The sequence below is a fragment of the Paracholeplasma morum genome (assembly GCF_016907055.1).
Lineage (GTDB): Bacteria > Bacillota_I > Bacilli_A > Acholeplasmatales > UBA5453 > Paracholeplasma > Paracholeplasma morum.
The window spans coordinates 1-44,318 of sequence record NZ_JAFBBG010000013.1; the positions used below are offsets into that span (position 1 = coordinate 1).

Genomic DNA, 44,318 nt, shown 5'->3' on the forward strand with positions numbered 1-44,318 from the left:
ATAATAACTTCCAGCACCATTCCTATATGATTCAACAACTTCATTTTTTAATGTTTCAGTATAACTTTGATTCATACCTTGCATACGTAATGCTTCAGCACCAAACTTACTATATTTGAAAATCAGTACCTCTATTGCGCTTTTGCTTACGCCAAACTGACTTGCTAACTGTCTAAGTGACCCTTCGCCTTTCTCATATATCGTGCAAATAAGTAATTTTTCTTCATAACTTAATCGTTTGTTTTTTCTCAAAATAAAATACCTCCAAGTATTAACAGTAATAATATATATTTCTTTATATTATTTCCTGTGTCTACTTTAGAGGTATCATATCAAATAGTCTTCTTTTTTCTTATGTATGTATTAAGTTATTTGTTAATATAGGACTCAATGATGGCTTGAGTACCAAGTTCTAACTGGTTTAACCTAGCATAGAGTCCTTCAGCATATTTAAGGATCGGAAGGTCAGTTTTCATTTCATCAAGGGCAAGTCTTAAGTCTTTGATGAAATGCTTAATAAAGAATCCCGGTTTATAATCTTTAATAATCATTTTTGGTCCGTTGTTTGCACCTTGCCAAGAATTAGCACTACCACCTGTAATGACAGCTAGCGCTTTATCTAAATCAAGACTATTATCCTTGGCAAACGTTAGACTCTCAGCGATTCCGACAATGTTTGCTGCAATCGCTATTTGGTTCGTTAGTTTCATCATTTGTCCGTTACCAGAAGCGCCCATATAAGTGATGGTTTTACCCATAACTTCCAAGAAAGGAACCACTTTAGTATAGGTTTCAAAGTCTCCTCCCACCATAATGGATAAAGTCCCTTTGATTGCCCCTAAATCACCACCTGTTACAGGGGCATCTAGTAGGTGTAATCCCATTTTTTTGCCTTCTTCATAAAGTTCTTTTGCGAGTTTTGGTGAAGAAGTGGTCATATCCACCAAAATGGCATCTTTCTTACATAATGGCATAATTGTCTTATAAAGTTCTAGTACATCACTTGGGTATCCTACTATCGTGAATATAATATCTTTACCCTCTATAACATCTTTGATATTATCTGTAATTTTAATTTCATCTTTATAAGGTTCTATTTTTGAATAGGTACGGTTGTATAGTGTTACATCAAACCCAGCCTTACTCAAGTTTTTGGCCATCGGTAAGCCCATAATGCCTCCGCCAATAAATCCAATCTTCATATCATCGCCTCCAATATAAGTATATCAAAATCCTATAAGATAAGAAAGAAAACACCTAGATATGGTATACTAATAATGATTAATAATAGGACAAAAGAAAGAAGGTTAGTCATGATTATTTATGTTGATAAATTTGTAAGTAAAAATCCATTTTTTATAGAAATGAAACAAAACTTCTCAGAAGTCATTTTTGTGACTGAACCTAATCCTAATGTGGAGGCATGCTTTCTTTCACCTTTTAAAGTAACGAAAGAATTCATCGATCAATTGCCTAACTTAAAGTGGATTCAACTATCAACCGCAGGGTATAATCAAATCGATTTAGCTCTACTTAAAGAAAGAAAAATCACACTTACCAACGCAAAAGACGTTTATTCTATCACAATCGCTGAAGACATTATTACAAAAATGCTAGTGATTAATAGAAATGTAAAAAAATACATTAAGCAAATGCATGATAAAGAATGGTTACCGCACCAAGAAGAACCAGAAATCTATGGTTCAACCATCGGATTCTTAGGTTCTGGCAGCCTAGCCGTTCATGCGAATGAGCGATTAAAAGCATTTCAAACGAAAACACTCTGTTACCGTCAAAGACCAATTAAACATGAGGCCTTCGATGAGACCTATTTTGAACAAGAAGGACTAGAGACCTTGCTTAGAGAATCAGATTATGTCATCAACACGCTTCCTTTATCAAAAGAAACCTATCATTTACTGGATCAAAAACGATTATCACTAATGAAGAAAAGCGCTGTATTCATTAATGTAGGTAGAGGTGAAGTAGTTGACCAGGATGCGTTAATTGAGCGATTATCAAAAGGCTTAATGAGGGGTGCTGCCCTAGATGTAATGACACCTGAACCACTTCCAAAAGAATCGCCATTATGGGAAATGGATAATGTATACCTAACGCCTCATAATGCGCCATCAAGCCCAAATATGATGTATAGGTTACATTCACTTCTTAGTGATAATCTAGCGCGTTATTTAAACCAAAAAAAGCTTCTCAATATCATAGAATAAATTAAAAACACTCACTACGAGTATTAAGGACCCTATATGCAAAAAATTAAAGTAGAAAAAATGACCCCAGAAGGATATGCAGTTATTACACTAGATAAAACTTATTTGCTTCCAAATCTTATGATGGGAGAAGAAGCATTTGTGGATGTCACCAAAAAAGGCATACGTATCGAAAAGAGATTATCAAGTAATCCAGATAGAGTTAAAGCTAAATGCCCAATTTATGATGTATGTGGTGGATGTCAACTTCAACACATCAGTTATGCTAAACAGCTTGATTTAAAATCAACGTTAGTAGGTTTTTATTTAGAGAAAGAATCCATTAAGACAGAAGTATTACCCGTTATTGGATCTAACTTACCTTATAACTACAGAAATAAGATTCAAATGGTATTTGGAGTAAACAAAGGTAAGATTGTTGCCGGATTTTATGAAGAAAACACGCATAAGATTGTGAATGCGACCAATTGTGATATTCAAGATGAAGTGTCCAATGAAATCGTTAATACCATCAAATTGCTGATGAAAAAGCACAAATTGATGCCTTATAATGAAGATACAAAAGAAGGAATCATTCGTCACGTAATGATTAAACGTAGTAGAAAGACAAACCAAGTTCTGGTTATTTTAGTCACACCTTCTAACGTTTTCCCAGGAAGAGGTAATCTCGTTAAAGATTTATTAAAAGCACATCCTTATATCACGTCCATTGTTCATAACGTTAATCCTAAGGATACATCTTTTGTACTAGGTGATCAAGAAAGAGTATTACATGGAAAAGGCTTTATTGAGGATGTTTTACTCAATAAACGTTTTCAAATCAGCAGTAAAACATTCTATCAAGTCAATAGCGAACAAACCGAAGTTCTATACCAAAAAGTGATTGATTTCTTAGAATCAAAGAAAACCGACATTATTTTAGATGCATATTCTGGTGTGGGGACAATCGGGATTATTTTATCTGATTACGTCAAAAAAGTATTAGCAGTAGAAATTAACCCGGATTCAGTTATGAGTGCGAAGAAAAATGCACAACTTAATAAAGTTACAAACTTTGAAACCATTGCCATGGATGCCAAAGAATACATACAGTATTTGACAAATGATAAGAAATCCTTAGATGCGATTGTTGTAGATCCACCTAGAGCAGGGCTTGATAAAGCATTTGTTGATAGCATCCTTCAAATTAAACCGAAGAAAATGGTGTATGTTTCATGTAATCCTGAAACATTAGCAAGAGATTTAAGACAATTATCAGGCAGTTATCAAATTGTTAAAGTCCAGCCTGTAGATATGTTTTCACAAACATACCACGTTGAAAACATCGTATTGCTTTCTTTAAAAACAGCTTAACAAAGCCATTCATATAATAATAGAAGAAGTATCTAACCTCTTAAATCAGGGTTAAATACTTCTTTTTTACTTTTTGCCCAATGTGGAAACATATCGAAATCAATGTGGAAACATCAAACTATGCTCTAAGCATATATTTTCTTGAGTGTGAGAACATCTTTTTGCTAAAAAATTAGGCCCTTTATATAATAATATGCTATAATAATAACGTTGAAAATCTGCACATGGGGGATAAAATGAATGTTAGAATTAAAAAATATATATAAAAAATACGCCACGAAAAAAGGTGTGGAAGTCCATGCTTTAAAAGATGTAAGCATAGTTTTTGGTCAAACTGGTCTTGTTTTTGTTACAGGAAAATCAGGAAGCGGAAAATCAACCTTACTGAATTTAATTGGTGGTCTTGATATATATGATTCAGGCGATATAATCATTAATAATAAATCAAGTAACGACTTTAAACAAAGAGATTTCGATTCATATAGAAACACGATGGTAGGGTTTATTTTTCAAGAATACAATATACTAGATGAATTTAATGTATCTCAAAATATTGGTCTAGCACTTGCACTACAAGGTCAAAAAGTTGATGATGAGAGTGTTAACAAATTATTAAAAGACTTAGATATAGAAGGCTTAGGTCAAAGAAATCCTAATGAACTATCCGGAGGTCAAAAACAAAGAGTTGCTATTGCAAGAGCATTAGTGAAAAATCCTAAAATAATTTTAGCAGATGAACCAACTGGAGCACTAGATAGTACAACAGGAACACAACTAATAGAAACATTAAAAAAATTATCTAAAGATCGATTAGTTATCGTTATCTCACATGACTTAGAATTTGCAAGAAAATATGCTGATAGAATGATTCATTTTATAGATGGTAAAATCGACTACGATATTACCTATACAGGAAAAACAGTAGAAGAAAATGAACCAATTAAGATTACAAATGAAGGTATCTTAATAAAACCCAAATATCAACTAACGCCCAATGATTTAGAGATTATTAACAACTACTTGAAAGATAAAGACAATCTTACAAGTATTAAGTTAAATAAATCAAGTAAATTCCATGATGGTTTTGAATCGACAGATGAATCTTTAATTAATAAAAGTACTGAAGAATTTGAACTGATTAAATCAAAACTTCCATTAAAAGCATCATTTTCAATGGCACTTAATGCCTTATCACATAAAAAGCTAAGATTAATATTTTCGATTATATTATCCTCAATTGCACTCATTATGTTTGGTGTTGTTGATACCTTTTCAAATTATGATGCTAGAAATAAGTCATACCAATCAATTATTGATAATGGACACGAAACAATTGTATTAGGTTATGCAAAAAAATCAGTTGGAGACTGGGTATATTATAATCCGGAGATAATGAATAATAATCAAAAATTATTATTAGAATCTAAATATGAAAATCAAACATTTTTACCTATTTATGAAGACATTCGATTGTTTTATAGTTCTTTTATAGATGCAAAACACGATGATATGACATATTATGATTATGATGGTTTAAGACAATATATTGAAGCGGATAAAGAGTTTCTTGATAATACTAATTATGAACTTATAGGTGAATTACCCAGCAATTTAGAAGAAGTAGTTATCCCGATGTATCTATTTGAACAGTTTAAGACATATGGATATATTGATGAATCAGATAATAAATTTGAAATTGATACACCAGAAGATATAATAGGAAAAACAATTTCATCTAGTTATTTTGAATTTACAATTTCCGGTGTCATGGATTATAAATATGACTTATCTAAATATGAAACATTAAAAAATCATCCAAGAAACGAAAGTATATCAGGAAATTTATACTGGGAGTTTAGGGAATTTATGGATAAATCACCTGCAGGACTATTTATTTTGGGTAAAGGCATAACACAAAAAGTAAATGAATTTCAAAGCAAAAATACATCATCAGTACTCATCCACACGAGTTTAACAAATAACGTATTTTTTAGCTACATAAATAAAATAAGTGAACTTAATTTAAGTGATATCGTCACTTTTAAAGATTCATCAGTAAATGATAAAACACCTTTAGACATTGTAGTTGATCAAAATACTATGGAATACATTGCAAATCAAATAATGGGTCTTGACATTAAGCATGACATTGGACTAAATTATGTATTAAGTAATTACTATGATGAGGCAACAGCACTTTTAGATATATATTATCCGCAATACGCAAATCTTGAATCAATCCCGGTTGAATTCAAACAAGATATAATCTATCTTTCTTTAGGCTCACAAGTTTTAACTCAAGATGATCAAAAGTTAATTTCTGCCCTATCAATTAAGTATTATTTAGATAATTTCGAACCAATTACATATACAATGAATATTAATATGGTTAATAATGGAAGTGATGTTATTTATGAAGAATTTAGAGTTATCGGCTATTCTAGTGATGCTAGCAGGTCAACATTTTATGTAAGTGATACCAAATTTGATGAAATAGTAGTTAAGCCAGATGCAAAATATTTTAGTCTAATAACACCTACAAAAACTTTAACAAAGAAAAACTTTTATCAAATGATTGAAGAAAACATGGATAAGTCACAAGACTACCGTTTTGAGGTTATGGATGCAGATGTTAACTATTTAGTTTTTTTAAGTGAAAATATATATAGTATGCAAACATTTTTCTTTTACACTGCACTAATTATGGCTTCATTTGCAGGGCTTTTAATGTTTAGCTTTATGAGTTCTAGTGTTGCCTATAAAAAGCAAGAAATAGGCATATTACGTGCCATTGGTGCAAGTAGTAAAGATGTCTTAGGTGTCTTTTCTAAAGAAACATTAATGATTTCTTTAATTAATTTAATGATTTCTATTATTGGTACAATAATTGTTTCTGATTTACTAAATAAAACGATGATTCAATCACTTAATTTAAAAACTACATTATTTGATTTTGGTATAAAACAAATTATATTACTAATGATAATTTCGTTAAGTATCGGATTTATATCAAGTGCACTACCAGTACTTAAAACAGCAAATAAAAAACCGATCGATGCAATTAAAAATAAATAAGATTTATATAAAGGCCCTTTAAATAATATGGAGGTTTAATCCATATAGGCCTATCAAAAATATGGAGGTACACCACACCTATCTAAGATGTGGAGGTACCTCCTTTTTGTATAGCCATAACTATGTTCTTTTTATTGAATTTAGTTTTTAAGTGGTGTATCCTTGTTGATGGAATACATAATTTTGTTTCTTAATCTTCTAAAGTCTCTAATTCCATTAGAGGCTTTGATAATAGTCTTTATTTTAGAGTTTGTAGATTCAATAGGTCCATTAGATATACGTCTGCCTCTAGAAGTTATAAAGGAATTTTTAATCTCTACTTTCTAGTTTTGAAGCATTCGACCAAAGTCTCTAAATTCTTTGATTGGGTTTGATTTAAATTCATCAATCAATTCATCTAATGTTTCACCACAGGAGTGATATTCGGCTGTTAAATTAAAGTAACGATACTTTTCTTTTAACTTAAAACATCGCGCTAGGGTATCATCAATATCCAATAAATACTTAAGAATGGTTTGCTTATCCCAGTAGGCATTTAATTTAGCTATATAAACGGGCTTAAAATCTCTTAGACGGTCTAAATCTATCTTAAAGAAGAAATGAAATTTCTTTAACATGTAATAATACATGTCATTATTAATAAGTTTACTACGTTCTAATTTAAATTTATTCATGGTATTAATTCGAATCCGATCCATTGCTCTGTTGAGGTTTGCTATGACGTGAAAGGAATCCACAGCGATTAATGCTTTAGGAAATACTTTTTGAATAACATCCTTATAACTTTCCCACATATCGATGATAAAGACGTTTACACGGTCTTTTTCATCGATTGGTATGCGTAAGAAGTACTGATTCAAATAGTGCTTATGTCTAGTTGGTATGATATCAATAATCTTTTTAGAATCAAAATCATATAACACACAGGCATAAGGTGATTTCCGTTTTTTACTAATGAATACCTCATCCATACAGATTGTTCTGCCAAGTTTTAGACGTCGAGCATCTACAGCTTGATCAAATATATTAATCACACTTTGGGTGGAAATATGATGTTGGGCTGCTACATCTGTAAATGTGCGATTAGGTTGTTTAATACTTTCTAAAATAGAGTGTTTAGTCATGGTAGATAAATTCGTATGTTTTTTATTAAATGGATTGGGTTCTGATTGATATTTGCCACAGGAGATACATTTATATCGTCTGGAGTTGTATTCAATTATATAGGGTTCATGATTACTAATACCGTATTTAATATGCTTCATTCTATAACTATGAAACTTAGTCGTACAATGACATGTTGAACATAAGATATCTTGTTTAATAAGTTTAATATGAATATAAAGCTTGTTGTCTGACCTAAAAGTGTCAAGTGTTTCTATTTTATTTTTAATTGAATCTAAGAATAATAGTTGTATAATATTATTATGCATAGAGTCTCCTTATAATCATTGTTATGGCTAACTTTAATTATAAGTGAGATTCTTTTATTTTTAAACAATAAAATCCGCCTATAAAAAATATGGAGGCCTACCTCCAAATAATTTATAGGGTAGTTGTAACCTCCATATATTTTATATACCTAAAAATTATATCACTACAACCCGGTATAACATCTTAGCTAAGCCATCAGGTGCGTGATATGTTTCCACAATGATTGGTTCAGTTTTTAAGAACTCAAAACGTCGTTCTTTGAAATCATTGTCTGAATAATTCTTGGTTCCAGCAATACAGTATACGATCTCATTTGGACTGACTGATATCATTTTATAGATGAATGTACTTAATATCTCTGAATCAAGTTCATCGATGACTAAATTCTTTTTACCTAAAATTTCATTGATTTTATCCATACGTTTTTTGGTGTCGTAATTTTTTACGTGTTCAAGTTCAAGCTTGTTAATCTCAGCTGTTAGAACTTTAAGGCGATCGGAGTATTCTCTATACTTGGCATTAAATATTGATTCTGGAATATCTGGTGTTTTTACCTTTGTATCAATTAGATTGGATAATGCTATTTCCTTTTCGTCTCTTTCTAATGTTAACTTTTCAATGATACTTTCAACATCATCAACCTTGATGGTTGATTTAATTACCCTTTGAATGGTTGACATGATATCTAGATCTTTTAAGAAGACTTTGTTTAGCATGTGGATTGTGGTTGCTTCAATAAGATCTTGACGACTTGCCTTTGCATTACAATTTGCCTTACCCTCAATGTAGCTACCACACTGTTGCATCACCCTTTGTGATGGTTTACCGTAGTTCCAGTAACGTCTTTTTAGCGTTCGACCACATTCGCTGCATATAATCATTGCTGTTAAAGGATATGTTCTACTATATTTTGAGAGGTTCTTATCTTCACCAATTCTAACCTTAGCTCTATCTTTTCTGATGCGTTGAGCTAGTTCGAATGTTTCTCTATCGATGATTGCCTCATGACTGTTTTCTGTATAATAAGTAGGTGCATGATTTTTATTCTTTACTCTTGTGTGACTCAGGTAGTCAACACTAATCGTTTTTTGCTGCAGCATATCACCCATGTATTTTTCATTTTTTAGAATGGTTGTAATTGTTGAAAGTCGCCATTCTGTTTTACCAGCACCTGTCTTTGCACCCATTGCAATGAGTTGCTCTGCAATTTTAGCTGGACCAACACCACTAATGTATAAATTGAATATGAGTTTAACAATCTGTGCTTCCTCAGGTACAACCACTAGGTTTCCACCTTTTTTATCTTTCGTATATCCAAGGAAGCGTTGATGGTTGATAATAGGCACACCCTCTCTAAAACGACGTTGAACATTCCATTTGACGTTTTCTGATACGTTTCTGGCTTCCTCCTGTGCCATTGATGACATGATGGTCAGAAGAAACTCTACTTTAGGATCTAGGGAACTAATGTTTTCTTTTTCAAAAATAATCTCTACATTGATTTGTCTTAACTCTCTAATGTAGTTTAGTGCATCGACTGTATTTCTTGCAAACCTTGATATTGACTTGGTAAGTATAATATCAACTTGGCCAGCACGTGCTTTATCAATCATTAAATTAAACTGTTTTCTGTTCTTTGTGCTAGTCCCACTGATGCCCTCGTCTGCATAAATGCCATCAAATATCCAATCTGGATTCTTTGTAATTCGTTGTGTATATTCATCTCGTTGAGCTTCATAACTTGTTTTTTGTTCTAAGTTGTCTGTTGATACTCGTACATAGGCACATACTCGTTTTCTGGTAATTGGATTATTGATTTGATCCAAAGTGTAATGTGTCTTTGGTTGGATGATTCTTACGGTTTTGTTTTTCATATTTTGACCGCTCCTTTCGTTAGTATATACATCACTCAAAAAGCAATGAATAGCAAGTCATTAGTGACTTAATCATTGCTTTTTCTAATATCACTTGTAATACCATAGGCTGACGCTAACTTATTGATGATAATACTGAATTCATCGATTGTGATAAGTTTTTGATTAAATAGCTTCACTATGATTGACTTAGCTATATTGAACTTCATTTCTGGACTGATAATAATACTCATTTTTTATTATAGATGCAAAGAAAAAAGGAATCGCCTAAGCAATTCCTTTAAAGGGATCTATCGTCAATTTGATCATATGACAACAACCGTCTGATTTACCAACATCAGTTTATCACATTATAAAAATCAAAACTATATGCTTAGTGCATAATCGTTAGAAGAAGTTTTCAATAACTAAATCTTTTTTAAGTGTTGAAGCATATACACCTTTAAAGATAAGATTTTCAGCATTAGCTTTTGTGAAGTATAGAGGCTCTTCATTGATGAAAAAGAAACCCCCATGGTCTTTGTTGAAATATACTTTTGAGACATAAACTCGATCGTAGTACTCAAATAACATTACACGGTTCTTTTGATTCTTTTGAGTTCTCCAGAAGAAGTCGATTTCAAGATCACTTTTCTTAAATGCGATCATATCATCATTTATGGTTGATATGGATATCTGAACTGACGGTACAATTTTTTCTTCTATATGTTCAAAGGTTCTAAATGTTAGAGCCTTTTCGTTTCTGTTTGAATAGGGATTACCAATAATGTCATCTACTCGGACATTATAAAAACCTGACAGAGTTATTAGATCATGAATACTAATTTCTCTAGCACCTGACTCATAGTTAACATAACCTTGTCTAGATTTACCTATTATTTGTGCAACTTGAACAGTAGATAAATTATTCGCTAGTCTTAGTCTTTTTAAGTTTTCACTAATGAAAAGATTATTAAAATCATCATCAGATAATAGTTGATAGTTCATTATTCACCTGTTTAACCTTTCTATTTATATTATAGAGCAACAAATGTGGCTTGGTCAAGGTTTTTGTATACAATAATTAACACGGCATGCGTCTTTAATATGCAAACATAGGAAAGTTATAACTCTCTTTGTTGCAACTCATCAAATAAGTATATAAGTCATTTTTTGAATGCTTTTCTTTACTTATAATCATAGGCACCAGGTGAAATGTGCAAGAAAGGAGAAATCATTAACGAATGTATGAAGAGGATTCCACGCACTTAAAACAGAAATCACATGTGCCATTAGTCCGTGACTATCTTAAAGTTTATCGCAACAAAATGGGTTATTCAGCTGAATTCTTATCTAGAGAACTCGATGTATCTGCAGTCTACTACAGACAAATTGAAGGCGGACAAAGAGGTAAAAGGCTGCCTATAGAGTTAGTGATTAAACTAATCATATTGCTTCATGTGGAACCACTAGAGTTTCTAAAAGCAGAAGCCTTGTATTTAAGTTCATATGAAGAGCTTAATGGCATTAAGAAATACAAAAAAATTAGATGGTAACATAATCACCATTTATCTTGTTTTTCAAAAAAAACATAGAATCAAAAATTTGATACAGAAAGGTGAAAAGATGTCATCAAAAGAAGGGTTTAAGCTGCTTACAAAAAAGTATCTAGATGATGCCGATGTAAGTATGACGACTAAGCAATCCTATGAAAGGATCCTTCAGCAATTTGTAGATTATGCCAACACACTGTCTGATTTACCAACTCGCAGTGACGTTATGGCTTATCGAGACTATCTTTTTAAACGCAAGCTAGAAGAAACGACCATTAAGTATCACCTGGTAGTGGTACGAAATTTCTACCGTTGGTATCACACGAACGGTCATGGAGCAAATCCATCGGAGGGGATTAAGAGTCCAAAGATTGAAAAGAAGTTTAAACGTGCGCATTTATCTGAAAGTGAATCAAGACAGTTATTAAAACTTGCTCAAATCAATTCAAATAAGAACATCATTAAATACAGAGATTATGTTATGGTTTTACTTATGCTAACAACAGGTATGAGGACAGTAGAAGTTGAACGTGCTGATGTTAGTGATTTAAATGTGATTGATGACGGTGAAATTCTCTATGTTCATGGAAAAGGCAAAACATCGAAGAGTTCATTCGTTCGACTCTCGCCTTTAGTGAATAAAGCAATTGAAACATACATCATGAAAAGAAGCGACCAGTATGAACCGTTATTTATTGACCATAAACCTAAGTATTTAGGCCAAAGAATGAAAACCAGAAATATTAGACGTATTATCAAGGATCTACTTAGAGATATCGGATTTGATGATGATAAACATACAGCACATAGTTTAAGACATACAACTGCAACATTAGCAAGACAATATGGAGCAAACAAGGATGACACTCAAAAGATTATGCGTCATTCAGATCCAGCAACAACAGAGATTTATATGCATGCGGAAATCAAGAGTGTGCATGTTTATGAACACGTAATTGCACAAAAGCTACTCAATCAAGAAGAAGATGAAGACAACTAAAAATTGAAAAGAAATGAAAGGATAAATTATGATCAAAGAGTTTCACAACAACCGGTATGGGAAAGTTCGAACAGCGATCATTGATGATCAACCCTGTTTTAACTTGAAAGATTTAACCCATATTTACGGTATAAAAAATATCAACGATTTTCGCTCTAGAATCCCATCAAATGCAGTCAAAACCCTTGAGGTAAAAGACTCAAACGGAGCTTCTAAAAATAAGTATTTCATAATTGCTGACTATTTAAGTAGTTGTTTGTTTCAGTCAACCAAGACTGATGCTGAAGCAATCAGTGATTGGTTATACCGTACTGTATTACCAAATTTGATTAAATACCAAAAATATAATGTCGATGAATTTAAAGATCCAGATGTTGCATTAAAATTTTTAGAAGATTTTGAGGATTTAAGAGTTAGACATAGTGTTGTTGAAACACAGCTCAAACTCAATGCACCAAAAGTTAAATATATTGATCGTCTACTAGGTACTGGTAGTGCGACAGACCTAGATATGGTTCATGAAGTTATTAGATATCATGGACTAAAAAGTACTGAACTCTTAAAAATACTTAGAGCTAAACGCATCCTAGATGATTCCAATGTTCCACACCAGGAGTATTGTGACAAGAAGTATTTCAGAGTTGTTGAAGCCAAAGTTGTAAGTGGTGGGAGTACTGTAACCTCACAAAGAACTTATGTATACCGAAGTGGTATTACATTTATTGAACGCATACTAAAAGAATACCAGGGAGCAAAAGATGATAAACGAAACTAAGCGTCAAGAACCAACACGAGATTATTACAAATTAGAAGAAGTTGCAGACATATTAAGGGTATCAAGAAGAACGTTATCAACCTATATCAAAAAAGGAAAACTACATGCATTTAAGATCGGACCAGGGTGGAGAGTATCGAAAGAAAATCTCGTAAAGTTTATTGATGAGCTTCATAAAACAAGCAAAAATAAATAATGATTTATTACGCCGATAATGTGTGTATCAGGGCTATGAAAATGGAAAATGCAGGAAACAAAAGATAATGACATACAGAAGCATGCTATCGATAGAAACCTAAAAATGGCATGCTTTTTGTAATGTGAAAGGACTAAAATAATGGCGAGACCGTTCAAAATGGGACTGCAGTACTTCCCACTCGATGTGAATTTCTTTGAAGATGAAAAGATAACGGATTTAAATTTAATGTATGGTGTCATGGGCGAGATGGTATACATCCGCCTTTTAACAATGATTTATGCGCATGGTTATTTTTTAGAGATGACAACAGAGCAAGCAGCAAAAGCACTCATAAAGAGTATTGGTAATGCCTGGGCTCCAAGTGTGAATGAAATAGAAAAAATCATTTTAAGAGCCGGTTCTAACGGGCTATTCGATAAAGAATTACTAAGTGTCGGTGTGTTCACTTCAAAAGCGATACAGCGGCAGTTTACGCTTTCTACAAGGCGCAGGCGTGGGATTGAGCATCAGAAGTATTGGTTATTGGATCAACATACGATGTTAGAGCTTAATAATTTCTATAAAAAAACGCCACAAGTTAATGTAGACAATAACCAGAGTTCAACCGCAGTTATTGATAACAGTAATGCTATTTCAACTGATGTTATTGATAGCAATAATGACACTTCAAGTGAGGTTATTGCATACAAAAGTACACAAAAAGAAAAAGAAAAGAAAAAAGAAAGAGATAAAGAGGATAAAAAGGATAAAGGGGTATATTCATTACCTAATTATCACTACATCACAAAAGCAATCATCAGAAGCCAATATATTGAAGATGGAACACTGGAAATTGGTAAATACAATAAGCTTTTTGATGAAGCAGTATCAATATATGGATTCGATGATGTCCTAGCAGCAACTGATTATATTGTAAGTTATTCAAAAAGAACTGAAACACCAATTGAAGATAAGTTTAGCTTTATGCGTAAGTCTTTAATGAACAATCTGGAGATGTTCCAAAGAAGAAGGGAGAATAGTCATGAATCAATCGAAGACTGGTTTAAACGACTCGTTTTATAGATGGATAGATCAAGTGAGAAGATCTAAAAGAAAGCTTCCTGAACTTCAAGAGAAACTTCGATTCTATAATATGAAGTTTATAGGCTATAATGGAGTATCTTATGAATTTTCCGGATCAAAGTCTGGTAACTCAAAAGGTGACGAGAACTTGCTATATTGGATGGATAAAATTGATGCTGTCAATAAAGAAATACAAATTCTAGATGAAATAATTAGGAAGTATGATGATTTCTTCGAAACATTAAATGTAATAGAACAAAAAGTGTTAACACAGTTGGTTTCACTAAGTAGCTTAAAAGTCATGAGTGTTCAATCAGATGTAAAAATGGAATCACTGATTCAAATTCGAACTAGGATAGCTAATAAATGGTACAGATTATGAAAGATTTTGCGTGAAAATGATAAAACTAATTCGATGGACAAATTCGATGGATTTATCTGTTTAATTATGTTAGTATTAATGGTACAATATAAATGAGATTAACGAGGTGGAACATATGGCGTTTAATATTAATAATAGGAGATACACTGGAAGTAAGAGTAAACTATCTGAATGGATTAGGAACATAATAATCGAAGAATGTAAAGACTCTGAATCTTTTTGTGATATATTTGCTGGAACTGGTGTAGTAACATATACCATGTTTGATGATTATAAAGAGTTTATTATAAATGATTTTCTATATTCTAATGAAGTAATTTATAATGGTTTTTTTGGCAATAAAAGTTATGATTATGAGAAGTTAATCAAAATAGCAAAAAAATATAGAACTTTGAATGTGGATGAACTAAAACCAGATTTTGTGACAAACAACTACGGAAACAAGTACTTTTCTATGGAAGATGCTTTGAAGATTGATTACATTCGAAATGATATTGAGAACAGACATAAAAATCTAACAAAAATGGAGTATTATATTCTTTTAACATCACTAATATATTCTTTTGATAGATCAGCAAACACGGTAGGACACTATGATGCCTTTATAAAAGCTAAGAACTTGAAAGCATCTTTTAAATTTGAGTTGATCTCACCAGTTATTAAAGATGAAGATAATCGTACTGTAAAAATATACAGAGAAGATGCAAATAAACTAGCTCGGAGAATTTCTGCAGACATTGTTTATATTGATCCACCGTATTCTTCCAGACAGTATAGTAGATTTTATCATGTTATTGAGACTATTACAAAGTGGGATAAACCGGAGTTGTTTGGTGAAGCATTGAAACCAGAACCAGAAAACGTTAGTGAATATTGCAAAACCAAAGCGATAGATTTTTTTAATGAACTGATAGTTGATTTAAGAGCTAAATATATCGTGGTATCGTATAATAATACATATACATCAAAAAGTAAGTCATCAAAGAATAAAATGACTCTAGAAGAAATTACTGAAGTTCTAAATAGAAAAGGTCCTACAAAGATTTTTTCAATGAATCATAGAGCTTTTAATGCAGGTAAGACAGAATTGGATAATCATCAAGAGATGCTATTTGTTACGAAAGTGAGGAACCAAAATGATTAGATCACCATTTTTTTATGTTGGAGATAAATATAAATTAATGCCGCAACTAAGAAAGCATTTTCCTAAAAAGTATAAGACGCTTATTGAACCTTTCGTTGGTGGAGGGAGTGTATTTTTAAACACTAAAGCTGATCATTATGTGGGTAATGACAAGAATACACATATGATTAAACTTCATAACTTCTTGTATTCATATAAAAACAATAGAGTCAAGTTTTTCCAGGAATTTGAAAAAATTATAATCGAATATGGATTTTCTGCTTCTTATCTTGGTAATACAGTATCGGACGAGTTGAAGCAAAAACATAAAAAAACATACTATGCAGTATTTAATAAGAAGCCTTATATGAAATTAAGAAGTGATTTCAATAAGGATAAAGAAAACTATATGTTTCTGTATTTACTGTTAATTTATGGTTTTAATCATATGTTAAGATTTAATCGAAGTGGAGATTTCAACTTGCCTGTTGGAAATGTAGATTATAATAAGAACGTTTTCAAAGCTTTAAATGTCTATTTTGATTTTATTGATAAACATGAGGTTAAATTCTTTAATTTAGATTTTAAAGATTTCTTATTAAATAGAGAATATCAGTCAGATGATTTTGTATATTTAGATCCTCCATATCTGATTAGCGCATGTGAGTACAATAAAGGTTGGACTGAAGATAGTGAAATCGAACTTTTAAATGTAATTGATAAACTTAATGATATGGGTGTCAAATTTGCACTTTCAAATGTCTTTATTCATAAAGGACAAGAAAATCGATTATTGATAGACTGGGCAAAAAAATATAAAGTAGAACAGGTCAAAAGTAACTACATTAGTTACCACGATAACACAATCAAGGAAACCGTAGAAGTTTTAATTATGAATTATTGAGTGGGGGATTTTATGTCGAGAAAAATAGTAAAACAAAAGCCTAGATATAAACAAATGTCATTGGAGACAGCTGTTAGAAACCCTGAAAGATATAAAGAAATACTGAGCATTCTTATTGAATATGAGAATGCTGTTTTAAATGATGACAATCTACTAGAAATAGTCACTCATTTATATAGAGAAGGTATTGTATCAGCATTAAGACAAGATTTCAATCAAATGACTATTGCACAGCAAAAGAAGACTGTTAAGAAAGTAAACTTAACACGAAAAGCAGATGGTGGCTTTCCTATGGGTTATGCATCTAGATTTTGGACATATGTGAGAACTTTATCTGAGTTTGGTTTTCTTTATGCAACTTATAATGATAAACTTATTATTTCTGATATTGCAAAACTATTAGTCAAAGAAGAAATTGATGATCAAATCGCATTTGCTACACAAGCAGCAATCTATAATAGAAAGTCTCCTTTTAGAAACGTATCAAATGATTATAATTATTTCAAATTTATCACAAATGTACTCATCAGACTGAACGAAAGCAATAAAACTTTATCATATGAACAGTTTGTCGTATCTTTATTTAATAAAGAAGGAAATGTGGATGATTTTATTAATGAAATCAATTCAAACTCATTTAGCAATGATGATTCTGTTTATGATTATCTTGTGGAAAAGTACCAGGTTAATAACAAAATAGGTACAGTTACCAAAGACTATCCTGATGCTGTGCTAAGATTACTCAAAATTACTGGTTTTATTTCTATAAAATATGCTGGTAAAATAAGAATAATGATTAACCACGATAAGTTGCAGTTTATTGAACAAATTTTTTCAAATGATTATGTTTTTTCAGAGGAGCAAAAGTCAGATCGCAAATTATTCTTTAATCAGTTTATCCTTTACTCAAAACAGTTAATAAAGACAACAGCAAGTTGGACTGTAGAAAGCCAAGAAGACGTTCATATCAAACTTAAGAAGGTTGTGGATGAATACAAGATAGATATTGAAAAAATTGGTCAATTACTAGCAAATTTTGTAGCAAATAAAGATCGTGAGTTTAAATATGTTCCTGATCCATTGAAATTGGAGTTTTATTTATCTCTTTTGCTGTATTTAGTATACGGAAAAGACCATATTATTGCGCCAAATTATAAAGTGGATTCGTTGGGAATGCCTATCTCTCATGCACCGGGTAATCACGGAGATATTTATGTTTATTCAGATGTTATCAATTGGCTAATTGAAGTTACCATGATTAGGAATAAACAACAACAACTCAATAATGAAACAACTAGTGTAATTAGACATTTGGAAGAAGATACTAGAGATAGTTATTTATCATTTGTAGCCCCTTTTGTACATCCAGATACTCAAGCATTCTATGATAATGAAATAATTAGGATGTTATTAACCGACAAACTTGTTTATCTTGAAACTTATAGCATAAGTGATTTTGTAGACAAGGTAATGATGAATCAAGTACATGATTCAATGAAGAACTATACAAATAATATCTTTACTAATGTCAGAAAAAAATTGAACATTTGATGTATTAATTATATAAAGAGGTCGATATGTCTATTATAAGCAGAATTCAGAGTTCCATAAAACAACTTAATGGTGGAGAGTTTCAAAGGTTTGCTGATGCATATGTGGCAAGAAGATTAGTGTTTAAAAGTATGCATAGTTTGGGAATGCAGGCTGGAACCGAAAAAACTACAAAAGGAGTACCGGACACATATTTTATTGATAATTCTGACAAATACATTTTTTTGATGTCAACAACTGATAGTAATGTGTTTAGTAAACTGAAAAAGGATTTGAATGATGCGTTAGACATAGGTAAGACAAAAATAGATAACTTATTAATCAAAGAAGTTATATTGGCACACACATCATCAAATTTGACAGTAGAACAAACGAATGAGCTAATGAATATAGCTCGTGAGAAGAAAATAGATTTAAATATATATGGGATCGATCAAATTTCACAGGATTTGTATTATAGATATAAAGACTTAGCAAGAGATTTCTTAGGTATAAAACTTGACACAAATCAAGTGTTTCAAGTTCAAGATTTTATTAAGTATAACGACTCAAACTCTATTGCTGCACCACTTGATACTAAGTTTTTGAAACGAGATAATATTTTTAATGAATTATATAATAAAGTGAATCGAAGTAATTATGTTATTGTATATGGTAAAGCAGGATCGGGAAAAACTAGGATATCCTTAGAGTTCTGTAGAATATTCAGTAAAGAAAATAATTATAAATTGATATGCATTAAGAGTAACGATTTAGATATCTATGAAGACATCATTACTAACTTACAAGAGCCTGGTGCTTATTTGATTTTTATAGATGATATAAATATGTTAACGAAAGTAGGTTTTGTTTTAGATTATTTATATAAAAATGATACTGGATATAATGTAAAGATTATAGGGACTGTTCGAGAATACTCTTTAACACAATTAATCAATAGGACAGCATCAATTGCCACGCCTGAAACACTTAAAGTCGACTTAATGAGTGATGATGAAATTGGCCTACTAATTAAAGAAAATTTTGATATTCACAATTTGGTATATATTAAGCAAATTCAGCGCATTTCAAATGGCAATCCTCGATTAGCTATGTTAACAGCAAAACTTGCAGTGGATAGTCAAGATTTATCAAAATTACACAGTGTTTCAAATTTATATGACGCATATTACGGAAAATACATAGATAATTGCAATTCTTTGACCAAGGAAGATCTTTTAGTTGCTAGTTTAATATCTATTATAGGTAATTTTGATTTAAATTACTATGAAGTATTTGAGAGCTTATTGGAATCAATGAAGATAGATGAAACACAGTTTTATTTGAGTGTGAAAAACCTTGAAGCAAATGAAATGGTTGATATATACGAAGATCAAATTGTCAAAATTGCTGATCAAAACATGGGTAATTACTTAATCAAGTATTCTCTAGTTGATAAAAAATTAATTGAATATAGTGACTTGATCGTTTTAACTTATCGTAAGTTCAACCGACAGTTAGTTGAAAGTATGAACGTTTTAAGTAATATATTTTACTCTGATGAGATATTTGAGTTTGTTAAATCGTCAACTGTAAAAGCTTATAAGTTAAATGTTTCTAGAGAATCAAGTGAATTAAAATGGTCATTCTTAACATCATTTTATGTGTTCTTTCCGGATGAAATCATATCATTAATACATGATGCAATTGAAAAGGTCAAAGATGACGGATGTGAGTTCTCACTTAATAATGTTTCGATAAATCAGTATTATGAGATCCTATTTGGACTATATAGTTCAAACAATGATTTAACTCCTTTAGAATTAGCTATAAATTTACTTGAAATTTATCCTGAAACACACGAGTCATTTTATAATGAACTAGTAAATAGATGTGGTGTGAATTCTGATAGTGACTATTACGGAAATCTCTCTTTAGTTAAGCTAACAGAACATCTCATTTCACATTCAGATAATTATCAGATTAAACCATTGCGTCATATTTTTTGTAAATTAGCTCAATACCTATTGAAATTCGAATTTAATCCCACAGAACATGAGAGATCAAAAATAATCTACTATACAATTTTCGCAAAAGATAGAGATGATTTTATTCAATTAAGGAAGCTTGGATGGAAATTGATTGTTTCTTTAGTTAGTGATAATGAGTTTAGGATGGATGCTCGGAAAATTTTATACAAATATCATATTAATCAGGAGTATGCAAAATCTAACCTGGGTAAAATTGATTTAGAGAACATATGTCTTGTCATTAAGTTATTAAGTTATGAAGATATAAATGATTGCATTATAGCTGTTGGGTTAGGTGAATTTTTTAAAGATCATGTTCAGATCAAATCTAGTTTAGCTCCATTTTTTAATAATAGAGAATATATTGTTTTTCATACTGTGGTTGGATATAAATACTCACGAACATATGATTATGTAGACATTAATGAGAAAATTGATTCAGATATTAAAATAATGTTGCAAAATGAGGATATCAAATTCATATTAAATTTTATTGAAAATGCCAGTGAAATCTTTAATGACTCACAACATATTCAATCATTAATTTCGGGGCTTAATAAGATGATTGAGATTTGCTATCAAGATGAGGTTACATTAAAAATCATTTTAGACTATATTTTTAGAAGTAACCAATTGATTGACAAAGTGAATCCATATATCGTTTTGAAAGGTTTATATACACTTTATAATAATAAGACAAAAGCAAAAAACGAAATTGAAAGAATTACAAATACCTCATCGCATAAATATTTGTTTGCATATTTCGAAATGCTCAGTAGTGATGAATTTGACAAGGAAGACTTAGAAAGTCTTATAACGTTGATGAATGAAAGATATTGGTATGATTCTGAATTTAATTTCCATATAGATTTTAGGTTTTTACTTAAACACCATGATAATTTTCCAAGTATTGTAGATGACATATTCAAGGTAATTCTCAATAAAAGTCTGGAGTTTAATGTGAATAATATATTAGTTAGAAGTGTTTTTAATGAATATTTGATGCCAAGAGAAGTTATCAATTTAGTTACTGGTGATACACTTACCTTATTGTTTGATACATATTGCTATAAGGTAAAGTCAGACCCAAACACTGATTCAAATGGAAAACTGCTAATGTACTTTTATAATATTGACTCCAAATATTTATATAGATATATTGATTTATATGCTTCATTAGATAAACATACATTCTACAGTAGAATTTACTTTATTTGGTCTACTCCCGAATATTCTAAACTTGTTTCCAAGATATTTGACATAGTGATTTCGTCAAGAAGTGTTCATGATATGACCGGTTACTATCTTAGTGATTTCTTTGTAAAACAATCTAGAGTTAATACAGTTAATGATATGCAAAGAAAAAAAATAGAGTTGATAGAAAACTATTTAAAGGACAATGTTAATGTTTTAGAAAAGCTTGAACTAATTTTTAGTATTGTTTCGTATTATCCAACTGATGTAAAACTAAAGTTTTTCACTATTCTAGCAGAAAATAATATTGAATTTTCTATTTTTGACAGACTGGATTTAGAAAAAAGATTGTCTTCCTGGACCGGCAGTGCAATCCCCTATCTGGAGGATAAAATTAAATTCATAAAAGGATTACAAGATGTTTTTAGAGGATTGAAGTTCATAAAGCATAGAGAGAAACTTAATCGATTTTTGGTATCATATGAAAATGACATCAAAAAAACAAGAATTGAGGAACTTACAAGAAGTTTTTAACTCGACCATTCTAAAAAATTAATTAGTATTGAATCATTTTGAAACTACATAAGGAAACAAGTCATGTTTCAGTATTCTCAAACGGCTAATTAGCACAGATTGTTATGCCGATAATCTGTGTATGTGGGCTAACAAAATGGAAACAAAAAGAAATGTAATACAATAAGTAACTAAAGGTTGTTATTGGTTGGAAAAGACCAAGAATGATACACGATTTCGATTATGCTCTAAGCATATAGATAAAAGTTGACTATTTTGATATGCTATAAATAACATGGAATACTGGCTTTAAAACCAGCCTAGAAATAATGGGAATTCAGAAATGAGTTCCTTTTTGTTTTTGCAGAGATACTTGTAGTATTCCAACTGGTAAACTATTACAGTTTTAAGCAATGACAGTTGTACAGTTGGAGTGATTAAATGAAAGGGAAAATGCTAGATCTGTATGAGCGTTGGGAAGAATCTGGGCACCTAAACAGTAGATTAAAAGCCATATCTGAAATGATATCTAAAAGAGCAACACAAAGACAGGTTGCAGAATACTTAGGTATCACAGAAAAGACACTCATTAAGTTAAGAAAAGCTCATCCCAAGTTGAACAAAGCATTTCAATATGGGGATGAGGAACTAAAAGAAAAGTTAGTTGATGCTATGTATCAACGAGCAATCGGATTTGAATATGAAGAAACACAAACTGTGATAGAAGAGACTAAATCAGGGACAAAGAAACGAATCACAAAATACAAGAAGCAGTCACTTCCTGAAATCACAGCTATTAAATACTTACTCATTACAAAGTTCGGTATTGAGTATAACGAGAAAAAAGCAGAAATAGAACTGATGACCAAACGTTTAGAAAAAGGTGAAGAGGTATGGATAAATGAATATAGTGATGAAGAAAGTATCAGCACTCCAAGAGTACGAAAACAATCCAAGAAACAATGATGCTGCAATCGATGCGGTTGCAAAGAGTATAGAAGAGTTTGGATTTAAAGTTCCGATTGTGATCACTAAAGATCATGTCATTATTGCAGGACACACAAGACTTAAAGCGAGCCTTAAACTTGGACTTGATGAAGTACCTTGTATTATTGCTGATGATTTAACAGAAGAACAAATCAAAGCATTCAGACTTGCAGATAACAAAACTGCAGAGCTTGCGACCTGGGACTTTGCCAAACTTGAAGAAGAGCTTGCAAACATTGAAATGGATATGTCTCTCTTTGGGTTTGAAGAACTTGTAGCTGATGTACCAGACAATGCGACCGATGATGACTTTGATCCAACAGATGATCTATCAGATGCACCATATACACAAAAGGGCGATATCTATATCTTAGGTAATCACCGAGTGATGTGTGGTGATTCAACTTTAAAAGCGGATGTTAAGAAACTAATACAAGACGACCTTGTTGATCTGGTTTTTACTGATCCACCATACAACGTCGATTATGAAGGTACAGCTGGAAAAATTATGAACGATAAGATGGAAGATAATACATTCTATCTTTTTCTTTTTAAAGCCTTTGAGAATATGTTTGAACATACAAAACCAGGTGGCGCTATATATGTGTGTCACGCTGATACGGAAGGACTCAATTTTAGAAACGCATTCAAAAATGCTGGTTATAAACTTGCAGAGTGTCTTATATGGGTTAAAAACGCACTAGTTTTAGGTAGACAAGATTATCACTGGCGACATGAACCAATTCTTTATGGTTGGAGAGAAGGTGCCGCTCATTACTTTGTGGATGACCGTACTCAAGATACGATATGGGAATATAACAAACCAAAACGAAATGAAGAACATCCTACGATGAAACCATTAGAACTCGTCGGTAAAGCTATCGCTAATTCATCCAGAGTGAATGAGATAGTCCTAGATTTATTTGGTGGTTCTGGATCAACCATGATCGCATCTGATCAACTTCAAAGAAGAGCAAGAATCATGGAACTGGATGAACGATTTGTGGATGTGATTGTAAAACGCTATATAAAGTACAAAGTTTCGCTTGATGATTGCCATCTCATTCGTAATGGAAAAGAGATACCACTTAATCAAATCAACGACTTTCAGATATTGTCACTATAGTGAGCAAATCTTGTCGAATTGACTTGCTATTTAAAGCCTTTAGAGTGATATATAGTAGTAACCAAAAAAGGTTAGAAAGAGGCAATAGCGATGAAAGTCAAATTTGAAACGAGAGCATTCAAAGAACAGATTATTCCACAGGATGATTTTGTAGTTGAGAAAGTCGTTGAGATATCACAAAGACGGTTTAATAAGTTCTTAGATGATATGCTTGGCGATTATGATTTCATAAAGGCTCACAAAGATTTAATGTATACAGACAGCAACAACGTATGGCATGCAATATTAGTAACAGCTAAAGAATTAGACTATGGAATTCTTGTTCAAGCAGATGGTTCAAGTTATGCTAGATACTCCGCATTTATAAGAAAAAGTGAGATTGGAGGATTGAACAATGGAAAAACAACTATCGCTTAAAGATTGGATTCAAGAGTTCAATAATGGAAGCTTTGAATCAAATGATGCAAAAGTTCAAATTAATGCTGGATGGTATGATTGGTTTTGTAAAGACTCAAGTTTACAGAATAAAACCAAACGCATGGGTAACATCATCAAGCAAATTAAATCAGGTGGTAAAGTTGATTTGGAAAACAGTTATGTCTGGTTCAAAAACAACTGTCCACTTGAAGGTAATCTATATGATGATTTTAGAATTGCAGATTTAGAATCTAATGTCACATTGATCGTCGTTCAACTAAACTCACCATGGCATGATAAGACCTACACAGTCTATGAACGATTAACACATTATGAAAAGGTTGTATTCTCAACAGACTCAGTTAAAGAACTTATTAATTGGTTAAATGAAGGGTGGGAAACGCATGTATAACTATTACAACAGACATCCTAAAGGCATTAAAACTGGTGACTGTGTGGTTAGAGCGATATCAACAGCATTTGATAAAGACTACATGGAAACAAGAAGAGAACTCAATCAGAAAAAGCGTGAATGGAGTTTCACCAGTTACAAGGATACAGAGTTTATTTATAAGTATTTAGAGAATCGCCCAAGATACATTTTTAAAGCAGTTAAGGGTGAACCAAGAATTAAAGGTACAGACTTTGCACAACTACATCCAAAAGGAACGTTTATATTAAAGATGGCAGGACATATTAGTGTTTGTAAAGATGGTGTTATTCTAGACATTTGGGATTGCACCTATAGAAGTGTTTATACAGCATGGAGAATTGACGAGGAAACAACATGAAAGTAAATTTTATTAGAAAACCAACACCAGAGGAACTTATCCCTCAAGATAAGTTTATAGTTGAAAAGACAATAGTTCTAGAAAGTGACGTATTTGAAGGATTCATCAGAGAACCATTAAATGATTATGATTTCATCAAAGAGCATTTAGAGCTGATGTATTGTGACAAGGAGGGTATATTTCACTGTTTGTTAGTCACATCGGATAAACATGACTTTGGTATCCTGGTTGAAAGTGAAGGATATCATTACGCAAGGTATGCAGCATTCATACCACTTATTAAAACCAAAACAGAAAACTAAGGAAGCGAATCAAGCTTCCTTTTTAACTAATATAAGCGAGGAAAAGAAATGAAGATTATAACAAGTGAATCTGTCTTTAAAGGACACCCAGATAAAATATGTGACCAAATTAGTGATGCAATTTTAGATGCACATTTGGAACAAGACAGAAATGCAAGAGTAGCAGTAGAAACAGCTATCAAGGATGATGTTGTTTTTATTTTTGGTGAGGTAACTTCTAAAGCTTCAGTGAATTATAAAGAAGTGGCCCTAAGCACATTAAAAGAAATCGGATATGATGATCCATTCGATGTGATTGAAAAGATATCCAAACAGTCCGATGATATTGCACTTGGTGTGAATCATACGAATGATCATGAACAAGGTGCAGGTGATCAGGGCTTAATGTTTGGTTACGCTTGCAAAGAAACGCCCGAATTAATGCCTTTACCAATCGTAGTGGCACATGACATCGCAAGAAACATTGATGAGCTTAGAAAGGCAAAATATGGCCACGTGTTTGGTCCAGATGGTAAGTGCCAAGTATCTGTAGTATATGAGAATGATGAACCGATTGCATATGAAACAATTGTAGTGTCTGCTCAAACAAAACATGGTATTCAACTAGACTATGCAAAAGAGATTATTCTAAATGAAGTGTTAAAGCCTCTGATTGGTGAAGACCTTTCACACATTCAAGTCTTAATCAATCCAACAGGTGCTTTTGTCGTAGGTGGTCCTTATGGAGACTCTGGATTAACTGGTAGAAAGATTATAGTTGATACCTATGGTGGTTATGCAAAACATGGCGGTGGCGCATTCTCTGGCAAAGATGTGAGCAAGGTAGACCGCAGTGCGGCTTACTATGCCAGATTTGTAGCAAAAGCCCTTGTAGCGGCAAATTTAGCCGACAGGTGCGAAGTTAGCGTGTCCTATTCCATCGGTGTAGCAAACCCTGTAAGTGTATCCGTTGATACCTTTGGAACAGGGGTTACCTCTGATGACATTCTATTGAAGTTAATTAAAGAGAACTTCAACTTTACACCTTCAAGTATTATCAAAGAACTAAACCTGGACAAAGTGAAGTTTAAAACTTTAGCATCCTATGGACATATTGGTCGTGTAGATCTTGATGTAGCATGGGAACAAATAGATGCTAAAGCAAAACAACTAAGTGAATCTTATGAGCAAACCAAAAGAGCTGCACAGGTTTTATAAGTCGAAGGCTTGGTTCATTGCTCGCAATATAAAAACAAACGCCACACAGGGCAAGTGTGAGCGGTGTGGCGCGATTGGTGAAGAGGTTCACCATAAAATTAGATTAACTGTAGATAATGTTAATGATAGTAATATTAGTTTGAATCAAGATAACTTGGAGTTGTTATGTAGGGACTGTCACAATAAAGAGCATGGACGATTCAAAAAGAAAGATGTTTTGTTCGATGACGATGGCAATTTCATTGGCTAACTGATATAATTTAAGAAAAGATAAAGGAGTTGCTCTCATGCCACTATATTTAGAAATTATATTTACTATTATTGGATTTGTAATATCAATATTAGGATTGGTTTTTGGTTCAAAAGCTCTTTTTAGTATTAAAAAAATTAACAAACAAAGAAATGAACATGGCGATAATTATCAAAACAGCACAATTAATCATGGTTTAAATGCAGATGACATAATTAAGATCATCAACAATCTTCCAAAATCTGAAATTGAGAAAGTAAGAGAAGGTATAATAACTACTTTTGGTAAAGAGCAGCCTAAGAATCCAAAAGAAGGAGATATTTGGATTAAACCAATTGATTGATGTACCCCCCATCCCAATACTGATGTTATTCCTTAAGGTACCGCATGGGTGGGCCTTTAAAAAATGAAAGCCCAAATTTTTGAAAATCCTGTTTTTGGAGGGGAAGATGATTATGCAAGACCTAGAATTAAGTTTCTTAAATGTCTTTTTACTAACTCATGGGATCACTGAAAAGATAGAAAAGAAGTTTAATGAGTCAAAATTGAGTAAAATTGAGTTCATTAAAGAATATCCTTCATATGCAGATTTGAATCAGCTGATGTATCAATCAGCACTTCTTCAAGCACGCAAACTTTGGGAAGCTAAACTATACTATAATTTGACAGAAGACGAGTGGTTCAAAATTAGAGATTGGAGACATGAGATTGCTCACTCAGATAAAAAGGATAAGCAGACCCTCAAAGCAATAGGTGATTTAAACTTAGAATTGATTCCTATTTTAAACAAGTTAAACGAAGCGATTTATAAGAAATACAATCTTGACGGCAATTTAAAATATGAGGAATACGTTAATAAATATCTAAAGGATATAGCGAATCTCTAAAACTATCAAGTCACTATAGTGGCTTTTTTCAATAAAAAAACAATGTTTGAATTGAATTATTCATTTCAACTAAACATTGTTAATTTACAGTTATTTTTTCTTCTTGCAATTAAGTAATAAATTGAGAATTGAGATCAATAAACTTATTAAAGAAATCACTACTCTTAGAGAATCTAGACTCACAGCATTTCACCTTTTTCTAGAGGTTATGCATTGATAAAATAAAAAGCAATGCAAAAATTTAACTTTGCATTACCCGACATACCCTTTTTTTACCTAGTCAGTTTCTAGTTCTATGTCCGACGTTTTTACCTCTGTCGATGAGTAGTGATTTCTTTCGAGTTTGACCTGTTCTCTCAGTTTAAAAGCCTTTTACCTGTATGGTCAGTTTCTTGGTAATATTTAGAGTTATCCTCTACTGATATTATACTAAAAATACTACGTAAAATCAAATATCACTATACTGAATGAGCGAGGTAATGAGCTATATGAATAAAGTGAAAGTTGAATATGAGCGACTTCGGTCGCTTTTTTCGTCGGTTGATGAAACAAAAACAAAACTGGTTGACAATCTTATTGAACAAGCAGCGTTTATGAAGATTGAACTTGGAATCCTTCAGGACCAAATAAGAAAACATGGAGCTATTCAGATATCAAATAAAGGTGCTCAAAGACAAACTGAAGCAGCGAAGTATTATACAAAACTAGTGAATTCATATGGAACAGTCATCAAAACACTTAATTCAATTATGGGTAAAAACATTATTGATGAAGATGATGAGTTTGACAAGTTCATAGGTAGAATGTCATAATGAACTATTTAATGAAATATTATGATGAGATTCAAAAGGGAAATATCATAGTTGGAAAAGAACTATTGACAGTCTTAGAATCACTCATTAAAGATATTGATAACCCAAGATACATTTTTGATGAACGTCCTGGGAATATTCGAATCGAATTTATTGAAACTTTTTGTAAACATACCAAGAGTCCATTTAATGGTGAACCATTTATTTTAGAACTATGGGAGAAAGCAATCCTTCAAGCAGCCTATGGATTTAAGATGGCAGATACCAATCTACGAAGATTCAATGAAGTAATACTACTCATTGCTAGAAAGAATGGAAAGACAACATTCATTGCAGGTATAGATCTTGCAGAGTTTTTTCTATCAAAGGGTGGTGTCGATATTGTATGTGCCTCTAATACATCAGAACAAGCTAACATCTTATTTGATGAAATCAATAATATGCGAGAAGGCTCAAAAGCTCTATCGAATGAAAAAAGAAGTAAGAAAAATATCTTCCACATATACTCGCCAAAAACGAAAAACAAGATAAAGAAACTATCTGCTCAATCAAGAAATAAGGATGGCTACAATATTGAGGTTGGTTGTATTGACGAAGTTCATGAAATGACGGATTCAAAAGTCTATGATGCCATAAAACAAAGTCAATCAACTAAAGAAGAGCCGTTAATCTTTATCATTACAACTGAAGGCAATACAGTAGGTGGTTTCTTAGATAGTAAACTTGATTATGTTAGAAAGATGATCAAAGGCGAGATTGAAGATGAACGTGTACTTCCTTGGTTATATACTCAAGACTCTATTAATGAAATTTATGAAGATAAGAGTTCATGGCAAAAAAGTAACCCTAGCTTAGGCACTGTTAAAACTTACTCCTATCTTGAGGATTTAATGAATAAATCCAGACATGACCTAGCAACAAGAGTTACGATGCTTTGTAAAGACTTCAACATTAAACAATTAGAACAAGGATCATGGTTAACTTATAATGATCTAAATAATGAAACAACCTATGATATCAATGAACTAAGAAACAGTTACGCCATCGGAGGTGTTGACTTATCATCGACAACAGACCTGACAGTTGCACTCTTGCTCTTAATCCAAGATGGTAAAAAGTATGTTATTCCACAATTTTTTATGCCTAGTGAAGTTATTAAACGTAGAAAAGAAGAGGACAACGTTCCATATGATATCTGGGTTCAAAGAGGATTGATTACAGTAACTGAAGGTAATCAAAATGACTTCACACTTGTAACACAATGGTTTCTAATGATGATTAGAACCTATGAGATTAGACCGTTATGGGTAGGATATGATCCCTGGAATAGTCAGTACTGGACTAAAGAAATGGAAGAGTTAGGATTTGAGATGGAAAAGGTCAGACAAGGGATCTACTCCTTATCAGAACCAATGAAACAACTCGAAGCTGATTTGAAGAATGGAAATGTAATCTATAACAATAATCCAATAATGAAATGGAACTTATCGAATACTCAAGCTAAGATTGATATTAATGGAAACATTCAACCATCAAAGCTTGGAAGTAAGTATAAACGGATTGATGGAGCTGTAGCTCTTATTATCGCCTATGCAGTTCTTAATCGATATAAAATCGAATATGAAAACATGCTATAATTAACATATAGAGGAGATTCAATTTAAATGAAAATTAAAGATCTTGATGACATTATAAGGAAAGTCCCCTTATCAAAAAGACTAAAGGCATGTCAAATCGAATCTTATGATAGAATAGGTGCTAATTCACCAATTATCCTTAGTAATGAGAGTCATTCCAATAGACCATCAAATTATGAATTAGAATTGATCGCTTTTAGATCAATCATTAATTCCCCTTGTGAAAACTATAGAGAAAGAAAGAGTAATTGGTTATTTGAAGCAACTAAGTTATTAAGAAATAACGATTTTTTTAATGCTGAAAATATATCAACTGACGAGATATTTTCGCGAATATTGTTCTTACAAATGGAGCCACAAATTAACTACAATATTTTATATTATAGATACAATTATTTTTTCAACTTCGAATCAGAACAACTTGATATGAAAGAAGAGTTTTTTAATAAATTTGGTGTAAACTATAAAAGTTTCGTTAATCTCTCTTTTTTTACACTGGCTTTTGCACAATCATTAAAAGATGATAGCTTTAATTATGCATTAGAATTAATTCTTGATGATGAAGACAAGATAGCACTTAAATGCATAACAAGCACACCTGATAAACTACTAGAAAAGCACGAGGAACTAGTATCACGACTAAGTGAATCACGAAATGAGTTTTTTGATCTAAATTTATTATCACAATTTCCTATTGTTGATTATATGAATCAACGATTTATTCCTTATATTCCATATATCCCATATGCTTGTACTCGGAGCTTAATGTTTAGATTAACTGAGAATAATGATGCTCTAAGACAAAAAATAGGAAAGTCTGTTTTAGAAAACTATCTAGAATATTTAGTAATGAAATCAGAAGTTACGAACAAATTTCGACATATAAAAGAATTCAAGTATTCAAAAAATAACAAAGATAGTTCAGACTTAATGATTCATTCAGATGATGAACTTATTTTTATTGAGGCTAAATTATTTAATCAAAGTCTTAAACTCAGATCACTTGAAGTTGAAGAAATTACTAAGTCTCATGAGAGAGTATCGGATGCTATTGTTCAGATACTAAGAAATATTGTTGACATGAAAAATGGAGAAATGAATGAATATTTAAGTGTTTTTGAATTAAATAAAACATATGGTATTGTCGTATTATATGATGAGTTCTATTTTAACAATAACGAAACTTATCAGTTAGCGTACAGAAAAAGCAAGGAAAAAGGATATGATTTCACGAAAAAGCAAATCGAGGACATGATAAAAATTTATTCACTAACAATGCTCGAGAATAACTTGAATATATATGGAGGTCATATTTTTCAGTTATTGAAGGGGTTGGAAATGAAATCACCTGTCAGCAGATTATTAAATTTTGAAGCAGTATGCAAATCACTCATTAGTCATGATGAAGAAGAAATTAAGAAGAGGGTCACAAAGAATAAGGTGATGATCAAATGATTTTATTCAAACGAAAGAAAAAACAGGGTTCAGCTGAGTCTTTTAAATTTGTTAATGAAATAAATCTACCACTTACAAGTTTTGGAAATAACATCTCAAAATCAGATGTCGTAAAGATTGCGATTGATAGGATAGCAAGTCAGTGTGCAAAACTTAAACCTAGATACATTAAGAAAGCGAATGATAAGACAGTTACAGAGAAATCTGGCAAACTGTCTTTTATTTTAAAGCACCAACCAAATGAGGTCATGACTCCTTACCAATTTATTTATATGGTGATTACGACACTACTCATGAACGACAATGCATTTATCTATCCTATGTTTGATGGTGCAACCGGTGAAATTAGAGCTCTTTATCCGCTTAAACCATCCATTGTTGAACCAATCATAGATTCAGGTGGTAGTTACTATTTAAAGTTCAGCTTTGATAGAGAAGAATCCTTCACGATTCCATATGAGAACATTATTCACATTAAAAGGTTTTATCATACGAATCAGATCTTTGGTGGATCAAGTTCAAAAGGTGACCAAGAAGCACTCTTAAAAACAATTCAAATCAATGAGAATGTGCTTCAAGGTATTGATAATGCTCTTAAAAGTTCAATGCAAATCAAAGGGCTACTTAAAATGAGTGCCATGTTAAGTGAAACTGACAAAAAGAAACAACTGGATTCATTTAACGAGATACTTAAAGAGTCGATTAGAAATAAGGGGAGTTCGATTATTCCGGTGGATTTAAAAGGTGATTATGTACCTTTAACAACAGATCCAAAGCTAATAGATAAGGATACCTTAGAGTTTTTACAATCTAAAATCCTAGATTACTTTGGAGTGTCAGTTCCAATATTCAATTCCAAATATACAGAAGATGAATTCAACTCATTTTATGAACAAACCATCGAGCCTTTAGCCATTCAAATGTCTGAGGCTTTTTCTTTAGGCTTGCTTACTCAAAATGAAATCATGCGTGGTGAAGAGATTATCTTTTACAGTGAAAGACTTCAATATGCATCCTGGAACACAAAGGTTACAGCAATAGAAAAACTCATGGGGTTAGGTATTATGTCACTCAATGAATCAAGAGGGTTGTTGGGACTTGAACCAGTTGAAAACGGTGATAGAAGATTACAATCACTCAATTATGTTGATGCTACAAAAGCAAACGAATATCAAGTAGGGAAGGATGATTTAAATGAAGGTAACGATTAACGGTAAGGTTTCAAAAGATGTATTAAATACTGTTTTAGAAGAACAAAAAGAAAAGATTAATACAATCGAAACCTTTTGTAAGACACACAAGATTAGTGAGTTTTCATACAAGGACAATGAGCTTGAATACGTGTATGAAAAACAAGTAGCAAAACCTAAGGAGGTTGAGAAGCGATGAAGAAAGAAACTAGAATAGCAGAAGTCAGGTTAGAAGAAATCGATGACAAGATGATCTTAGAAGGATATGCGATCGTTTATGATGAACCCACTTTAATTGGTGATGAATCGTATGGATTTATCGAAAGCATTAGTAGAAGTGCAATTACTGATGCAGCCATCAAAGATGTGCCAATGAAGTATAACCACATGGATTCATTCTTAATCATTGCTCGAACTAAAAACGGCTCACTTACCTTAACGAGTGATGATGTCGGATTAAAGGTTAGAGCTGAGTTACTTGATACACAAAGCAATCAAGACATTTTTAAGATGGTCAAATCAGGCTTATTGGATAAGATGAGCTTTGCTTTTGTGGTGAGTGAACAGGAATGGAATCGTGATGGTGATATTCCAAAAAGAACTATTAGAAAGATTGAACGTTTATATGATGTTTCAATCGTTGACACACCTGCTTATGATAAGACTTCGATTTATGCTCGTTCTTTAGAGGCTATGGACTTAGAACTAAAGACTATGGATTTAGCAGAGCAAAATAAGAAGGCTGAACTTATAAGAAAAAAACTAAATTTGAAAATAAAAATAGGAGAATAAGAAGATGAATTTAGAAAAAAGAAGTAATGAAATTAAAGCACGCATCACTGAAATCAAAGGTTTGATTGGTGCGGAAGTAACACTTGAAGTGTTAGAACAATTGGAAGCTGAAGTTGATGAACTCAATAAAGAGAAGGATACGATTGAAAGAAAACTTGCTATTCAAAACAAGACGAAAATCAATCCAGTCGTTATTGAAAGATCGAATCAAGTGGATAAAGATCAATTAGAAACTCGTGGTAAGAACCTAAGAGAAAGCAGAGTCGTTCAAGTTTCAAGTGAAGAAATTCTATTACCTGAACACATTGCTGATGGCATTACACCGCATCCATTTGCACAAGTATCTGCCTTAGTTGACAAGGTAAAAGTTGTAAACCTAAACGGTGGTGAAACTTATAAAAAGTCATTTGTTAAAGGTAGCGGTATTGCTGGTTTAACTGGAGAGGGTGAACCTTATTCAGAAACTGAACCTGAATATGGTTATTTAACGATCACTAAAGTTAAAGTGACAGCTTATACAGAAATCACTGAAGAGTTAGAAAAACTACCTAACTTACCATATCAAGCCGAAGTTTTAAAGAACATTAATCTATCCCTTAAGAAGAAGATTAGTGAACAAATCCTAAGAGGTCCAGGTACATCAAATACATTCACAGGAATCTTCAGTGATAAAGCAATCGCTCTATCGGATACTGCTGATTTAGAAATCACATCGATTACCGATTCAACCTTAGATGATATCATCTTTGCTTATGGTGGCGATGAAGAAGTCGAAGGTGGAGCGTACTTAATCCTTAACAAGAATGATTTAAGAGCATTTGCTGGCTTACGTACTGCAGAGGGTAGAAAAGTACACACGATTGACTATATCAACAACACGATTGATGGTATTCCTTATATTATCAACTCACATTGTAAGGCTATTTCAGATACCAATACGGTAGCTGGAGAATATGGTCTTGCATATGGATCCTTACTCAATTATGAAGTGCCTGTTTTCTCACCTGTTGAGATTAGCAAGTCTAATGATTACAAATTTAAAGATGGCATCATCTGCTACAAAGCGTCCGTATTTACAGGCGGTAACGTTGTCGGTTATAAAGGCTTCCTAAGAGTTAAAAAGAAAGCCTAAGCAAGACTAGAATAGAGGTTAGAATATGGGACTACTTGAAACAGTAAAAAAATCATTATTGATTCCGCTCAGTGAAACCTATGCTGATGATGAATTAAATAATCATATCAGTGCATGTAAAAACTTACTCGTATCTACAGGGATTACACCAGCAGTTGTAGAAAACCATCCATTAGCTCATTCGCTAGTGGTTATTTACTGCAAGACCTTCTTTGGTTTTAAATCAGATGGTTCAGTTAAAGACTTACCTAAGAGTTTTGACATGCTCTTGAATCAACTATCATTATCATGTGGTGATTATCATGTTTCCGAGTAGTCCTAATATTCGACTGACTTTATTAAAGATCAGATTAGTTAAAGATGAGATCGGCAATCAAGGTTATGGTTTCATTTCTAAAAAAGAAGTCATTGGCATTTCAAAGTCAGTAACTTCTAAAGAGTATTATGAAAGTAAGAAGAACGAATACAAATTAGACATGGCACTTAAGATTCAAAGCTTCTTGTATGACGGCAGCAAGTACGCAATCATCGATGACTTGATTTATCAAATTGAACGAACATATCTACAAGGACAGTTTTTAGAACTCTACTTGATGGAAACAAAAATGAAGGTGAGTGATATAAATGGCTACGCTTAATGACTTTGTAGATGAAATTAATCATGAAATATCAGAATATGCAGAATCAGTTAAAAAAGAACTTGAACAAAAACTTGATGAAACGGCAACATTGATATTAGAGTATGTCATTTCTAACACACCAAGAAGTGGTAGAAAAGGTGCAATGGCAGATGAGTTTATAAAGACTGATATTGGTGAAGGTCACACGAAAACTATTGTCATCCATGCAAAAGAAAAGGGTAGATTGGTTCATTTGATTGAATTTGGTTTTCAACATAAGAGTGGAAAGTATGTCGCTGCAAGACTGTTCATGAGACCTGCATTTGACTACTTTACACCTAAAATGCTGGATGATATCAGGAGGATTATACGTGGGAACTAAAGAAAGATTAGCGTATATTTATGGACTCCTTAATGACGTACTACCTGGTAATGTTCATTATGCTCTTTATGTAACTGATAACGCTGAACCACCTTTTATTGTCTACCAAGAATTGAATAAAAATCCAAAGTTCTATGCAGATGATTCGTATTTAATTAAGCAAGTTACGATTCAAATCACACTTGTTACCAAAACAAAAGATACAACAATTGAATCTAGTTTAGAAGAAGTATTACAAAATGCAGGTATTGATTTTAGAATGATTAGCGAATATTCACTGATTGATACAGGCATTTATCGAATTTATGAAATAAAGATGGAGGAATATAAAAATGAGCAATAAAGTAACATTTGGACTTAAGAACGTCCATTATGCAATTGCAACACCAACCGAAGATGATACATGGGATTTTGGTACACCTAAGAAACTACACGGAGCTCAAGAACTTAGTGCAGAAGTCATTGCAGGTAAAACTGATGTTTATGCAGATGATAAAATTGTCGCTACCCTAGCATCAAGCAGTGGATCTAATATCACCTTAAAGTTAACTGAACTTGACGATGATTTCAAAGTGGATATTTTAGGGTTTGCAAGAGATTCTAATGACAACCTTGTAGAGATTGTTAATCATAGAACTAAAACATTCGCACTTGGATATGAGATTCAAGGTGATGTGAAGTCAAGACGTATTTGGTATTTCTTGTGTACTGCAAGTCCAGTTAGTGATGCGACTAAAACAAAAGCAGAATCAATCGAACCGAATGCGGTTAGTATTACAATTACAGCAAGACCTATTGAGGTTGGCAATGTATCTGTGATTAGAACGATAGCAAAATTTGGTGACACAAATTATCAACAGTTCTTTGCACAAGTTCCGACATTACCTGTCATAGGTGTATAGTATGGAAAAAACAATTAATCTAAGAGGTGAGGATCTTAAACTAAGGTCTTCACTTTTTACTATTATCTCTTATCGCAGTGTATTTGGAACTGAGTTATTCAGTGACATTAAGAAGCTTGAAAACTTGAATAAAGATGAAACGGATGCAGCATTAGTCATCGATATTCTTTTTAGAATTATCTACATTCTGCACAAACCATACACAAAAAAGAGCTATGATGAGTTCTTGATGGACTTGGATTTTAGCGTATTATCTGATGTGAAGGAACTTGAAAACATTTCAAATACAATCACCTTAATGTTAGGTGGTAATGAAGGTGAACAAGACCCAAAGTAGATATACAAGATGAGCAAAACACAACAGCCAATATCATTTATAATCTTGCTCATCTTGGCATCTCAATTAAGGACACAGAATATTTTGATATTGATGTATATGCAATGCTGATTGAACTCGAGGTTAAAACACTATCCAATGAACCACAAACAAAAAGAGCAACTCAAAGGGACATAGATTTATTCTTATTATAAAGGTAGGTGAGTATGATGGCAGAGACAATTAAAGGCATAAATATTAAGTTGAGTCTTGATGGCAAGGATCTTGATAACGAATTAAAAGAGATAAACAAAGAACTTAAAGAACAGCAAAAAGACTTGCGTGCCATTAATACAAACCTAAAATATGACAGTTCAAACGTTGAGCTTTGGCGTAAGAAACAAACCCAGTTAAATGAGATGCTTGAAACGACTAAAAAACGCTTAGATACGCAAAATAAGGCGTTAGAAAAGGCTAAACAAGGTCTTAAACTTGGTACAACTTCAGACGCTGAATTTAGAAAAGTTCAACGCAATGTTTCATACAGTGAATCAGAAGTAAAACGACTTAATAACGAACTTGATAAAACAAAATCTAAGATCAAAGATTTAGGCAATGCTAAGTTTGACAATATCGCTAAGGTTGGTAGTACCTTAACCAAAAGTCTGACGGTTCCTATTCTAGGTGCCGTTACTGCTTTAGGTGCACTTGCTAAAAAAGGTGCTGACACTGCTGATGCACTTAACGATACTGCTCAAAAAATAGGGATGTCTATTGAAGCTCTACAAGAATGGAATCATGTCGCAACTATTGCCGGAACAGAAACCGGTAGTTTGGAGCGTGCCTTTGTTAAGGTGAATTCAATTCTAGCTGATATTGCCTTAGGTGATGTTAAAAATATCGCAGGTCCGCTTCATGCACTTGGCATATCGATGGAAGACTTAGAAGGTAAAGACACGAGTGAAGCTTTCGAGATTATGAGAGATGCCTTATCTAAAGTAGAGGATCAATCTTTAAAGACTGCACTTGCTAATCATTTATTTGGTGACAAGTTAGGTTCTGAGTTGCTTCCAATGCTTAATATGGAATCAGAAGCAATAAACGAGTTAAGAGAACAAGCAAGAGCACTTGGTATCATTACAAGTGAACAAGCTGAAACAACAGGTGCATTTAATGACTCGCTGGATAGACTAAAAGTATCAACAACAGCACTTTCAGTCGAACTAGCGGTAGCGCTTGTTCCAGCTATGCAGTCTGTCGTTGAAGCAATCACCAATAAACTCATTCCTGCAGTAAGTAACATGATTTCATGGTGGACGAATCTTAGTAGTGGCACACAACAACTGATTGGTTTCTTAGTTGGACTTGCAGCTGCTGTTGGACCCGTATTAACTATCATCGGTAAAGTTGGTCCGATACTAAAGGTAGTAGCAGTTGCTTTAAAAGGCGTCGGTGCTGCTGGTGCTATTGCAGGGATTGGTATTAATGCTGCAACCTTAGGCATTGGTGCTTTGATTGCGATTGTAGTTATGGCTCTAATGCGTAGCGAAAAGTTCAAAGAATTATTAGAAAAACTCATGGAGACTTTTATGAGACTCCTAGAACCTATCATGAAGATAGTTGAAGTTTTAATGGATGCATTAATGCCTATCGTTGAGATAGTTATCAATATATTCACAAGACTTATCGACATATTAGTGCCGATCATCGATATGATCTTAGCTCCAATGATTAAACAACTCGAGTTTTTAGGTAATATTTTTGAGATGATATCACCATTAATTGAAATGGTTGGTAATGTTTTACAAGCAATCCTAGTTCCTGCATTTAAGGCATTAGAGTTCATTTTAAACCCGATATTAGACATATTAGAAACGATTATTGGATTCTTCACAAAGATATTTGATTTTGCTGGTAGTGTTGGAGATGTTGTTGGTGGTGCATTAGGCGGTATTGGTGATACGATTGGAAATGTTGTCGGTGGTATTGGTAATTTTATCGGAGATGTTGCAGGTAAAGTTGGCGATTTTGTTGGCGGTGTAGCTGATAAAGTCACTGGAATTGCTTCAAATGTGGTTGATACGGTATCGAACTTTGCAGGTGGTGCAATTAAAGGCGTAACAGATGTTGCAAACAATATCGTCGATGGCGTTTCTAACTTTGCTAATAACACCAAAGAAAAGGTCGGTGGCATATTCGGTAAGGTTGGCGGTTGGTTCAGTGATACATTTAATCTGAAAAAGACTTCGAATACAAGTAACCAAACGTCCAATAAGAGCACAACCAATAATGCAATCACCATCAATACATCATCATCCACATTCGATATTGATTCAATCAACAGAGCGTTAGGTGGTAAGTTTATATGACAAGAAGATTTTACTTAGAGAATGAACATGGCCAACAATTCCATTTTAAGTATCACAGTGGTGTCTTACTATCGAATGTTATAGGATTAGGTTTTCAACTCAATATGACGTACTTGAAATATGGCAATATCCATAAAACAGTCAAAAGAGAAACGCCTTTAACAGAAATAAGTGGACTACTAAACTTCATGGATGGGTATCAAGGTTATCAACGATTTATCGACTACTTAAATCAAGGTCGAGATAATTTGAAACTATACTATGTTTCCAATGACATAAAGTATGTTCACGCTGACGTGGTTTCATTAAGTAAAGCAGAGATAAAAGCTGGATTACTAAGCTGTGAAATCACATTGAATAAGAAGAGTTATTGGATTAAAGAAAGACAAATCATCATTGACATAACTGAAGTCCTTGATGGCAAAGTTTATCCTTACCCATATGATTACACGTATCAGATTACACAAGAAGGACAAACCACGATTGATGTGGGTGGTTCATTTAATGCAAATGTGATTATTGAAATGGAAGGGTCAGTCGATCATCCAGAGATCAATGTGATCCAAAATGGGACACTAGTCTCAAGTCTAAGACTGAACTTAGTTGAAGAAGATATCAAAATACAAATATCATCCGTAGCAGACAATAAGTATTTGAAGATGATTAAGAATGACATTGAAACAGATATCTATGCATATCAGGATTTTGAGAAGGATAATTTTATCGAATTAAAACCAGGTAGAAATACATTAGAGTTTAAATCTGGTGTGATGGAAGATACGTTATGTAAAGTTCATATCTTTGAATACCATCTGGGGTGATTGTTATGGACTTAATTATATTAGATCACTTGAGTTTCACATATAAAGATCATGCTTACATTGGTGATGATTTTGAAATTATCCATGACATCGTTATTACACAAAAATCCCATTTCAAGATTAACAAAAGCAAACTAAATGTTGCAGTTGGTGATTATGTTTATGTAAAAGAAGATGGTGGTTACTTTGGTATCGTAGAAAATATCGAAGATGAAAAAACGCATCTTGTTATTGCAAGTGTTGATTTCAAAGAGCTATTAAAAGTTGAAGTGTTAGTCGAAAGTTTCAACGGTAATGTGGCAACATATATAGAAGAAATCATTAGAAAAACATATCTTCAAAACAGTGACACCAAACAAAACTTAAACTACCTAAGCATCAGTGTGGAAACATCGAAGCTGGGTAGTTTTGTTTTTGATGCTGATAAAGTTATGACGATTTATGAACTGTTGGAACTGGCTAACCGGATGTATGGTGTTTATATCAAACATGAAGTGATATTTAATGACGGAAGTTTTAGTGGAATATTAATAAGAATCGTTAATGTGACAAGAGGCTTAAAAATAAAAGCAGATAGCCTCATCTTAGAAGACTTAATCATCAATGATTCAAGCAAAGAAAGCACGAATAAAGCCATATATTATCCAAAGACAAGTAACTTATTTTTTAAGGATACGGTTATATATTACCTATTAACCGATGGCACTATAACAAAAGATAATACAAGTAATCTAAGATATCCAAAAGTCATATCAAAAGTTGAAACATATTCAGATAATGATTACTTAGATTTGGATACAAAAGTTCGCTCAGTTCTCAGTATTGATAAAACAGATCATCAAATTAGTTTTATGATCCAAAAAAAGAATCACTCATTAGATATCTTAAGAACATTAGAGATTGGTGATTTTGTTGAATTCATTCATAAGGGCAAACGGTATGATTCATTGGTTACCGGTATTAAGTATGTGAGCACTTTTGAAGTAGCAACCATCACACTTGGTGAGTATCGTTTAAAACTCACTGAGAAGATTCAAATTTTAAGCAAAAACGTAAATAGTAAGGTAGGGAATGTCACAGTGAATAATAGTGGATATTCTGATTTAGATGGAGGAGAGTTTTAATGGGAGTTCAAAAAATAACCTTTGATGGTTCAAGCGTCACATCAAAACATGATGCAGATTTAAATGACTTTATATTTTCAGTTGGAACAGGTGTCCTCTTAGGTAGTAGGAATAGTGTGTTTTATACGCTTGCTAATAACACCATTACATTTGAGGATGGTTATGTCATGGTTCAAGGTAGGTTAATCTATATTGAAAATAATACCCAAGTCATCGTTACACCAAATGCAAATCGACTAGGATATGTGGTTTTGAATGTAGATTTAACCAATAATGAAGTCTCAATCTATGTAAAAGAACAAGCATCGACTTATCCTAATTTAGTTCAAAATGACTTAAGTAGTGGTCAAGGTCAGTATGAGTTTGCATTATGTGCCTATTCCAAAACAACCACATCTGTAACACTAAATAACCAGTTTAATAGACAAACCTTATTGAATGCGGATAGTCTGGTCTACAACCTTGAACAAAAGATTAGAAATCAAACATCACCAACCATCATTAATCCGACATTCATTTCTCAAGGTGTGTATAGGATAAGTAATTATTATTCAAATGACTTAATGAGAGCATTCATCATGATTGTATTAAGCAATGGAACGGTCGTGAATTTACCAGGACCTTTGATATTTGAAGTGCTGGGTTCTAATACTTCTGTAGGTTACACTTACAACGGTATGTCATACTCAATGTTTGTTTCATATCAAAATGGCAATACAACCTTTTCATGTGGTTCGACTACACATACAATTAGTCGAGTTGTTATATATCGTTTCTAAGGAGGAAATAAAACATGGCAGTTATACAAATTAAAAGAAGAACGTCTGCTGGTACAGGACCCATTGTAGGCACAGCAGGCACAATTAAAGCCGGTGAACCATTAGTTGACTTAAACGGCACGAATTTATATATCTCAAAAGCAGATAAAACAGGTTCTAGTGCGAATCCATTAACAAGTAATGATTATATCGAATTTGCAAGTAAAGCTAATGCTGAAGCTACGATGGATTCAAAGATTAGTGCACTTGGACTTGGAACAGCATCCAAAAAGAATACAGGTACAACAAATGGTACGGTGCCTTTAATTGGTGCAGATGGAAAACTTCCAACCTCAATCATTCCAGCAGTGAGCCCTGTAACAAGCGTTAATAGTAAAACTGGTGCTGTAGTTATCACATTATCAGAACTAGGTGGAGTTGCAACATCTACTTATAATGCACACGTATCAAGTAATCTTCACTTAACTGATGACCAAAGAACAAAGATTGCTAATGTGAAAAATGTTGCCTTGATGCAAGGTGTAGGTGCTAAGTTCGATACGACAAAGGCATCATTCGATGCATCAGTTCTTGATAATGGATTAGTACTCCATAGTATTCAGGATACAAACTATAATCCAGTTAAAACTTTTTATTACATTGGTATTGATAAAACAAAAGTACTCACACCAACATCGGTTATTGATGGTGGAACATACTAATGGCTATCATCAGAGTTAAAAGAGGCACATCGGTTCCAACCACAAGCCATTTGACTCAAGTTGGTGAGCTGGGTTTCGATACAACAAATAATGAATTATATATTAGAGGTAACAGTAGTGTTATTAAAATAGGTGGTGGATTCTCATTGCTATATGAGGGCAATCTTTCGATACCTACGACCATTACAGCTAATAACATTACGCTCAATAGATCGATTAATCTATATGATAAGATCCTAGCGTTTGAGGTTAGAGCAGTTACAGCCACAGATTCTTATGAAACACATATTGTTTACGGTAGGATGGGTACGAATAGCACAACATCAGCAAGTCCAACATACGATAGACTTTATTCATGGACTACCTTCGATGGCCAATATTTCAAAACACATTCATTCAAAGCATATGTTTCAAACTCAATCTCAAATACGATGACGATTGGATATTTAAGACATTTGATTGGAAACTTTAGTGGCACATCAATCGCATGGACTACGAACACATCAACAACTGTTTACTTAGAACGTATTTGGTTGGTTAACTAGGATGGCATATACTTTAACGATCCATAGTATAAGTCCTACAACTGCATCAAATACAGGAAACATTGGTTTAGTGATTAATTTCACATTATCAGGTAGTGGGTTTTCACTTCCTGGTTTTTCTTTAAGTCTGTATGATGCACTAACCGGTGGTACCTATGTAAAGTCTCTATATTATGATGACACTAATGATTTACAAAGTGGTATGGCATATAGTGTTTCATTTTCTGGAGTTAGCCCAGGAACCTATTATATTGAAGTATTTTTTAAAGCACCAGGATCAACAAGAAGAGCCATCACGATTACAGGTTCATCGAGTGCTACTGAACTCATTACACTAAATGGTAGTAAAGTCACATCAAACTCGCTAAATGGGAGTCAAATTACAAATGAAACAGTTAATGGAGCCAAAGTATATGGCTCTTAATAAGAGGAGGAATATAAAATGGCAATAATTAAAAACTTACAATCAAGGGTAGGGGTAGATGTTAGTTATCACCGTATCATCGGTATCAACATTAATTATCGAAGTAGAAAGATTATACTTTGTGTCGCATCCTACATTTCAAAGGATAAAAG

Annotated in this window: 48 protein-coding genes and 1 pseudogene; 43 read left to right on the forward strand and 6 right to left on the reverse strand. The window is 32.7% G+C overall.

The window, feature by feature from the left end; all coding sequences use genetic code 11:
* Both JN09_RS06075 and JN09_RS06080 read right to left on the reverse strand, forming a co-directional pair.
* The coding region (locus tag JN09_RS06075) for a helix-turn-helix domain-containing protein (RefSeq protein WP_204432166.1) at nt 1-252 on the reverse strand (252 nt) is incomplete at its 3' end.
* A gap of 116 nt (nt 253-368) precedes the next feature.
* The gene (locus JN09_RS06080; RefSeq protein ID WP_204433786.1) at nt 369-1,202 is read right to left on the reverse strand and encodes an NAD(P)-dependent oxidoreductase; all 834 of its coding nucleotides are present in this window, start codon (nt 1,200-1,202) and stop codon (nt 369-371) included.
* A gap of 111 nt (nt 1,203-1,313) precedes the next feature.
* Here JN09_RS06080 and JN09_RS06085 point away from each other — a divergent pair, with 111 nt between their 5' ends.
* The 3 genes from JN09_RS06085 to JN09_RS06095 all read left to right on the forward strand — a co-directional run bounded on the left by JN09_RS06085 (nt 1,314) and on the right by JN09_RS06095 (nt 6,656).
* Complete coding sequence (locus tag JN09_RS06085) at nt 1,314-2,228, forward strand: D-2-hydroxyacid dehydrogenase (RefSeq protein WP_204433788.1); 915 nt, start codon at nt 1,314-1,316, stop codon at nt 2,226-2,228.
* Between the two features lie 36 nt (nt 2,229-2,264).
* Nucleotides 2,265-3,581, forward strand: a complete 1,317-nt coding sequence (gene rlmD / locus JN09_RS06090; protein ID WP_204433790.1) for a 23S rRNA (uracil(1939)-C(5))-methyltransferase RlmD — start codon at nt 2,265-2,267, stop codon at nt 3,579-3,581.
* Between the two features lie 240 nt (nt 3,582-3,821).
* A complete protein-coding gene (locus JN09_RS06095; RefSeq protein ID WP_204433792.1) occupies nt 3,822-6,656 on the forward strand; it encodes an ABC transporter ATP-binding protein/permease in 2,835 nt (944 codons plus the stop codon).
* A 140-nt stretch (nt 6,657-6,796) separates the two neighbouring features.
* On the opposite strand, the pseudogene JN09_RS06105 reads toward JN09_RS06095, so the two are convergent.
* The 4 genes and pseudogenes from JN09_RS06105 to JN09_RS06120 form a co-directional block, all read right to left on the reverse strand.
* Nucleotides 6,797-8,089 (reverse strand): annotated as a pseudogene (locus JN09_RS06105) (ISL3 family transposase).
* 156 nt (nt 8,090-8,245) lie between these two features.
* Entirely contained in the window at nt 8,246-9,964 is a 1,719-nt protein-coding gene (locus JN09_RS06110; RefSeq protein WP_204433796.1) for a recombinase family protein, read from the reverse strand.
* Between the two features lie 68 nt (nt 9,965-10,032).
* Nucleotides 10,033-10,197 (reverse strand): SHOCT domain-containing protein, encoded by a 165-nt coding sequence (locus JN09_RS06115; RefSeq protein ID WP_204433798.1) that lies wholly within the window; start codon nt 10,195-10,197, stop codon nt 10,033-10,035.
* A 154-nt stretch (nt 10,198-10,351) separates the two neighbouring features.
* Nucleotides 10,352-10,951 (reverse strand): helix-turn-helix transcriptional regulator, encoded by a 600-nt coding sequence (locus tag JN09_RS06120; RefSeq protein WP_204433800.1) that lies wholly within the window; start codon nt 10,949-10,951, stop codon nt 10,352-10,354.
* 278 nt (nt 10,952-11,229) lie between these two features.
* On the opposite strand from JN09_RS06120, the gene JN09_RS06125 reads away from it, so the two are divergent.
* The 40 genes from JN09_RS06125 (at nt 11,230) to JN09_RS06320 (ending at nt 44,166) form a co-directional block, all read left to right on the forward strand.
* The gene (locus tag JN09_RS06125; RefSeq protein ID WP_204433802.1) at nt 11,230-11,499 is read left to right on the forward strand and encodes a helix-turn-helix domain-containing protein; all 270 of its coding nucleotides are present in this window, start codon (nt 11,230-11,232) and stop codon (nt 11,497-11,499) included.
* A 70-nt stretch (nt 11,500-11,569) separates the two neighbouring features.
* Nucleotides 11,570-12,496: a tyrosine-type recombinase/integrase gene (locus tag JN09_RS06130; protein ID WP_204433809.1), complete on the forward strand. Its 927-nt coding sequence runs from the start codon at nt 11,570-11,572 to the stop codon at nt 12,494-12,496.
* Between the two features lie 28 nt (nt 12,497-12,524).
* Nucleotides 12,525-13,271, forward strand: coding sequence for a phage antirepressor (locus JN09_RS06135; protein WP_204433816.1), 747 nt, complete (start codon nt 12,525-12,527; stop codon nt 13,269-13,271).
* Nucleotides 13,255-13,467: a helix-turn-helix domain-containing protein gene (locus JN09_RS06140; protein ID WP_012242534.1), complete on the forward strand. Its 213-nt coding sequence runs from the start codon at nt 13,255-13,257 to the stop codon at nt 13,465-13,467. The genes JN09_RS06135 and JN09_RS06140 overlap by 17 nt, the downstream gene beginning before the upstream one ends.
* 159 nt (nt 13,468-13,626) lie before the next feature.
* Nucleotides 13,627-14,532 carry a DUF4373 domain-containing protein gene (locus JN09_RS06145; RefSeq protein ID WP_204433818.1) on the forward strand — a complete coding sequence of 302 codons (906 nt, stop codon included), beginning with the start codon at nt 13,627-13,629 and terminating at the stop codon, nt 14,530-14,532.
* Nucleotides 14,492-14,914 (forward strand): hypothetical protein, encoded by a 423-nt coding sequence (locus tag JN09_RS06150; protein ID WP_204433820.1) that lies wholly within the window; start codon nt 14,492-14,494, stop codon nt 14,912-14,914. The genes JN09_RS06145 and JN09_RS06150 overlap by 41 nt, the downstream gene beginning before the upstream one ends.
* Before the next feature lie 115 nt (nt 14,915-15,029).
* Nucleotides 15,030-16,058, forward strand: a complete 1,029-nt coding sequence (locus JN09_RS06155) for a DNA adenine methylase (RefSeq protein WP_204433822.1) — start codon at nt 15,030-15,032, stop codon at nt 16,056-16,058.
* The gene (locus JN09_RS06160; protein ID WP_204433824.1) at nt 16,051-16,941 is read left to right on the forward strand and encodes a DNA adenine methylase; all 891 of its coding nucleotides are present in this window, start codon (nt 16,051-16,053) and stop codon (nt 16,939-16,941) included. Before JN09_RS06155 ends, JN09_RS06160 begins: the two co-directional genes overlap by 8 nt.
* A gap of 12 nt (nt 16,942-16,953) precedes the next feature.
* Nucleotides 16,954-18,492: an AlwI family type II restriction endonuclease gene (locus JN09_RS06165; protein ID WP_204433827.1), complete on the forward strand. Its 1,539-nt coding sequence runs from the start codon at nt 16,954-16,956 to the stop codon at nt 18,490-18,492.
* A gap of 26 nt (nt 18,493-18,518) precedes the next feature.
* On the forward strand, nt 18,519-22,229 hold the full coding sequence (locus JN09_RS06170) for a hypothetical protein (RefSeq protein WP_204433829.1): 3,711 nt from the start codon (nt 18,519-18,521) through the stop codon (nt 22,227-22,229).
* A gap of 420 nt (nt 22,230-22,649) precedes the next feature.
* On the forward strand, nt 22,650-23,174 hold the full coding sequence (locus tag JN09_RS06175) for a hypothetical protein (protein WP_204433831.1): 525 nt from the start codon (nt 22,650-22,652) through the stop codon (nt 23,172-23,174).
* Nucleotides 23,110-24,321, forward strand: a complete 1,212-nt coding sequence (locus tag JN09_RS06180; protein WP_204433833.1) for a DNA modification methylase — start codon at nt 23,110-23,112, stop codon at nt 24,319-24,321. Before JN09_RS06175 ends, JN09_RS06180 begins: the two co-directional genes overlap by 65 nt.
* A gap of 90 nt (nt 24,322-24,411) precedes the next feature.
* On the forward strand, nt 24,412-24,738 hold the full coding sequence (locus JN09_RS06185; protein ID WP_204433836.1) for a DUF6329 domain-containing protein: 327 nt from the start codon (nt 24,412-24,414) through the stop codon (nt 24,736-24,738).
* Nucleotides 24,716-25,150, forward strand: coding sequence for a hypothetical protein (locus JN09_RS06190; RefSeq protein ID WP_204433838.1), 435 nt, complete (start codon nt 24,716-24,718; stop codon nt 25,148-25,150). The genes JN09_RS06185 and JN09_RS06190 overlap by 23 nt, the downstream gene beginning before the upstream one ends.
* Nucleotides 25,143-25,529 (forward strand): hypothetical protein, encoded by a 387-nt coding sequence (locus JN09_RS06195; RefSeq protein WP_204433840.1) that lies wholly within the window; start codon nt 25,143-25,145, stop codon nt 25,527-25,529. The genes JN09_RS06190 and JN09_RS06195 overlap by 8 nt, the downstream gene beginning before the upstream one ends.
* On the forward strand, nt 25,526-25,831 hold the full coding sequence (locus JN09_RS06200; RefSeq protein WP_204433842.1) for a DUF6329 domain-containing protein: 306 nt from the start codon (nt 25,526-25,528) through the stop codon (nt 25,829-25,831). Before JN09_RS06195 ends, JN09_RS06200 begins: the two co-directional genes overlap by 4 nt.
* A gap of 48 nt (nt 25,832-25,879) precedes the next feature.
* Nucleotides 25,880-27,028: a methionine adenosyltransferase gene (gene metK / locus JN09_RS06205; RefSeq protein ID WP_204433844.1), complete on the forward strand. Its 1,149-nt coding sequence runs from the start codon at nt 25,880-25,882 to the stop codon at nt 27,026-27,028.
* Nucleotides 26,994-27,278, forward strand: a complete 285-nt coding sequence (locus JN09_RS06210; RefSeq protein WP_204433852.1) for an HNH endonuclease — start codon at nt 26,994-26,996, stop codon at nt 27,276-27,278. The genes metK and JN09_RS06210 overlap by 35 nt, the downstream gene beginning before the upstream one ends.
* Before the next feature lie 37 nt (nt 27,279-27,315).
* The gene (locus JN09_RS06215; RefSeq protein ID WP_204433854.1) at nt 27,316-27,621 is read left to right on the forward strand and encodes a hypothetical protein; all 306 of its coding nucleotides are present in this window, start codon (nt 27,316-27,318) and stop codon (nt 27,619-27,621) included.
* 106 nt (nt 27,622-27,727) lie between these two features.
* A complete protein-coding gene (locus JN09_RS06220; RefSeq protein WP_204433857.1) occupies nt 27,728-28,165 on the forward strand; it encodes a hypothetical protein in 438 nt (145 codons plus the stop codon).
* 488 nt (nt 28,166-28,653) lie between these two features.
* The gene (locus JN09_RS06225) at nt 28,654-28,977 is read left to right on the forward strand and encodes a hypothetical protein (RefSeq protein WP_204433860.1); all 324 of its coding nucleotides are present in this window, start codon (nt 28,654-28,656) and stop codon (nt 28,975-28,977) included.
* Nucleotides 28,977-30,614, forward strand: a complete 1,638-nt coding sequence (locus tag JN09_RS06230; RefSeq protein ID WP_204433862.1) for a terminase large subunit — start codon at nt 28,977-28,979, stop codon at nt 30,612-30,614. Before JN09_RS06225 ends, JN09_RS06230 begins: the two co-directional genes overlap by 1 nt.
* A gap of 27 nt (nt 30,615-30,641) precedes the next feature.
* A complete protein-coding gene (locus tag JN09_RS06235) occupies nt 30,642-32,069 on the forward strand; it encodes a hypothetical protein (RefSeq protein WP_204433870.1) in 1,428 nt (475 codons plus the stop codon).
* On the forward strand, nt 32,066-33,280 hold the full coding sequence (locus JN09_RS06240) for a phage portal protein (protein WP_204433872.1): 1,215 nt from the start codon (nt 32,066-32,068) through the stop codon (nt 33,278-33,280). Before JN09_RS06235 ends, JN09_RS06240 begins: the two co-directional genes overlap by 4 nt.
* Nucleotides 33,264-33,458, forward strand: a complete 195-nt coding sequence (locus JN09_RS06245) for a hypothetical protein (protein WP_204433874.1) — start codon at nt 33,264-33,266, stop codon at nt 33,456-33,458. The genes JN09_RS06240 and JN09_RS06245 overlap by 17 nt, the downstream gene beginning before the upstream one ends.
* The gene (locus JN09_RS06250; RefSeq protein WP_204433881.1) at nt 33,455-34,051 is read left to right on the forward strand and encodes an HK97 family phage prohead protease; all 597 of its coding nucleotides are present in this window, start codon (nt 33,455-33,457) and stop codon (nt 34,049-34,051) included. Before JN09_RS06245 ends, JN09_RS06250 begins: the two co-directional genes overlap by 4 nt.
* A gap of 4 nt (nt 34,052-34,055) precedes the next feature.
* Nucleotides 34,056-35,183 carry a phage major capsid protein gene (locus tag JN09_RS06255; protein ID WP_204433883.1) on the forward strand — a complete coding sequence of 376 codons (1,128 nt, stop codon included), beginning with the start codon at nt 34,056-34,058 and terminating at the stop codon, nt 35,181-35,183.
* A gap of 25 nt (nt 35,184-35,208) precedes the next feature.
* Entirely contained in the window at nt 35,209-35,499 is a 291-nt protein-coding gene (locus JN09_RS06260) for a phage head-tail connector protein (RefSeq protein WP_204433886.1), read from the forward strand.
* On the forward strand, nt 35,486-35,821 hold the full coding sequence (locus JN09_RS06265) for a hypothetical protein (RefSeq protein ID WP_204433888.1): 336 nt from the start codon (nt 35,486-35,488) through the stop codon (nt 35,819-35,821). Before JN09_RS06260 ends, JN09_RS06265 begins: the two co-directional genes overlap by 14 nt.
* A complete protein-coding gene (locus tag JN09_RS06270; protein ID WP_204433890.1) occupies nt 35,808-36,185 on the forward strand; it encodes an HK97 gp10 family phage protein in 378 nt (125 codons plus the stop codon). Before JN09_RS06265 ends, JN09_RS06270 begins: the two co-directional genes overlap by 14 nt.
* Nucleotides 36,175-36,528: a hypothetical protein gene (locus tag JN09_RS06275; RefSeq protein WP_204433892.1), complete on the forward strand. Its 354-nt coding sequence runs from the start codon at nt 36,175-36,177 to the stop codon at nt 36,526-36,528. The genes JN09_RS06270 and JN09_RS06275 overlap by 11 nt, the downstream gene beginning before the upstream one ends.
* Entirely contained in the window at nt 36,518-37,087 is a 570-nt protein-coding gene (locus JN09_RS06280; RefSeq protein WP_204433894.1) for a major tail protein, read from the forward strand. The genes JN09_RS06275 and JN09_RS06280 overlap by 11 nt, the downstream gene beginning before the upstream one ends.
* A gap of 1 nt (nt 37,088) precedes the next feature.
* On the forward strand, nt 37,089-37,424 hold the full coding sequence (locus tag JN09_RS06285) for a hypothetical protein (protein ID WP_204433896.1): 336 nt from the start codon (nt 37,089-37,091) through the stop codon (nt 37,422-37,424).
* Between the two features lie 209 nt (nt 37,425-37,633).
* A complete protein-coding gene (locus JN09_RS06290; protein WP_204433899.1) occupies nt 37,634-39,772 on the forward strand; it encodes a phage tail tape measure protein in 2,139 nt (712 codons plus the stop codon).
* Nucleotides 39,769-40,593, forward strand: coding sequence for a phage distal tail protein domain-containing protein (locus JN09_RS06295; RefSeq protein WP_204433901.1), 825 nt, complete (start codon nt 39,769-39,771; stop codon nt 40,591-40,593). The genes JN09_RS06290 and JN09_RS06295 overlap by 4 nt, the downstream gene beginning before the upstream one ends.
* Nucleotides 40,594-40,598: 5 nt before the next feature.
* The gene (locus JN09_RS06300) at nt 40,599-41,717 is read left to right on the forward strand and encodes a hypothetical protein (RefSeq protein WP_204433904.1); all 1,119 of its coding nucleotides are present in this window, start codon (nt 40,599-40,601) and stop codon (nt 41,715-41,717) included.
* Entirely contained in the window at nt 41,717-42,496 is a 780-nt protein-coding gene (locus JN09_RS06305; protein ID WP_204433906.1) for a hypothetical protein, read from the forward strand. Before JN09_RS06300 ends, JN09_RS06305 begins: the two co-directional genes overlap by 1 nt.
* A 14-nt stretch (nt 42,497-42,510) precedes the next feature.
* On the forward strand, nt 42,511-43,197 hold the full coding sequence (locus JN09_RS06310; protein ID WP_204433613.1) for a hypothetical protein: 687 nt from the start codon (nt 42,511-42,513) through the stop codon (nt 43,195-43,197).
* Complete coding sequence (locus tag JN09_RS06315) at nt 43,197-43,742, forward strand: hypothetical protein (protein ID WP_204433612.1); 546 nt, start codon at nt 43,197-43,199, stop codon at nt 43,740-43,742. The genes JN09_RS06310 and JN09_RS06315 overlap by 1 nt, the downstream gene beginning before the upstream one ends.
* 1 nt (nt 43,743) lies before the next feature.
* On the forward strand, nt 43,744-44,166 hold the full coding sequence (locus JN09_RS06320) for a hypothetical protein (protein WP_204433611.1): 423 nt from the start codon (nt 43,744-43,746) through the stop codon (nt 44,164-44,166).
* Nucleotides 44,167-44,318: the final 152 nt, after the last annotated feature.

What these genes read in the sequence shown, in the direction of transcription:
- JN09_RS06080 (WP_204433786.1), bottom strand. Translation starts at nt 1,202, where the DNA reads ATGAAGATTGGATTTATTGGCGGAGGCATTATGGGCTTACCGATGGCC.
- JN09_RS06085 (WP_204433788.1), top strand. Translation starts at nt 1,314, where the DNA reads ATGATTATTTATGTTGATAAATTTGTAAGTAAAAATCCATTTTTTATA.
- rlmD (WP_204433790.1), top strand. Translation starts at nt 2,265, where the DNA reads ATGCAAAAAATTAAAGTAGAAAAAATGACCCCAGAAGGATATGCAGTT.
- JN09_RS06095 (WP_204433792.1), top strand. Translation starts at nt 3,822, where the DNA reads ATGTTAGAATTAAAAAATATATATAAAAAATACGCCACGAAAAAAGGT.
- JN09_RS06110 (WP_204433796.1), bottom strand. Translation starts at nt 9,964, where the DNA reads ATGAAAAACAAAACCGTAAGAATCATCCAACCAAAGACACATTACACT.
- JN09_RS06115 (WP_204433798.1), bottom strand. Translation starts at nt 10,197, where the DNA reads ATGAGTATTATTATCAGTCCAGAAATGAAGTTCAATATAGCTAAGTCA.
- JN09_RS06120 (WP_204433800.1), bottom strand. Translation starts at nt 10,951, where the DNA reads ATGAACTATCAACTATTATCTGATGATGATTTTAATAATCTTTTCATT.
- JN09_RS06130 (WP_204433809.1), top strand. Translation starts at nt 11,570, where the DNA reads ATGTCATCAAAAGAAGGGTTTAAGCTGCTTACAAAAAAGTATCTAGAT.
- JN09_RS06135 (WP_204433816.1), top strand. Translation starts at nt 12,525, where the DNA reads ATGATCAAAGAGTTTCACAACAACCGGTATGGGAAAGTTCGAACAGCG.
- JN09_RS06140 (WP_012242534.1), top strand. Translation starts at nt 13,255, where the DNA reads ATGATAAACGAAACTAAGCGTCAAGAACCAACACGAGATTATTACAAA.
- JN09_RS06145 (WP_204433818.1), top strand. Translation starts at nt 13,627, where the DNA reads ATGGGACTGCAGTACTTCCCACTCGATGTGAATTTCTTTGAAGATGAA.
- JN09_RS06150 (WP_204433820.1), top strand. Translation starts at nt 14,492, where the DNA reads ATGAATCAATCGAAGACTGGTTTAAACGACTCGTTTTATAGATGGATA.
- JN09_RS06155 (WP_204433822.1), top strand. Translation starts at nt 15,030, where the DNA reads ATGGCGTTTAATATTAATAATAGGAGATACACTGGAAGTAAGAGTAAA.
- JN09_RS06160 (WP_204433824.1), top strand. Translation starts at nt 16,051, where the DNA reads ATGATTAGATCACCATTTTTTTATGTTGGAGATAAATATAAATTAATG.
- JN09_RS06165 (WP_204433827.1), top strand. Translation starts at nt 16,954, where the DNA reads ATGTCGAGAAAAATAGTAAAACAAAAGCCTAGATATAAACAAATGTCA.
- JN09_RS06170 (WP_204433829.1), top strand. Translation starts at nt 18,519, where the DNA reads ATGTCTATTATAAGCAGAATTCAGAGTTCCATAAAACAACTTAATGGT.
- JN09_RS06175 (WP_204433831.1), top strand. Translation starts at nt 22,650, where the DNA reads ATGAAAGGGAAAATGCTAGATCTGTATGAGCGTTGGGAAGAATCTGGG.
- JN09_RS06180 (WP_204433833.1), top strand. Translation starts at nt 23,110, where the DNA reads ATGAATATAGTGATGAAGAAAGTATCAGCACTCCAAGAGTACGAAAAC.
- JN09_RS06185 (WP_204433836.1), top strand. Translation starts at nt 24,412, where the DNA reads ATGAAAGTCAAATTTGAAACGAGAGCATTCAAAGAACAGATTATTCCA.
- JN09_RS06190 (WP_204433838.1), top strand. Translation starts at nt 24,716, where the DNA reads ATGGAAAAACAACTATCGCTTAAAGATTGGATTCAAGAGTTCAATAAT.
- JN09_RS06195 (WP_204433840.1), top strand. Translation starts at nt 25,143, where the DNA reads ATGTATAACTATTACAACAGACATCCTAAAGGCATTAAAACTGGTGAC.
- JN09_RS06200 (WP_204433842.1), top strand. Translation starts at nt 25,526, where the DNA reads ATGAAAGTAAATTTTATTAGAAAACCAACACCAGAGGAACTTATCCCT.
- metK (WP_204433844.1), top strand. Translation starts at nt 25,880, where the DNA reads ATGAAGATTATAACAAGTGAATCTGTCTTTAAAGGACACCCAGATAAA.
- JN09_RS06210 (WP_204433852.1), top strand. Translation starts at nt 26,994, where the DNA reads ATGAGCAAACCAAAAGAGCTGCACAGGTTTTATAAGTCGAAGGCTTGG.
- JN09_RS06215 (WP_204433854.1), top strand. Translation starts at nt 27,316, where the DNA reads ATGCCACTATATTTAGAAATTATATTTACTATTATTGGATTTGTAATA.
- JN09_RS06220 (WP_204433857.1), top strand. Translation starts at nt 27,728, where the DNA reads ATGATTATGCAAGACCTAGAATTAAGTTTCTTAAATGTCTTTTTACTA.
- JN09_RS06225 (WP_204433860.1), top strand. Translation starts at nt 28,654, where the DNA reads ATGAATAAAGTGAAAGTTGAATATGAGCGACTTCGGTCGCTTTTTTCG.
- JN09_RS06230 (WP_204433862.1), top strand. Translation starts at nt 28,977, where the DNA reads ATGAACTATTTAATGAAATATTATGATGAGATTCAAAAGGGAAATATC.
- JN09_RS06235 (WP_204433870.1), top strand. Translation starts at nt 30,642, where the DNA reads ATGAAAATTAAAGATCTTGATGACATTATAAGGAAAGTCCCCTTATCA.
- JN09_RS06240 (WP_204433872.1), top strand. Translation starts at nt 32,066, where the DNA reads ATGATTTTATTCAAACGAAAGAAAAAACAGGGTTCAGCTGAGTCTTTT.
- JN09_RS06245 (WP_204433874.1), top strand. Translation starts at nt 33,264, where the DNA reads ATGAAGGTAACGATTAACGGTAAGGTTTCAAAAGATGTATTAAATACT.
- JN09_RS06250 (WP_204433881.1), top strand. Translation starts at nt 33,455, where the DNA reads ATGAAGAAAGAAACTAGAATAGCAGAAGTCAGGTTAGAAGAAATCGAT.
- JN09_RS06255 (WP_204433883.1), top strand. Translation starts at nt 34,056, where the DNA reads ATGAATTTAGAAAAAAGAAGTAATGAAATTAAAGCACGCATCACTGAA.
- JN09_RS06260 (WP_204433886.1), top strand. Translation starts at nt 35,209, where the DNA reads ATGGGACTACTTGAAACAGTAAAAAAATCATTATTGATTCCGCTCAGT.
- JN09_RS06265 (WP_204433888.1), top strand. Translation starts at nt 35,486, where the DNA reads ATGTTTCCGAGTAGTCCTAATATTCGACTGACTTTATTAAAGATCAGA.
- JN09_RS06270 (WP_204433890.1), top strand. Translation starts at nt 35,808, where the DNA reads ATGGCTACGCTTAATGACTTTGTAGATGAAATTAATCATGAAATATCA.
- JN09_RS06280 (WP_204433894.1), top strand. Translation starts at nt 36,518, where the DNA reads ATGAGCAATAAAGTAACATTTGGACTTAAGAACGTCCATTATGCAATT.
- JN09_RS06285 (WP_204433896.1), top strand. Translation starts at nt 37,089, where the DNA reads ATGGAAAAAACAATTAATCTAAGAGGTGAGGATCTTAAACTAAGGTCT.
- JN09_RS06290 (WP_204433899.1), top strand. Translation starts at nt 37,634, where the DNA reads ATGGCAGAGACAATTAAAGGCATAAATATTAAGTTGAGTCTTGATGGC.
- JN09_RS06295 (WP_204433901.1), top strand. Translation starts at nt 39,769, where the DNA reads ATGACAAGAAGATTTTACTTAGAGAATGAACATGGCCAACAATTCCAT.
- JN09_RS06300 (WP_204433904.1), top strand. Translation starts at nt 40,599, where the DNA reads ATGGACTTAATTATATTAGATCACTTGAGTTTCACATATAAAGATCAT.
- JN09_RS06305 (WP_204433906.1), top strand. Translation starts at nt 41,717, where the DNA reads ATGGGAGTTCAAAAAATAACCTTTGATGGTTCAAGCGTCACATCAAAA.
- JN09_RS06310 (WP_204433613.1), top strand. Translation starts at nt 42,511, where the DNA reads ATGGCAGTTATACAAATTAAAAGAAGAACGTCTGCTGGTACAGGACCC.
- JN09_RS06315 (WP_204433612.1), top strand. Translation starts at nt 43,197, where the DNA reads ATGGCTATCATCAGAGTTAAAAGAGGCACATCGGTTCCAACCACAAGC.
- JN09_RS06320 (WP_204433611.1), top strand. Translation starts at nt 43,744, where the DNA reads ATGGCATATACTTTAACGATCCATAGTATAAGTCCTACAACTGCATCA.